The organism is Neisseria blantyrii (assembly GCF_962747855.1).
GTDB classification, from domain to species: Bacteria; Pseudomonadota; Gammaproteobacteria; order Burkholderiales; family Neisseriaceae; genus Neisseria; species Neisseria viridiae.
The window spans coordinates 1-57,671 of sequence record NZ_CAUIZY010000012.1; the positions used below are offsets into that span (position 1 = coordinate 1).

Genomic DNA, 57,671 nt, shown 5'->3' on the forward strand with positions numbered 1-57,671 from the left:
TAAGGCATTTTATATCCGCCGCATCAAGCGGATTCTGCCCGCATTTTTCGCCGTATTGGCGGCAACGCTGGCAGGCGGCTTCTTTTTATTCACCAAAGATGATTTCTTTCTTTTGTGGAAATCCGCGCTGACCGCCTTGGGTTTCGCCTCCAACCTGTATTTTGCAAGGGGCAAGGACTATTTCGATCCCGCGCAGGAAGAAAAGCCCCTGCTGCACATCTGGTCTTTGTCGGTCGAAGAACAATTTTACTTTGTTTTTCCGATATTGCTGCTGCTTGTCGCCCGCAAAAGCCCGCGCGTACAGTTCGGCTTCCTCGCCGCACTGTGCGCCTTAAGCCTTGCCGCTTCCTTTATGCCTTCCGCGCTCGATAAATATTACCTGCCCCACCTGCGCGCCTGCGAATTACTGATAGGATCGCTGACCGCCGTGTGGATGCGCTGCCGGCAACAGCGGCAACCTGCCGTCGGCAGACGCTGTGCCGCCGCCGGCGCATTGTTTTCCGCGTGCATACTGTCCGCCTGCCTGTTTGTCTATTCGGAACAAACCGCCTACTTCCCGGGACCCGCCGCTTTGATTCCCTGTCTGGCTGTTGCCGCGCTGATTTATTTCAATCATTACGAACACCCGCTTAAAAAATTTTTCCAATGGAAAATCACCGTTGCCATCGGCTTGATTTCCTATTCGCTTTATCTGTGGCATTGGCCGATATTGGCCTTTATGCGCTATATCGGCCCGGACAACCTGCCGCCTTATTCGCCGGCGGCAGCAATCGTCCTGATATTGCTGCTTTCCCTGATTTCTTATCACTGCATCGAAAAGCCGTTTAAAAAATGGAAAGGTTCGTTCGCACAATCCGTTTTATGGATTTATGCCTTGCCTATGCTCATTTTGGGCGCGGGCTCGTTTTTCGCGATGAGGCTGCCGTTTATGGCGCAATACGACCGCTTGGGGCTGACGCGTTCCAACACCTCCTGCCACAACAATACCGACAAACAATGCCTATGGGGGGATACGGAAAAACAGCCGGAACTGCTGGTTTTGGGCGACTCCCACGCCGACCATTACAAAACATTCTTCGATGCCGTGGGCAAAAAAGAAAAATGGTCCGCCACTATGGTTTCCGCCGACGCCTGCGCCTATGTGGAAGGCTACGCGTCCCGTGTGTTCCAAAACTGGGCCGCCTGCCGCGCCGTTTACCGCTATGCCGAAGAACACCTGCCCCGGTATTCAAAAGTGGTTTTGGCGATGCGCTGGGGCAGCCAGATGCCCGAAAACAGCCGCTCCCTTGCCTACGATGCCGGTTTTTTCCAAAAATTCGACCGTATGCTGCACAAACTCTCGTCCGAAAAACAAGCCGTTTACCTGATGGCGGACAACCTTGCCTCGTCTTACAACGTACAACGTGCCTATATCTTGTCTTTCCGCATACCGGGCTACCGCCAAACCCTGCATCCGGACGACGAAAGCACCCTGAAAGCCAATGCCCGCATCAGGGAATTGGCAGCCAAATACCCCAACGTCTATGTTATTGATGCCGCCGCCTATATCCCCGCAGATTTCCAAATCGGCGGATTGCCGGTTTACTCGGACAAAGACCACATCAACCCTTACGGCGGCACAGAATTGGCAAAGCGTTTTTCCGAAAAACAACGGTTTCTCGATACGCGCCATAACCATTGATCCGATTAAATTTGTTACAATCGGCGGTTTGCAAAACCGCTAATTTTTTTGAAAGAGACCGATGAGCGTCATTCAAGACCTGCAATCGCGCGGCCTAATCGCGCAAACCACCGACATCGAAGCCTTAGACGCTTTGTTGAACGAACAAAAAATCGCCCTTTACTGCGGTTTCGATCCCACCGCCGACAGCCTGCACATCGGACACCTGCTGCCCGTCTTGGCATTGCGCCGTTTCCAACAGGCGGGGCATACGCCGATTGCCTTAGTGGGCGGCGCGACCGGTATGATTGGCGACCCCAGCTTCAAAGCCGCCGAACGCAGCCTCAATTCCGCCGAAACCGTTGCCGGCTGGGTAGAAAGCATCCGCAACCAACTGACCCCTTTCTTGAGCTTTGAAGGCGGAAACGCCGCCGTTATGGCGAACAACGCCGACTGGTTCGGCAAAATGAACTGCCTCGACTTCCTGCGCGACATCGGCAAGCATTTCTCCGTCAACGCTATGCTGAACAAAGAATCCGTCAAACAGCGCATCGACCGCGACGGCGCAGGCATCTCCTTCACCGAGTTCGCTTATTCCCTGCTGCAAGGTTACGACTTCGCCGAGTTGAACAAACGCCATGGCGCGGTTTTGGAAATCGGCGGTTCCGACCAATGGGGCAACATCACCGCCGGCATCGACCTGACCCGCCGCCTGCACCAAAAACAAGTGTTCGGACTGACCCTGCCTTTGGTAACCAAATCAGACGGCACCAAATTCGGCAAAACCGAAGGCGGCGCGGTATGGCTGAACGCGAAAAAAACCTCGCCGTACCAGTTCTACCAATTCTGGCTGAAGGTCGCCGATGCCGATGTGTATAAATTCCTGAAATACTTTACCTTCTTGTCTGTCGAAGAAATCGATGCCGTCGAAGCGAAAGACCAAGCCAGCGGCAGCAAGCCCGAAGCGCAACGCATCCTCGCCGAAGAAATGACCCGCCTGATTCACGGCGAAGAAGCCCTGCAAGCCGCGCAGCGCATTTCCGAAAGCCTGTTTGCAGAAGACCAAAGCCGGCTCACCGAAAGCGACTTCGAACAGCTCGCCCTCGACGGCCTGCCCGCATTTGAAGTTTCAGACGGCATCAATGTCGTCGAAGCCTTGGTAAAAACCGGTTTGGCATCCTCCAATAAAGAAGCGCGCGGCTTTGTGAACAGCAAAGCGGTTTTGCTCAACGGCAAACCTGTCGAAGCCAACAACCCCGACCACGCCGCCGAACGCCCCGATGATGCCTATCTGTTGACAGGCGAACACAAACGTTTCGGCAAATACACCATCCTTCGGCGCGGCAAACGCAACCACGCGCTCTTGGTCTGGAGATAATCCGGTTGCCGCAGAAATGCCGTCTGAAGCCTTCAGACGGCATTTTTATCAAATGCAAAACACCCTGCGCCTGCCGATATGCCGTCATTCCCGCGCAGATATGCCGTCATTCCCGCGCAGGCGGGAATCTAGGACGTAAAATCTCAAGAAACCGTTGCACCCGATAAGTTTCTGCGCCGACAGGTCTAGATTCCCGCCTGCGCGGGAATGACGATGCGGGTATTTCGGATGATTCGGCAAACCGTAGCAACTGTATTTTTGCCCGACGGGGTGAAAAATACAGTTGTTACGCAACACCCTGCGGCGCACCCTGTATCACCCCCCCTCTCGAACATCTCCCCAAACAACGCCGCGCGCCCCGGGCGTTTGCCGTTTCCCTGCAAAATCTGCGATACAATGCCGTCTGAACATTTACCCGAATCCCAAACCCGATGGATACCGCACAAAAACAACGCTGGGCACTGACACTATCCTACGACGGCAGCCGTTTTTACGGCTGGCAGAAACAGGCTGACGGCGTACCGACCGTTCAGACGGCATTGGAAAACGCACTTGCCCAAATAGCAGGGGAAGCAGTTTCCACCATTGTTGCCGGCAGAACCGATACCGGCGTGCACGCCACCGCCCAAGTCGTCCACTTCGACACAACTGCCGTCCGTCCCCAACAGGCATGGGTGCGCGGCGTAAATGCCCACCTGCCCGAAGGCATTGCCGTTTTGCATGCCCGACAGGTTGCACCTGAATTTCACGCCCGCTTCGACGCATACGGACGGCACTACCGCTACCTGCTCGAATCCGCCCCCGTCCGTTCCCCCCTGCTCAAAAACAGGGCAGGCTGGACACACCTCAAGCTCGACATCGAACCGATGCGCCGAGCTGCCGCCTTATTGATCGGCGAACAAGACTTCTCTAGCTTCCGCGCCGCCGAGTGCCAGGCAAAATCCCCCGTCAAAACCATCTACCGAGCCGACCTTACCCAAAGCGCAGGACTCGTCCGCCTCGATTTGCACGGCAACGCCTTTTTGCACCACATGGTACGCAACATCATGGGCGCGCTCGTTTATGTCGGCAGCGGCAGGCTCAGCGTCGAAGGCTTCGCCGCACTGATTCAAGAACGCAGCCGCCTCAAAGCCCCACCGACCTTCATGCCCGACGGGCTTTACCTGACCGGCGTCGACTATCCCGAGGCATACGGCATCGTCCGCCCCCAAATCCCCGAATGGCTTTAAAACATTCTTGTCGCGGAGATTTTGAAATCGTACAAACTGTCAGGCAATCTTTTTCAATGTTGACACTACCTCATCAAGGTAATAACATTGTTATTACATAAACTGGTAAATATGGTACGTATATGATTCTCAACATACGCAAAATGGGAAACTCGCAAGGAGTGATTCTGCCCAAATCATTATTGGGTCAAATAGGGGCGGTGGACAGCTTGGCTGTTACAGTTGAAAAGGGCAATATTATTTTAAGCTGTCCTACCGTTCGCAGAGGATGGGCAGAAGCTGCCGCAATGCTTGTCGAAACCGAGCAGGAGCATTTTTTTTCCGAAATTGAAAACGAAGCGGATAAAGAATGGATATGGTAGTACGCGGCGGAATCTATCTGGTCTCCTTAGACCTGACCGTAGGAAGCGAAATCAAAAAGACACGTCCTTGTGTCGTAGTATCTCCTCCTGAAATACACAACTATCTCAAGACTGTGCTGATCGTTCCTATGACGAGCGGAAGCCGTCCTGCCCCGTTCCGCGTCAATGTCCGCTTTCAGGATAAAGACGGTTTGCTTTTGCCCGAACAGATTAGGGCTGTGGATAAAGCCAGATTGGTCAAACATCTTGGAAATTTAGACAACAGTACGGCTAAAAAACTGTTTGCAGTATTGCAGGAAATGTTTGCTTGATTGAATAGTCTGAATTGATTGTGTTCATTATCCTGCCGCAGGGTCGGGTTTTACACTCGCCCGCAATCTTTTCCTCCTTTCAGACGGCATTCAAAACAGAAAACCTTGCTGCTGCCATTTTTACCGGCAGGAGTCTGAACCTGTCGGTTCAGACGGCATTTTATTGTAGGGGCGGGTTTCACATCCGCCCGTTCCGAAAGAAACCGTGTGTGTACGTTTTTTGCTGTCTTTATAACCCCCGGTTTGCAATGCCCTCCAATGCCTTCCCAAGTAAGTGTTGTAAAAATGCAAATCTTAAAAATTTTAAATAACCATATGTTATAAAACAAAAAATACCCATAATATCTCTATCCGCCCTTCAAAATGCACATCGGATTCCACACAAAAACAGGCAGAAGTTTGTTTTTTCAGACAGGAACATTTATAGTTTCAGACATGAAATCGCCGAACCCCTCGGCGGTAAATGCAAAGCTAAGCGGCTTGGAAAGCCCGACCCGTTTAAATTTCTTAACCAAAAAAGGAATACAGCAATGAAAAAATCCCTGATTGCCCTGACACTGGCTGCCCTGCCTGTTGCAGCAATGGCTGATGTTACCCTGTACGGCACCATCAAAGCCGGCGTAGAAACTTACCGCACTGTAAAACATGCAGAAGGCAAAGTAACTGAAGTGAAAACCGGCAGCGAAATCGCCGACTCCGGTTCAAAAATCGGCTTCAAAGGTCAAGAAGATTTCGGCAACGGACTGAAAGCCATTTGGCAGTTGGAACAAAAAGCCTCCATCGCCGGTACTGACAGCGGCTGGGGCAACCGCCAATCCTTCATCGGTTTGAAAGGCGGCTTCGGTACCGTCCGAGCCGGTCACCTGAACAGCGTCCTGAAAGACGCCGGCGGCAACGTCAATGCTTGGGAATCTGGCAGCGCTACCGAAGACGTGTTGCAAGTCAGCAAAATCTCCGCTCCGGAACACCGCTACGCATCCGTACGCTACGATTCTCCCGAATTTGCCGGCTTCAGCGGCAGCGTGCAATACGCGCCTAAAGACAATTCAGGCAAAAACGGCGAATCTTACCACGTCGGTTTGAACTACCAAAACAGCGGCTTCTTCGCACAATACGCCGGTTTGTTCCAAAGACACGGTGAAGGCACTAGCGCAGAAAAAGTTGGTCAGCCTGTTGAAAAACTGCAAGTTCACCGTTTGGTCGGCGGTTACGACAACGATGCCCTGTACGCTTCCGTAGCCGTACAGCAACAAGATGCGAAATTGACTGATGCTTCCAATTCGCACAACTCTCAAACCGAAGTTGCCGCTACCGTGGCATACCGCTTCGGCAACGTAACGCCCCGCGTTTCTTACGCCCACGGCTTCAAAGGCACTGTTGCTAAAGCAGACGGCGACAACCGTTACGACCAAGTTATCGTCGGTGCGGAATACGACTTCTCCAAACGCACTTCTGCCTTGGTTTCTGCCGGCTGGTTGCAAGAAGGCAAAGGCGCAAACAAAACCGTATCGACTGCCAGCACCGTCGGTCTGCGCCACAAATTCTAATCTGCAAAGATTGGTATCAACAAAAAGCCTGTCGAAAGACAGGCTTTTTTTATTTGAAATGATTCGTTTGCTATTTAATACGGCAGCCTTCATTCCCCTGAGAGTGGGCATTTATCGGGAAAGCAGAAACTTCTCCGCCGTCATTCCCGCGCAGGCGGGAATCTAGGATGAGGAATCTCAAGAAACCGTTGCACCCGATAAGTTTCTGTGCCGACAACTCTAGATTCCCGCCTGCGCGGGAATGACGAATCCATCCGCACGGAAACCTGATCCCGTCATTCCCACGAACCTACATTCCGTCATTCCCACGAAAGTGGGAATCTAGAACGCAGGGTTGGAGAAACCATTTTATTTGATAAGTTTCCGCACCGACAGACCTAGATTCCCGCCTGCGCGGGAATGACGGTTCAGTGATTGTCGAAAGGTAAGGATTCGATGGATTCGATGAAAACGGTGGAAATGTGGGATTGATGGAAATGGTGGGCTGAAGCCCACCCTACGGCTTGCTGATTCTCCGACACCGATGCCGTCTGAATCTTCAGACGGCATTTTTGATGCACTTACCGTTTACAGGAGCAGAGCGGGCGTAAGGAAATACCCGAACCATCATTCCCGATAACACCGTAATCTTAAAACCCGTCATTCCCGCGCAGGCGGGAATCTAGGTCTGTCGGCACGGAAACTTATCGGATAAAACAGTTTCTTCAACCCTACGCTCTAGATTCCCGTTTTCACGGGAATGACGAAAAGTTGCGGGAATCTAAAAACCCAACGCTGCAAGATTTATCAGAAACAACTGAAACCGAACGGACTGGATTCCCGCCTGTGCGGGAATGACGGGATTTGGGGTTTCTGTTTTGGTTTTCTGTTTTCGTGGGAACGATGGAATAAAAGAAGTTGAAATAATGAAGTAAAAACGTGATGGTGCTGCGATTTGGGCTTGTGCAGGTAATCAACGTTAAGTTGTGCGAATGACGAAATATAGTGGATTAACAAAAACCGGTACGGCGTTGCCTCGCCTTAGCTCAAAGAGAACGGTTCTCTAAGGTGCTGAAGCACTAAGTGAATCGGTTCCGTACTATTTGTACTGTCTGCGGCTTCGTCGCCTTGTCCTGATTTTTGTTAATCCACTATAAAAATGCCGTCTGAAAGGTTTTCAGACGGCATTTGTTCGCGGGCCGCGCTCGGGCGGTTTTGGCAAAATCAGTCGGCAACCGCCATCAGGCTGGCGTTGCCGCCGGCGGCTGTGGTGTTGACGCTGCAAGAGATTTCTTCAAACACTTGCAGGATGTCGAGTCCGTTTTCCGAAGGGAGGATGCGGATGAGTGCGCCGTCGTGGGCGGCAAGTTCCTGTTTGCGTGCGCTGTCCAAAGGAGACAGGGCGGCAACGTGGCTGATGCCGACGGTTTCGGGTTTGCCGTTGACCAGCAGCAGGCCTTCCAGGTCGGCGGTGTAGGAAGCCAAGGGGCTGTCGGGTTCGACCACTGCCTGTACGCCGGAGGCGGCAAGTTCGGTCAGTGCGGCAAAGGCTTGAACCGTGCTGCCGCCGTGTATCCAAACGCGTTTTGGCGCGTGCCATGAGATGCTGTTGCGCTCGCCGGTCGGGCCGGTAAGGACGGTTTCGGCACGGCGCAGGGTGCGGATGCGGGCGTGTCCCAAAGCGGCCGCTGCGGCTTTTTTCTCTTCGGCGTTGAACGGAAGTTTGTGAACCAGTGTTTCGAGGCGTTTGAGCGCGGCTTCGTCCGCCTGTCCGATTTGGCTCAGGGTCGGGGCAACCCATTCGGGGATGCGGGTCAGTTTTTGCAGGTAGAACGAACCGCCTGCTTTGGGACCTGTGCCGGACAGACCGTGTCCGCCGAAGGGCTGTACGCCGACGACTGCGCCGACGATGTTGCGGTTGACGTAAACGTTGCCGGCTTCGATGCGGCTGCGGATGTGGCGTACCGTGCCTTCGATGCGGCTGTGTACGCCGTGGGTCAGGGCGTAGCCTTTGCTGTTGATTTGGTCGATGACGCTGTCGAGTTCGTCGGCGCGGTAGCGGACGACGTGCAGGACGGGGCCGAAGACTTCGCGTTGCAGTTCGTTGAGGTTGTTCAATTCAAACAGGATGGGGCGGACGAACGTGGATTTTTCGGAATCGACATCGGCAGCGGTTTTGACTTCGTGGTAAGACTTGGCAACGCCTTTCATTTTGTTGATGTGGTTCAACAGGTTTTGCTGCGCTTCGGCATCGATGACGGGGCCGACATCGGTGGTGAGCTGAATCGGTTTGCCGACGACGAGTTCGTCCATCGCGCCTTTGATCATGTCGAGCATACGGTCGGCAACGTCTTCTTGGACGCACAAAATGCGCAGGGCGGAGCAGCGTTGTCCCGCGCTGTCGAAGGCGGAGTTCAATACGTCGGCGCAGACTTGTTCGGCAAGTGCGGTGGAATCGACAATCATGGCGTTTTGTCCGCCGGTTTCGGCAATCAGGACGGGATTGTCGCCGCGTTTGGCAAGGGCTTTGTTGATCAGGCGCGCCACTTCGGTCGAGCCTGTGAAAATCACGCCGCCGATGCGTGGATCGCCTGTCAGCGCCGCGCCGACATCGCCTGCGCCGAGGACGAGTTGCAGGGCGGAAGTCGGGATGCCGGCTTCGTGCATGAGGGAAACGGCATAACCGGCAATCAGGCTGGTTTGTTCGGCAGGTTTGGCGATGACGGTGTTGCCTGCCGCCAATGCGGACACGACTTCGCCGGTAAAGATGGCGAGCGGGAAGTTCCACGGGCTGATGGCGACAATCGCGCCGACGGCTTCGGCATCTTTGGGCAGGGTGTTTTCGGCTTCGCCTGCGTAGTAGCGGCAGAAATCGACGGCTTCGCGCACTTCGGCAATGGCGTTGTTCAGCGTTTTGCCTGCTTCGCGCACGGCAAGCATCATCAGCGCGGGGGTGTGCTGTTCGAGCAGGTCGGCGAAACGGTGCAGGCAGGCGGCGCGCTCGGCGGCAGGTGTCGCACTCCATTCGGGGAACGCGGCAACGGCTGCGCCAACCGCTTCTTGGGCAAGCGCGGCATCGGCAAAGCTGACCGTACCGACAACATCTCCGTGGTCGGCAGGGTTTTTAATCGGTTGCGCTTCGCCGACATCGTGGGCTTTGCCGTTGACGATGGATGCGGCGTGGAAGTCTTGCGCGGCGGCTTTGTTCATCTGTTCTTGAAGCTGCTGCAATACGTTTTCATTGCTCAAGTCCACGCCTTGCGAGTTCAGACGGCATTTGCCGTACAAATCGCGCGGCAGCGGCAGCGCGTTGTGCAGGTGGATGCCCTGTTCGGCGATGGTGTCGAACGGGCTCTTAATCAGGCGGTCGATGCTGATGTTTTCATCGACGATTTGGTTGACGAAAGACGAGTTCGCGCCGTTTTCCAACAGGCGGCGCACCAAGTAGGCGAGCAGGGTTTCGTGCGTGCCGACCGGGGCGTACACGCGCACGCGGCGGCCTAGGTTTTGCGGGCCGACGACTTGGTCGTACAGGGTTTCGCCCATTCCGTGCAGGCATTGGTGTTCAAAGTCTTTGCCTTTGCCCATTTGGTAAATCGCGCCCAAGGTGTAGGCGTTGTGGGTGGCGAATTGCGGGAATACCGCGTCTTGCGCGGAAAGCAGTTTGCGCGCGCAGGCGAGGTAGGAAATGTCGGTATGCACTTTGCGGGTGTAGGTCGGATAGCCGTTCAAGCCGTCCACTTGCGCCCATTTGATTTCGCTGTCCCAATACGCGCCTTTGACGAGGCGGATCATCAGTTTTTGGTTGTTGCGGCGGGCAAGGTCGATCAGGTAGTCGATGACGAAGGGGCAGCGTTTTTGGTAGGCTTGGACAACGAAACCGATGCCTTTGTAGCCTGCCAAATCGGGGTCGGAAACGAGTGCCTCCATCAAATCCAAAGACAGCTCCAAGCGGTTGGCTTCTTCGGCATCGATGTTGATACCGATATCGTATTTTTTACCCAAAAGGAACAATTCTTTCAGGCGCGGCAACAGTTCTCCCATCACGCGGCCGTGTTGGGCGCGCGAGTAGCGCGGATGGATGGCGGAGAGTTTGACGGAAATGCCGTTGCCTTCGTAAACGCCTTGGCCAGCGGCATCTTTGCCGATGGCGTGGATGGCTTCGACATAGTCGCGGTAGTAGCGGTCGGCATCGGCTTGGGTGTAGGCGGCTTCGCCCAACATATCGAAGGAGAAGCGGTAGCCCATTTTTTCGCGTTCTTTGCCGTTTTGCAGGGCTTCTTCAATGGTCTGTCCGGTGACGAACTGTTTGCCCAGAAGCCGCATGGCGTAATTTACGCCTTGGCGGATGAGCGGTGCGCCGCCTTTGCTGATCAGGCGGCTGAGTGCGGAACTCATTTGTTTGTCGTTTGTGGCGGTCAGTTTGCCGGTAATCAGCAGACCCCAGGCGGCGGCGTTGACGAAGAGGGAAGGGCTGTTGTTCAAATGGCTTTTCCAGTTGCCGTCTGAAATCTTGTCGGCAATCAGGCGGTCGCGCGTGGCGTTGTCGGGAATGCGCAGCAGGGCTTCCGCCAGACACATCAGAGCGATGCCTTCTTCGCTGGAGAGTGAAAACTCGTGCATCAGCGCATCCACTCCGCCGGCTTTGGTACGGCCGGCGCGGACTTGGGTAACCAAACGGCGGGCAAGCTCGGAGGCGGCGTTGCGCTCTTCATCGCTCATCTGTGCACGTTGCAACATATCCTGTACGGCTTCGATTTCATTACGGCGGTAGGCATCGGTTATCGCTTGGCGCAGGGCAGTTTGTGCCGGAAATGCAAAATGAAACATTTTTTGGATTCTCCAAAGTTTTTCGGGGGGTTCAGACGGCATCGGTGCGGCCTGAATACGGTAATATCGTAATAAATCCGCAGATGAAATACAAGGCTTCAAATGCGGGCAGAATCGGTGCTTCCGTTTCTTTGAAAATGAAACGGGTAAAACACAAATAAGACCTGTATGCAGGCAAGGTTTATTTGTGTTTGACCCGGAAACGGGTTCAGACGGCACGAACCGGGATGCCGTGCCGTCTGAAAGGGGTTTATCGGGCGGCGCGGTAGTCTGCGTCGGCTTTTTCAAAGCGTTCTTGGATTTCGCGCGAAGGTTCTTTGTTGAACAGGGAAACCAACACGGCAACGATCAAGCAAACAATAAAGCCCGGCACGATTTCGTACATCGTCAACAGGCCGCTTTCTCCTGCCGCTTGAGCCGGTTTTTTCACCCATTCCGCCCACACAACAACGGTTAACGCACCTGCAACCATACCCGACAACGCGCCGTAGGCAGTGATGCGTTTCCACAATACGGACAGAATCACAATCGGGCCGAACGCCGCACCGAAACCTGCCCACGCGTAAGACACCAGTCCCAATACTTTGCTGTTCGGATCGGAAGCAATCAGGATGGAAATCACGGCAATCGCCAAGACCATCAGGCGGCCGACCCATACCAGTTCCGACTGTTGCGCGTTTTTACGCAAAAAGCCTTTGTAGAAGTCTTCGGTAATCGCGCTGGAGCAAACCAAAAGCTGGCAGGACAGGGTGGACATCACCGCCGCCAAAATCGCGCTCAAAATAATACCGGCGATCCAAGGGTTGAACAGCAGGGTGGAAAGCGCGATGAAGATGCGTTCGTGGTTGCCGCTCATAGAAGAAACTTTGTCGGGATTTGCACCGAAATACGCAATGCCGAAATAACCGACCGCTACCGCGCCCGCAAGGCACAACGCCATCCAAGTCATACCGATGCGGCGTGCGGATACCAGCGATTTCGCGCTTTCGGCGGCCATAAAGCGCGCCAAAATGTGCGGCTGTCCGAAATAGCCCAAGCCCCATGCGGCGGTAGAAATGATGCCGATGACGGTCGTACCGGCAAACAGGCTGCCGTATTCTTTGCCCGTGCCTGCGGCGACGCTTTGAATCGCGGCAGACATCTGTTCCGCGCCGCCCAAGCCCAGATAGACCATCACTGGCGTTAAAATCAGGGCGAAAATCATCAAAGATGCCTGCAACGTATCCGTCCAGCTGACCGCCAAGAAGCCGCCCAAGAAGGTATAGGCGATGGTCGCGCCCGCGCCCAGCCACATTGCCTGATTGTAAGTCATACCTTCAAACAGGCTTTGGAACAGGGTTGCGCCCGCCACAATGCCCGAGGCGCAATAAATCGTGAAGAAGAACAGGATAATCAGTGCGGAAACCACTTTCATCAAGTGTCCGCCCGCGCCGAAGCGGTGGAAGAAATAATCCGGCAGCGTCAGCGCATTGTTGGCGTATTCGGTATGCACGCGCAGGCGGCCCGCCACCAAGAGCCAGTTGAAATACGCGCCGACCAAGAGGCCGATGGCAATCCAGGCTTCGTTCAAACCGCTCAGGTAAATCGCGCCCGGCAGCCCCATCAAAAGCCAGCCGGACATATCGGACGCGCCCGCCGACATCGCCGTAACAAACGGGCCCAGGCTGCGCCCGCCCAAAATATAATCGTCGAAATTGCGCGTGGAAAAATAAGCGGCAAGCCCGATGAGAAGGACTGCAACCAGATAGATTGCAAAAGTGATGTACATGGGATTCATGTGCTATTCCTCGTCTAAAACTTCAGAATTACAGGCTTTGAAATTGCAAGCAACTTGCGCCTGAAATGTTTTTCTAATAAAAGTACAACTGAAAATCCGGACACCCGAAAGGGGATTCGGATAAATTATCTTCAATCACAATAAGATATGTAATGAAATCACATGAAATTGTAAATAATTTGGTTCAGCATAACCCAAATTCTTTTGTTTGCAAAGCACTTGCCGTCGAAAAAAGGCGGAGAAAAGCAGATTGTTAACATAAAATCTATCTAAAACAAGATATTATTTTGTAGTTGTTTGTAATTGAAAAGGGATGGTGTTGTGAAACCGGCTTTCCGCCTGCTTATGTTTTGAAGTGTAGTTTAGCAACGGAAGTGGGGGCGGAACATTTTGTGCAGATGGCCGGCCGCCCGTTTTCAGACGGCATTTTTCCTTATACAATAGCCGCTTGAATTTGATATGTTCAGGAAGGATACAGATTATGTTCGGCAAGCAGCTTTTTGAAGAAGTCGGCTCGAAAATCAGCGAAACCATCGCCAACAGCCCTGCCAAAGATGTGGAAAAAAATATTAAGGCGATGCTGGGCAGCGCGTTCAACCGTATGGATTTGGTTACGCGCGAAGAATTCGACATCCAGCAGCAGGTTTTGATTAAAACCCGTACCAAACTGGCGGCTTTGGAAGCGCGTTTGGCAAAACTCGAAGCCGCGCAAAATCCCGAACGGGCAGCATTGGAAGCGGCTGAAGCCGCTGCCGAAGAAGCCGTCGCCGAAATCAGGCAGCAAACCGCAGCCGGCGAATAAGGCCGTCTGAAAATATGTCGCTCGCCTTGGTTTACAGCCGCGCCTTGAGCGGTATGAATGCGCCGTTGGTCGAAGTGGAAGCCCACCTTGCCAACGGTCTGCCGCATTTCAACATCGTCGGACTTCCCGATACGGAAGTCAAAGAAAGCCGCGACCGCGTCCGTGCCGCCATCATCCAAAGCGGCTTCGAGTTTCCCGTCAAAAAAATCACCGTCAATCTCGCCCCTGCCGACCTGCCCAAAGAGTCGGGGCGTTTCGATTTGCCGATTGCAATCGGCATCCTTGCCGCATCGGGGCAGGTTGCGCCCGAAAAGCTGGCGGAATACGAGTTTGCGGGGGAATTGGCACTGTCGGGGCTGTTGCGCCCCGTGCGTGGCGCGTTGGCGATGGCGTGGCAGGGTATGCGGGCGGGGCGTTCCTTCGTCTTGCCGCAGGAAAACGCAGAACAAGCCGCCGTGATGCGCGGCATTACCGTTTACGGCGCGCGCTCTTTGGGCGAAGTCGCCGCTCATTTGAACGGTATCGAACCTTTGGCGCAAACCGAATGTTCAGTATCGCAAATGTCGTCTGAACATGGCGGACAACCTGATTTGTGCGATGTGAAAGGTCAGCACACTGCCCGCCTTGCTTTGGAAATTGCCGCCGCAGGAGGACACAGCCTTTTGATGATGGGGCCGCCGGGAACGGGCAAATCTATGCTTTCCCAACGGCTGCCCGGCATCCTGCCGCCTTTGACCGAAGACGAATTGGTCGAAGTGTGGGCATTGCGTTCGCTCCTGCCCAACCACCAACAACAACTTGACAGCCACCGTCCTTTCCGCAGCCCACACCACAGCGCGAGTTCGGCAGCCATGGTCGGCGGCGGCTCGGATCCGCGTCCGGGAGAGATTTCGCTGGCGCATCACGGCGTTTTATTTTTGGATGAATTGCCCGAGTTTGACCGCAAAGTTTTGGAAGTTTTGCGCGAACCGTTGGAAAACGGCGAAATCCACATTTCCCGCGCGGCGCGCCAAGCCGTCTATCCTGCCAAATTCCAACTTGTTGCCGCCATGAACCCCTGCCCGTGCGGTTATCTCGGGCATCCCGTCAAGCCCTGCCGCTGCACGCCCGAAAGCGTCGCGCGTTACCGCAGCAAGATTTCCGGCCCGCTGCTCGACCGCATCGATTTGACCATCGAAGTCCCGAGCCTGTCCGCCGCCGAACTGATGCAGCAGGAAGCGGGCGAAAGCAGCGCGTCCGTTTTGGAACGCGTCATCGCCGCCCGAGACAAACAATACGCACGGCAGGGTAAAGTCAACGCCGCTTTGAGCGTCAGCGAACTCGATTCCCAAGCCCGCATCCAAAAAGAAGCGCAGGAAGCCTTGGGCGGCCTGCTGGAAAAACTCTCCCTTTCCGCCCGCAGCTTCCACCGCATTATGCGCGTGGCGCGTACATTGGCGGATTTGTCGGGCGATGAAGAAGTCGGTAGAAGCCACGTCATGAAAGCCATAGGTTTCCGCCGCGCTTTATAGGAATGGGAATGGAAGCAGGTTTTGCCCAAATATGGCGATATTGTTAGAATATCCGCCCGTAAGCAAACGGCGTTAATGCCGTCTGAAACACATTAAGGTATATTTATGAACAAATTTTCCCAATCCGGAAAAGGTCTGTCCGGTTTCTTCTTCGGTTTGATACTGGCGACGGTCATTATTGCCGGTATTTTGTTTTATCTGAACCAGAGCGGTCAAAATGCGTTCAAAATCCCGGCTCCGTCGAAGCAGCCTGCAGAAACAGAAATCCTGAAACCGAAAAACCAGCCTAAGGAAGACATCCGACCTGAACCGGCCGATCAAAACGCCTTGTCCGAACCGGATGCTGCGAAAGAGGCAGAGCAGTCGGATGCGGAAAAAACTGCCGACAAGCAGCCCGTTGCCGACAAAGCCGACGAGGTTGAAGAAAAGGCGGGCGAGCCGGAACGGGAAGAGCCGGACGGACAGGCAGTGCGCAAGAAAGCATTGACGGAAGAGCGTGAACAAACCGTCAGGGAAAAAGCGCAGAAAAAAGATGTCGAAACGGTTAAAAAACAAGCGGTAAAACCGTCTAAAGAAACAGAGAAAAAAGCTTCAAAAGAAGAGAAAAAGGCGGCGAAGGAAAAAGTTGCACCCAAACCGACCCCGGAACAAATCCTCAACAGCGGCAGCATCGAAAAAGCGCGCAGTGCCGCCGCCAAAGAAGTGCAGAAAATGAAAACGTCCGACAAGGCGGAAGCAACGCATTATCTGCAAATGGGTGCGTATGCCGACCGCCGGAGCGCGGAAGGGCAGCGTGCCAAACTGGCAATCTTGGGCATATCTTCCAAGGTGGTCGGCTATCAGGCAGGAAGTAAAACGCTTTACCGCGTGCAAAGCGGCAATATGTCTGCCGATGCGGTGAAAAAAATGCAGGACGAGTTGAAAAAGCACGGGGTCGCCAGCCTGATCCGTGCGATTGAAGGCGAATAATTATGAAGCTCAAACATCTGTTGCCGCTGCTGCTTTCGGCAGTGTTGTCCGCACGGGCATATGCCCTGACGGAAGGGGAAGACTATCTTGTGTTGGATAAACCCATTCCTCAAGAACAGTCGGGCAAAATTGAGGTTTTGGAATTTTTCGGCTATTTCTGCGTACATTGCCATCATTTCGATCCTTTGTTGTTGAAATTGGGCAAGGCATTGCCGTCTGATGCCTATTTAAGGACGGAGCACGTGGTCTGGCGACCTGAAATGCTCGGTCTGGCAAGAATGGCAGCAGCCGTCAATTTGTCAGGTTTGAAATATCAGGCAAACCCTGCCGTGTTTAAAGCAGTTTACGAACAAAAAATCCGCTTGGAAAACAGGGCGGTTGCCGAAAAATGGGCTTTGTCCCAAAAAGGCTTTGACGGCAAAAAACTGATGCGCGCCTATGATTCCCCCGAAGCTGCCGCCGCCGTATTAAAAATGCAGAAACTGACGGAACAATACGGTATTGACAGCACTCCGACCGTTATTGTCGGCGGAAAATACCGCGTCATCTTCAATAACGGCTTTGACGGCGGCGTTCATACGATTAAAGAATTGGTTGCCAAAGTCAGGGAAGAACGCAAGCGTCAGACCCCTGCTGTACAGAAATAGCCGAACTCCCGTATCCGAAAGAAGCGCAAGCAATGGATTTTCTGATTGTCCTGAAAGCCCTGATGATGGGCTTGGTAGAAGGTTTTACCGAATTTTTACCGATTTCCAGCACCGGACATTTGATTGTGTTCGGCAATCTGATTGATTTTCACAGCAATCACAAGGTTTTTGAAATTGCCATCCAGCTCGGTGCGGTTTTGGCGGTAGTGTTTGAATACCGGCAGCGTTTCAGCAATGTGTTGCATGGCGTGGGAAAAGACCGGAAAGCCAACCGTTTCGTCCTCAATCTTGCCATTGCTTTTATACCTGCCGCCGTGATGGGGCTGTTGTTCGGCAAACAAATCAAAGAGTATCTGTTTAACCCCTTGAGTGTTGCAGTCATGCTGGTTTTGGGCGGTTTTTTTATTTTGTGGGTGGAGAAACGCCAAAGCCGAGCAGAGCCTAAAATTGCCGATGTTGATGCATTGCGTCCGATTGATGCGTTGATGATCGGCGTTGCCCAAGTGTTTGCACTGGTTCCGGGTACGTCCCGTTCGGGTAGTACGATTATGGGCGGGATGCTTTGGGGAATCGAGCGGAAAACGGCAACGGAGTTTTCATTTTTCTTGGCCGTTCCGATGATGGTTGCAGCAACGGCTTATGATGTCCTGAAACATTACCGATTTTTCACCCTGCATGATGTTGGTTTGATTCTGATAGGCTTTATTGCCGCTTTTGTTTCCGGTTTGGTGGCTGTAAAAGCATTGCTGAAGTTTGTTTCCAAGAAAAACTATATCCCGTTTGCCTATTACCGTATTGTTTTTGGTATTGCCATCATTATATTGTGGCTGTCGGGCTGGATAAGTTGGGAATGAAACCATAAACCCGGCCTGAAGACATTATTCGGGTCGGGTTTGTCTGGCGGACTGATAAAATCAGGACGGGCAGGGCAATAGGTTTAAAGTCGATTGTCTGTTTTGAAGGCAGTGGTTTGTTCTTTGTTTTCCGGCAATCAGGCAATAAAAAAAGCACATACCTTTTTACGGTCCGTGCTTTTTTATCTGGTGGAGGTAAGCGGGATCGAACCGCTGACCTCTTGCATGCCATGCAAGCGCTCTACCAACTGAGCTATACCCCCGAAAATCTGGTGGCGAATCAGGGACTCGAACCCCGGACACAAGGATTATGATTCCTCTGCTCTAACCGACTGAGCTAATTCGCCGTTTCGTGAAGTCGCTATTATATGTTTTTTTGTTTTTTTGACAAGCCGTATTTTTTAATTTTGAATTAGTTTCCTGTTTTTAAATGTTAAAAAGTTTATGTCGTCTGAAGCGGATTCAGACGGCATGAGGGTTAGAGTTTGTGGCAGATGTCGCCGAAACAAAATCCTGTCCAATCAGTGCCGATATTTTTTCCGAATGCGATGACTTTAAACAGTTCGCCCATTTCGTGCTGGTCAATCAGTTTCTGAACGGCAGCAGCTTCACGGATATAGGCTGCCGAATCTGTTTTTCCCACTTGTGCCAACAGTTCGGTTATGCCCAGATTCAGTAAGAAATGGGATTGGGGGAGGTAACCTGTCAAATCCAGTCCTGCATCCGTACCGGCTTGGGCGATGTCGGTAAAGTTGACGTGGGCGGTCAGGTCGGACAACCCGATGAAGTCGAAAGGATTGTGGATAACGTGGTGTCGGTAGTGTCCGATCAATGTGCCTTGACTGCGTTGGGGATGGTAATACTGCGCCGCATCAAAACCGTAGTCGATGAATATCATACCTCCGCGTTCAAGCTTTGAGGCAAGGGTGCGGATAAAGGCATATTGTTGCGGGTGCAGTTCGCTGGTGTAGGGGGAATCCGTTTGAGGGAAATAAAGGGAAGCAGAGGCGGAAAGCGACGGGTCGTGCAAGGGTCTTGCAGAATAGGCGAAACGGCCGTTATCCGTGCAAACGCCGATGTGCTCGAATAATCCGCCTTCATTTTTACGGACGATTTCGACGGGTATGGCATCGAGCACTTCGTTGCCGATGACGATTCCGTCAAACGCTTCGGGAAGTGCGGTCAAGTGGACAACTTTTTGAGATGCTTCCGGTGCGCGGGTCTGAATCAGGTTTTTCTGACGCGCGACCAGCTCCGGCGATATTTCAATAATATAGTAACAGTCGATGCCGTCTGAAATGCTGCCCAACAGATCGGCGGCAAGCTGTCCGGTTCCCGCGCCGAATTCATAGATATTGCCTGCCGTTTGGGGTAGGAGTTCTTGAAGTTGGCGTGCCAGTGTCTGTGCAAACAGAAGGGTGAGGGTCGGTGCGGTAATAAAATCCCCGTTATTGCCGATTTTATGGCTGCCGCCGGTGTAGTAGCCGTATTGCGGAGCGTATAAAACCAATTCCATAAAACGTGAAAATGGAATCCAATTGCCGTGTTTGCCGATTTCTTCGGCAATGAGGGTTTGCAGCTTGAGCGAGGATTGCCGTGCTTCGGGGGAGGGGAGGGGGAGGGGCATGATAAATGTTATCTTGTGTAAATTTATTGGATTTCCCGACATATTACACGTTGGTATAGATGCTGTCATGGCTTTATTTTAATGCTATATATTGCTTTTTATTTAAAATAAATAGCATATATGGTAATTATTTACCTTTATTACTATGCCTTGCGGTTGGCTGTCTGCAATTGGATTTTTCTATTTTGTTGTTTTTAAAGGAATTTAAAAAACTTGATATATTAATGAAATTTTCCGTCCGTATTTGACCGAGTGTTTAAAATTTCTTATAGTGTCGATTGGTGGGGAATTGTGGGGCAAAGTGTCTCTTTTACCCTTGTGATTTTGATTTCGGCTTGGGACATGTCATGTTCGGCGGCGCACACGAATTAAGCATCGACAGTAAGGGGCGGTTGGCTGTTCCTGCCAAATTCCGCGACATTCTGTCGCGCCTCTATACGCCTGCCGTAGTGGTAACGCTCGAGTCGAAACATAAGCTGTTGATGTACCCTGTTGCGGAGTGGGAAAAGGTTGCGGCGCAACTTTTAAACTTAAAAGTGGCGGATAACCCTGTTTTGCGGCGGTTTCAAAATCTTTTGCTGCATAACGCGGAAATTTTGGAATGGGACAGCGCCGGCAGGGTGCTGGTTCCTGCCGGACTGAGGAAAAGGGTGGATTTCGACCGTGAAGTCGTTTTGGTCGGTCGTGCCAACCGTTTGGAGCTTTGGGGTCGCGAGCAGTGGGAGACTGAGATGGTTCAGGCTTTGGATGACGATCCTGACGAACTTGCCTTCCAGTTGGGTCAGACGGATTTGCAATTGTGAGTGGAGCAGAAAGTTACCGGCATATCACGGTCTTGCTGAATGAGGCGGTGGATGCGCTTGCCGTGCGCGAGGATGGTGTTTATGTGGACGGTACGTTTGGCAGGGGAGGGCATTCCCGGCTGGTTTTGTCGCGTTTGGGCGATGCGGGGCGGTTGATTGTTTTCGACAAAGACCCGCAGGCGATTGCTGTGGCAGAAGAGCTGGCGCGTTCGGACAAACGGGTCGGTGTCGTGCATGGCGGTTTTGCTTCGTTTCAGACGGCATTGGACGGTTTGGGTATCGGCAAGGTGGACGGTGCGCTGTTTGATTTGGGGATTTCGTCTCCGCAAATCGATGACGGCAGCCGCGGTTTCAGCTTCCGTTTCGATGCCCCTTTGGATATGCGTATGGATACGACGCGCGGTATGTCTGCCGCAGAGTGGATAGCGGTTGCGTCGGAACAGGATTTGCACGAGGTAATCAAGAATTATGGTGAAGAGCGGTTTAGCCGCCAGATTGCGCGCGCCATTGTTGCGCAACGGGCGGAAAGTCCAATCGATACAACCCGCAAGCTGGCGCAGATCGTGGCACAAAACGTCCGTACTCGTGAGCGGGGGCAGGATCCTGCGACGCGCACCTTCCAGGCGATCCGCATCTTTATTAACCGCGAGCTTGAAGAAGTAGGGGCGGTATTGCCGCAGGTCATGTGCCGTCTGAAAGAGGGCGGGCGTTTGGCGGTCATTGCTTTCCATTCGTTGGAAGACCGCATTGTGAAGCAGTTTGTCAAAAAATATTCGCAACACGCGCCCCTGCCGCGCTGGGCGGCGGTCAGGGAAGCGGATTTGCCCGAGCCGCCCCTGAAAATCGTGGGCAGGGCATTAAAGCCGGGTGAGGCGGAAATTGCCGCCAATCCGAGGGCGAGAAGTGCGGTTTTGCGTGTGGCGGAGCGGACTGCCGGTCCGATACCGGAACAATAACAGAGAAAAACGTCTGAACGGCAATGAACAAATTGAATTTCCTTCTGCTGCTTGCGGTGTGCGTTTCCGCTTTTTCCGTTGTGATGCAGCAAAACCAGTACAGGCTCAACTTCACAGCTTTGGACAAGGCGAAAAAACAGGAAATCGCCTTGGAACAGAACTATGCGCAACTGAGGCTCGAACAGGCGCGTTTGGCGAACCACGAAGCGATCAGGGCGGCGGCAGAAAAACAAAACCTCCATCCGCCGGTTTCAGGCAATACCTTTATGGTGGAACATCAAAGATAGAAGCAGCCTGTGTGCCGGAATCGGATTCCTGCGTCCAGGATAATAATAACGAGAAGTAAAAATGTTGATTAAGAGCGAATATAAGCCCCGGATGCTGCCCAAAGAAGAGCAGGCCAAAAAGCCGATGACCAGTAACGGACGAATCAGCTTCGTCCTGATGGCAATGGCGGTCTTGTTTGCCGGTCTGATTGCCCGCGGACTGTATCTGCAGACGGTAACGTATAAATTTTTGAAAGAACAGGGCGACAACCGGATTGTGCGGACTCAAACATTGCCGGCTACACGCGGTACGGTTTCGGATCGGAACGGTGCGGTTTTGGCGTTGAGTGCGCCGACGGAGTCCCTGTTTGCCGTGCCTAAAGATATGAAGGAAATGCCGTCTGCCGCCCAATTGGAACGCCTGTCCGAGCTTGTCGATGTGCCGGTTGATGTTTTGAGGAACAAACTCGAACAGAAAGGCAAGTCGTTTATTTGGATCAAGCGGCAGCTCGATCCCAAGGTTGCCGAAGAGGTCAAAGCCTTGGGTTTGGAAAACTTTGTATTTGAAAAAGAATTAAAACGCCATTACCCGATGGGCAACCTGTTTGCACACGTCATCGGATTTACCGATATTGACGGCAAAGGTCAGGAAGGTTTGGAACTTTCGCTTGAAGACAGCCTGCATGGCGAAGACGGCGCGGAAGTCGTTTTGCGGGACCGGCAGGGCAATATTGTGGACAGCTTGGACTCCCCGCGCAATAAAGCCCCGCAAAACGGCAAAGACATCATCCTTTCCCTCGATCAGAGGATTCAGACCTTGGCCTATGAAGAGTTGAACAAGGCGGTCGAATACCATCAGGCAAAAGCCGGAACGGTGGTGGTTTTGGATGCCCGCACGGGGGAAATCCTCGCCTTGGCCAATACGCCCGCCTACGATCCCAACAGGCCCGGCCATGCAGACAGCGAACAGCGGCGCAACCGTGCCGTTACCGACATGATCGAGCCCGGTTCGGCGATAAAGCCGTTCGTCATTGCAAAAGCATTGGATGCGGGCAAAACCGATTTGAACGAGAGATTGAATACGCAGCCTTATAAAATCGGCCCGGCATCGGTGCGCGATACCCATGTTTACCCTTCTTTGGATGTGCACGGCATTATGCAGAAATCTTCCAATGTCGGTACAAGCAAACTGTCTGCACGATTTAGTTCGAAAGAAATGTATGATTTGTATCATGAATTGGGCATCGGTGTGCGTATGCATTCCGGCTTTCCGGGGGAAAGCGCGGGCGTGTTGCGCGATTGGCGGAAATGGCGGCCTATCGAACAGGCGACGATGTCTTTCGGTTACGGCCTGCAATTGAGCATGCTGCAATTGGCACGCACCTATACCGCGCTGACGCACGACGGCGTTTTGCTGCCGGTCAGCTTTGAGAAGCAGGCGGTTGCGCCGCAAGGCAAACGTATATTTAAAGCATCGACCGCACGTCAGGTGCGTGAGTTGATGGTTTCTGTAACCGAACCCGGCGGTACGGGTACGGCGGGTGCGGTAGATGGTTTCGACGTCGGCGCAAAAACCGGTACGGCGCGTAAGTTGGTTAACGGACGATACGTCGATAACAAACACGTTGCCACTTTCATCGGTTTTGCCCCGGCTAAAAATCCGCGTGTGATTGTGGCGGTAACCATCGACGAGCCGACTGCAAACGGTTACTACGGCGGCGTAGTGGCAGGACCGGTCTTTAAGCAAGTCATGGGCGGCAGCCTGAACATCTTGGGCGTTTCCCCGACCAAACCCCTGACTAATAATGTTGCAGCCGTCAAAACACCGTCTTAATCCGAGTATCAACGAGATTATTTTATGTTCAGCAAGTTAACCCCTTTAGCTGAAACCAACATTCCGCCTCTGCTGTGTGCAAACGCAGCAGGGCGTTTGTTGCATTCAGACAGCCGCCAAATCAAACAAGGCGATATTTTCGTTGCCTGTCAGGGCGAATATACCGACGGCCGCAGTTATATCCCCGCAGCCATTGCCAACGGCGCGGCTTTTGTTTTTTGGGACGACGACGGTAAATTCGCGTGGAATCCCGAATGGAAAGTCCCCAATCAAGGGATTAAGGATTTGAAACACCGTGCCGGCATGTTGGCGGCGCAAGTTTACGGCAACGTTTCAGACGGCCTCAAAGTCTGGGGCGTAACCGGCACCAACGGCAAAACCTCCATCACACAATGGCTGGCGCAGGCTGCCGATTTATTGGGCGAAAAAACCGCCATTATCGGCACGGTCGGCAACGGCTTTTGGGGCGCATTGGAAGAAACCACGCACACCACCCCCGCCCCCGTCGATGTCCAAACCCTGCTATACCGTTTCCGTCAACAAGGCGCAACAGCCGCCGCGATGGAAGTCTCCAGCCACGGCCTTGACCAATCGCGTGTCAACGGCGTGCCATTCCGCAGCGCAATCTTTACCAATCTCACCCGCGACCACCTCGATTACCACGGCACGATGGAAGCCTACGGCGCCATCAAGTCGCGCCTGTTCTACTGGCATGGTCTGCAACACGCCATCATTAATGTCGATGATGAATACGGCGCAGAACTCGCAGGCCGTCTGAAAAAAGACTGTCCCGATTTAGCCGTTTACGGCTATGGTTTCAGCGAACACGCCGACATCCGCATTACCGATTTCACCGCTTCTTCAGACGGCATGGAAGCCGTATTCCAAACCCCATGGGGTGAAGGAAAATGCCGCACCCGTCTGCTCGGACGGTTCAACGCGCAAAACCTCGCCGCCTGCATCGCCTTGCTTTGTGCCAACGGTTATCCGCTTGATAAAGTATTGGATGTACTGGCAAAAATCCGTCCCGCCTCAGGCCGCATGGACTGCATCATGAACAGCGGCAAGCCCCTGGTCGTCGTCGATTACGCCCATACACCTGACGCATTGGAAAAAGCACTCTCTACCTTGCAGGAAATCAAACCGCAGGGCGCGGCCTTATGGTGCGTATTCGGTTGTGGCGGCAACCGCGACCGTGGCAAACGCCCATTGATGGGCGCAGCAGCCGTGCAGGGTGCAGATAAAGTCGTCGTAACCAGCGACAACCCACGCTTGGAAAATCCGCAAGACATCATCAACGATATTTTGCCTGCCGTCCCTAATCCTGAACGCGTCAAGGTTGATCGTGCCGTTGCCATCCGTTATGCGGTTGAGCAGGCTGCCGCGAACGACATCATTCTGATTGCCGGTAAAGGACATGAAAACTATCAGGATGTACAAGGCGTGAAACACCATTTCTCCGATTTTGAAATCGCAGAAAAAGCATTGGCAGAGCGCGGATAGACCATATCACAAATGTTCAGACGGCCCGAAACCTTAAGGCCGTCTGAAAAAGATTTAACCATACAAAACAAAAGCAAAACGACACACGCATTACGGCACGTCAGCCATTAAACCCATCACAGTTGTTTGTTCCAGAAGACTTTTTAACAAGGCCGTCTGAACAACAAGGAGACCGATTTGATGCTGAAAATGCCGACAAAAACCTTATTAATCAGTGCAGCCGTAGTTTTATTCGCAGGCTGTGCCACCAAACAACTTCCGCGCCCCAGTGCCGAAATCGAACAATTGAGGGCGCAACAGCCTCCGGCCGAGCAAAGCCTGCCGAATCCCGTTAAAGGTAAGCGTTTTGACGACACTTGGGGCGCGGCGCGTAGCCAGGGGCGCAGACATGAAGGCGTGGATATTTTTGCTAAGAAAAATACGCCGATACGCAGTACCACGCCCGGCATCGTGACCAAAATCGGGCGCAACCGATTGGGCGGTAAAGTTATCGGTATTCAAGGGCCGGGTGCGTGGCATTACTATGCCCACCTGAATAAATTTGCCCTTATCCGCCTGCATGAGCGAGTAAAAGAAGGGCAGGTCATCGGCTATTGAAATACGTTATGAGGCAAAAGATGGCAATTACAGCCTTTGCCACCCCTACCGCCAAAACGGTAAAACCATTGTATTGTGTTTTTCCGATTACCAGCAGTACGGGAAAATCGGCAGTTGATAAGAGAAAGTGATTTGTAGTATGAAAAGTTGGTTTTCCAATACATTTCCTGAATATAAAAAATTGCCCAAAAGCGGCAAATTTATGGCATGGCTGACTTTTGTGCAGGGCGTGGTTTGGTTGATTCTGGCATCAATTCAGAGTGTGCAAGGACTGATTAACAACATAGCATGGGCTGTGTTTTTTGGGATTTTACTTTTCATTTTGGGTGTGTTGGCGTTGTCTGCAGCATGGAATGCGTTTAAATTCCGTGAAGTCGGTTTTAAGAGAATGACATATGTGTACATGCCATGCTTATTGCAGATTGCTTTTGCAAACGATGTATTTTCTTTTGTATTTTATATAGATAGTGTATTGAAACTATGGTTCAGCCTTACGGTAAATAAGCTTTCTGTCGGTGTAAATTTTGCCGCTATTCTTTTTATTGTGCTGGCAGGACGTAATTATCGTCATTTAAAAATGGTTTCCCAAAATACGGATAAAAATGTGGAGCCGTTAGAACAAGGACAAGAAACACAATCATGAAACCACTAGACCTTAATTTTATTTGTCAGACCCTCGGCCTTCCGATGCCGTCTGAAAACAAATCCGTGTCGCGCATCGTAACCGATAGCCGCGATATCCGCGTAGGCGATGTGTTTTTCGCATTGGCGGGCGGGCGGTTTGATGCGCATGATTTTGTTGAAGACGTATTGGCTGCTGGTGCGGCGGCGGTTGTGGTTTCGCGCGAAGATTGCGCGGCTTTGGGCGGCGCGTTGAAAGTCGATGACACGCTTGCCGCGTTGCAAACGCTGGCGAAGGCGTGGCGTGAGAATGTGAACCCGTTTGTGTTCGGCATTACCGGCTCGGGCGGCAAGACGACGGTGAAGGAGATGCTGGCTGCGGTATTGCGCCGCCGTTTCGGCGATGATGCCGTTTTGGCGACGGCGGGTAATTTCAACAACCATATTGGATTGCCGCTGACTTTGTTGAAATTAAACGAAAAACACCGCTATGCTGTGATTGAAATGGGCATGAACCATTTCGGCGAACTGGCGGTTTTAACGCAAATTGCCAAACCTGATGCCGCATTGGTCAACAACGCCATGCGCGCCCATGTCGGCTGCGGTTTCGACGGAGTGGGCGATATTGCCAAAGCGAAAAGCGAGATTTACCAAGGTTTATGTTCAGACGGCATTGCACTGATTCCTCAAGAAGATGCCAATATGGCTGTCTTCAAAACGGCAACGCTTAATTTGAATACGCGCACTTTCGGCATCGATAGCGGCGATGTCCACGCGGAAAACATCGTGCTGAAACCTTTGTCGTGCGAATTTGATTTGGTGTGCGGAAACGAACGCGCCGCCGTGGTACTGCCCGTTCCCGGCCGCCACAATGTCCACAACGCCGCTGCTGCTGCCGCGCTGGCTTTGGCGGCAGGTTTGAGTTTGAACGATGTGGCGGAAGGCTTAAAAGGCTTCAGCAACATCAAAGGCCGTCTGAATGTCAAGTCCGGCATCAAAGGCGCAACCCTGATTGACGATACTTATAATGCGAATCCCGACAGCATGAGGGCAGCGATTGACGTGTTGGCGCGTATGCCTGCGCCGCGTATTTTCGTGATGGGCGATATGGGCGAACTTGGCGAGGACGAGGCCGCAGCCATGCACGCCGAAGTCGGCGCGTACGCCCGAGACCAAGGCATCGAAGCGGCTTATTTTGTCGGCGACAACAGCGTCGAAGCGGCGGAAACATTTGGCGCGGACGGTTTGTGGTTCGCCGCCAAAGACCCGTTGATTCAAGTGTTGAGCCACGACTTGCCCGAACGCGCCACCGTGTTGGTGAAAGGTTCGCGTTTTATGCAGATGGAAGAAGTGGTCGAGGCGTTGACGGATAAAGAGGCCGTCTGAAAATGAAAAGCCGACGTTTTTTTAAAGCCTTATTGCTGATTGCCGCGCTGGTCGGCGCGTTTTATGCCGGAATGCGGACGCAGGCGTATCTTTATGAAGATTTATGTTTAGACTTGGGCGGCGGTAAAAATCCGGGGAGTTACCCGATTTGCGTGATTGAGAAAGTCCCTGCACGTTAATCTGCAAAAGCCGTCCGAAACCTTGTCGGACGGCAAGCCAACCTCAAACGGGCGCAAGCCCATGTAACGACAAAAACAAAAAAAGGAAGCCCCATGTTTTTATGGCTCGCACATTTCAGCAACTGGTTAACCGGTCTGAATATTTTTCAATACACCACATTCCGCGCCGTCATGGCGGCGTTGACCGCCTTGGTGTTTTCCCTGGTGTTCGGCCCGTGGACGATACGCAGGCTGACCGCGCTCAAATGCGGGCAGGCAGTGCGTACCGACGGCCCGCAAACCCACCTCGTCAAAAACGGCACGCCAACCATGGGCGGCTCGTTGATTTTGACCGCCATTACCGTATCCACAATCTTGTGGGGCAACTGGGCAAACCCGTATATTTGGATTCTCTTGGGTGTATTGCTTGCCACGGGCGCACTCGGTTTTTACGACGACTGGCGTAAAGTGGTTTATAAAGACCCCAACGGTGTTTCCGCCAAATTCAAAATGGTGTGGCAGTCGAGCGTCGCCATCATTGCCGGCTTGGCGTTGTTCTACCTTGCGACAAATTCCGCCAACAATATCCTGATTGTTCCCTTCTTCAAACAAGTTGCCTTGCCGCTTGGCGTAGTTGGCTTCTTGGTATTGTCCTACCTGACCATCGTCGGCACATCCAATGCCGTCAACCTTACCGACGGCTTGGACGGCCTGGCCGCCTTCCCCGTCGTCCTCGTTGCCGCCGGCCTCGCCATTTTCGCCTACGCCAGCGGACACTACCAATTTTCCCAATATCTCCAGCTTCCCTATGTCGCCGGTGCGAACGAAGTCGCTATATTCTGCACCGCCATGTGTGGCGCGTGTCTCGGATTTTTGTGGTTCAACGCCTATCCCGCGCAAGTCTTTATGGGCGACGTCGGCGCGCTGGCATTGGGTGCGGCACTCGGTACCGTTGCCGTCATCGTCCGTCAAGAATTTGTTTTAGTGATTATGGGCGGTCTGTTCGTCGTAGAAGCCGTATCCGTTATGCTTCAAGTCGGCTGGTACAAGAAAACCAAAAAACGCATCTTCCTGATGGCTCCCATCCACCACCACTACGAACAAAAAGGCTGGAAAGAAACCCAAGTCGTCGTCCGCTTTTGGATTATCACCATCGTCTTAGTGTTAATCGGCTTGAGTACCCTCAAAATCCGCTGAACCTATGCCGTCTGAACACCTTTCAGACGGCATTTGAACGCGCAATAAACCTGCGGCGGCAATCCGCCCCGCCTTATCGTTAACGGCGGCTGAAACCCGCCTTATACTGAAACAGGAGTAAAACCATGAAACAGACAGTCAAATGGCTTGCCGCCGCCCTGATTGCCTTGGGCTTGAACCAAGCGGTGTGGGCGGATGACGATGACGTATCGGATTTTCAGGAAACGCTCCAAGCTGCGGAGCAAGGGAATGCTCAAGCCCAATTAAATTTGGGTTGGATGTATGCCAACGGGCAAGGAGTCCGTCAAGACGATGCACAGGCAACGCAGTGGTTTCGCAAGTCTGCAGAGCAAGGGAATGCTAAAGCCCAATTTAATTTGGGCTTGATGTATGCCAACGGGCAAGGAGTCCGTCAAGACGATGCACAGGCAGCGCAGTGGTTTCGCAAGGCTGCAGAACAAGGGGTTGCCACTGCCCAATTCGGTTTGGGTGTGATGTATTACGAAGGCGAAGGCGTCCGTCAAGACTATGCACAGGCAGTGCAGTGGTATCGCAAGGCGGCAGAACAAGGGTATGCCGGTGCCCAATATAATTTGGGTGTGATGTATGACAACGGGCAAGGAGTCCGTCAAGACGATGTACAGGCAGTGCAGTGGTATCGCAAGGCGGCAGAACAAGGGTTAGCCCAAGCCCAATCGGATTTGGGCCTGATGTATTACAAAGGCGAAGGAGTCCGTCAAGACAATGCACAGGCAGTGCATTGGTTTCGCAAGGCAGCAGAACAAGGGTTAGCCCAAGCCCAAAATAATTTGGGTGCGATGTATGCACAAGGGCGAGGAGTCCGTCAAGACGATGCACAGGCAGTGCAGTGGTATCGTAGGGCTGCAGAACAAGGGGATGCTCAAGCCCAAAGTTATTTGGGCGATATGTATGCACAAGGGCGAGGAGTCCGTCAAGACGATGCACAGGCAGTGCAGTGGTATCGCAAGGCGGCAGAACAAGGGCTTGCCAGAGCCCAATTCAATTTGGGTGTGATGTATGACAATGGGCGAGGAGTCCGTCAAGACGATGCACAGGCAGTGCAGTGGTATCGCAAGGCTGCAGAACAAGAGTATGCCGATGCCCAAAATAATTTGGGTGTGATGTATGAACAAGGGCAAGGCGTGCTCCAAGACCTCGCCCTTGCCCAAGAATGGTACGGTAAGGCTTGCGACAACGGAAACCAAGACGGCTGCGACAATTACCAACGCCTGAAGGCGGGTTATTGAACAGCCCGCGATGCCGTCTGAAAGCGGCTTGAGTAGGAGCGGACATCTTCCTGCTCAATATGATTTGTTTTAGGACAAAACCAACATGACTTTCCAAAACAAAAAAATCCTCGTCGCCGGACTCGGCGGCACGGGTATTTCCATGATTGCCTACCTGCGCAAAAACGGCGCGGAGGTTGCCGCTTATGATGCGGAGCTGAAACCGGAGCGCGTGTCGCAAATCGGTAAGACATTTGACGGGCTGGTGTTTTACACGGGCCGTCTGAAAGATGCGCTCTCCAACGGTTTCGATATTCTGGCGCTCAGTCCCGGCATCAGCGAGCGTCAGCCGGATATTGAGGCGTTCAAGCAAAACGGCGGGTGCGTGTTGGGCGACATCGAATTGCTGGCGGACATTGTGAACCGCCGCGGCGACAAGGTGATTGCGATTACGGGCAGCAACGGCAAAACCACGGTAACAAGCCTGGTCGGCTATCTTTGCATCAAGTGCGGGCTGGATACTGTTATCGCGGGCAATATCGGCACGCCGGTTTTGGAGGCGGAATTGCAGCGTGAAGGCAAAAAAGCGGACGTGTGGGTGTTGGAGCTTTCCAGCTTCCAACTGGAAAACACTGAAAGTCTGCGCCCGACTGCGGCGACGGTGCTGAACATTTCCGAAGACCATCTCGACCGCTACGACGACTTGCTCGACTATGCGCATACCAAGGACAAGATTTTCCGTGGCGATGGCGTGCAGGTTTTGAATGCGGATGATGCGTTCTGTCGCGCGATGAAACGGGCAGGGCGCGAGGTAAAATGGTTTTCGTTGGAACACGAAGCTGATTTTTGGTTGGAACGTGAGACAGGCCGCCTGAAACAAGGCAATGAAGATTTGATTGCCACACAAGACATTCCGTTACAAGGCTTACACAACGCTGCCAACGTGATGGCTGCCGTTGCCTTGTGCGAGGCTGTCGGTTTGCAGCGCGAAGCATTGCTCGAACACGTCAAAACCTTCCAAGGCCTGCCGCACCGCGTGGAAAAAATCGGTGAGAAAAATGGCGTGGTATTCATCGACGACAGCAAAGGCACGAACGTCGGTGCGACTGCCGCCGCGATTGCCGGTTTGCAAAATCCGCTCTTCGTGATTTTGGGCGGCATGGGCAAAGGGCAGGACTTCACGCCTCTGCGCGACGCGCTTGCCGGCAAGGCAAAAGGCGTGTTCCTGATCGGCGTCGATGCGCCGCAAATCCGCCGCGATTTGGACGGCTGCGGCTTGAATATGACCGACTGCGCCACTTTGGAAGAAGCGGTTCAGACGGCATACGCCCGAGCCGAAGCGGGCGATATTGTGCTGCTCAGCCCCGCCTGCGCGAGCTTTGATATGTTCAAAGGCTACGCGCACCGTTCGGAAGTGTTTATCGAAGCGTTCAAGGCTTTGTGATGCCGTCTGAAACGCAAACGCCGTCATTGTTGGGCGGGAAGTAAAGATTTAGAATATTGATTGGGGATGTATCGTATGTTCGGACGGCATTGTCTGCCGTCTGAAATTTTTGCCCTTTGCGGCAGATGCAAACAGAATGACAGGTGGTTTTTTTGAAGATTTCGGAAGTATTGGTAAAAGTGGGCGACGGTGTCCACACTCTGCTGCTCGACAGGCAGATTGTGCGCGACGGCAGGAAATTCGACACGCCGCTTTTGTGGATGTTGGTGTTGATGACGGTATTCAGCCTGCTGATGATTTATTCGGCTTCGGTGGATTCGGCGGTACGCGAAGGCGGCAGCCAATTCGGCTATGTCGGCAAACAGGCGGCATTTGCCGCCGGCAGTGCGTTCTTATGCGGTTGCTTTAGCCTTTTGAAGATGAAAACGTGGCGGTGGCTGGTGCCGTGGATATTCGCCGGTTCAGTTATGTTGTTGGTTGCTGTGCTGCTTGTCGGCAATGAAGTCAATGGTGCGAAACGTTGGATTCCCTTGGTGATAGTCAATTTCCAACCGACCGAGTTATTTAAGTTGGCGGTCATCTTGTATCTGGCCAGCCTGTTTACCCGCCGCGAAGAAGTGTTGCGCAGTATGGAACACCTCGGCTGGCGGTCGATTTGGCGGGGGACGGCCAATCTGGCGATGTCCTTCACCAATCCTCAGGCGCGCCGCGAAACCAAAGAAATGTATAACCGCTTCCGGTCGATTATTCTGCCTATCATGCTGGTGGCCTTCGGCTTGACGCTGGTGATGTTCCAGCCGGATTTCGGTTCGTTTGTCGTGATTACCGTCATTACTGTCGGGTTGCTGTTCCTTGCGGGTTTGCCGTGGAAATATTTTTTCATTCTGGTGGGCAGTGTTTTGAGTGGGATGGCACTGATGATTGCCGCCGCCCCTTACCGTATGCAAAGGGTGCTGACCTTTCTCGACCCTTGGCAGGACAAACAGAACACAGGCTATCAGCTTACCCAGTCGCTGATGGCGATCGGACGAGGCGACTGGTTCGGCATGGGTTTGGGGGCAAGTTTGAGCAAACGCGGGTTTCTGCCGGAAGCGCATACCGATTTTATTTTCGCCATTATTGCCGAAGAATTTGGTTTCTTCGGTATGTGTGTGCTGGTGTTCTGTTACGGCTGGCTGGTGGTGCGGGCGTTTTCCATCGGCAAGCAGTCGCGCGATTTGGGTTTGACTTTCAACGCCTATATCGCTTCGGGTATCGGCATTTGGATCGGTATCCAAAGTTTCTTCAATATCGGCGTGAATATCGGCGCGTTGCCGACCAAAGGTCTGACGCTGCCGCTGATTTCTTACGGCGGTTCGGCAGTGGGGGTAATGTTTTTCAGTATTATGCTGCTGTTGCGCATCGATTATGAAAACCGCCGTAAAATGCGCGGTTACCAAGAGGAGTAAATCATGGGCGGTAAAACCTTCATGCTGATGGCGGGCGGTACCGGCGGTCATATTTTCCCTGCGCTGGCGGTGGCGGATTCGTTGCGCGCGCGCGGCCATCATGTGATTTGGCTGGGCAGTAAGGATTCGATGGAAGAGCGTATCGTGCCGCAATACGATATTCCGCTTGAAACGCTGGCGATTAAGGGCGTTCGCGGCAACGGCATCAAACGCAAGCTGATGCTGCCGTTTACTTTGTATCAAACCGTCCGCGAGGCGCAGCGGATTATCCGCAAACACCGTGTCGAGTGCGTCATCGGCTTCGGCGGTTTCGTTACCTTCCCCGGCGGTTTGGCGGCGAAGCTATTGGGCGTGCCGATTGTGATTCACGAGCAAAACGCCGTGGCCGGTTTGTCCAACCGCCACCTGTCGCGCTGGGCGAAACGGGTGTTGTACGCCTTCCCCAAAGCGTTTAACCACGAAGGCGGCTTGGTCGGCAACCCCGTCCGCGCCGATATTGCCAAACTGCCCGTGCCTGCCGAACGCTTCCAAGGGCGTGAAGGCCGTCTGAAAATTTTGGTGGTCGGCGGCAGTTTGGGTGCAGACGTTTTGAACAAAACCGTACCGCAGGCATTGGCTTTGCTGCCCGACAATGCGCGTCCGCAGATGTATCACCAGTCAGGCCGGGGTAAGCTGGGCAGCTTGCAGGCGGATTACGACGTGCTGGGCGTGCAAGCGGAATGCGTGGAATTTATTACCGACATGGTGTCCGCCTACCGCGATGCCGATTTGGTGATTTGCCGTGCCGGCGCGCTGACGATTGCCGAGTTGACTGCGGCAGGGTTGGGTGCGTTGTTAGTGCCGTATCCTCACGCCGTTGATGACCATCAAACCGCCAACGCACGTTTTATGGTGCAGGCGGAGGCGGGATTGCTGTTGCCGCAAAGTCAGTTGACAGCGGAAAAACTCGCTGAGATTCTCGGCGGCTTAAACCGCGAGAAATGCCTTAAATGGGCAGAAAACGCCCGTACGTTGGCGCTGCCGCACAGTGCGGACGACGTGGCGGAAGCCGCTATCGAGTGTACGGCATGATGACATGATGCGATAAACGAAACAGATGCCGTCTGAAAACCACGAAACCGGTTTCAGACGGCCTTATATTTTGTTTTTTTCGGGTGTTTCGGTATGTGAAATCGAGTTTGAAAATGGGTAGGAAAGCAGGGTTTGCCGCCGAGTGCAGCCTTATTTTTAACTATATTGCCATCGATATGAAATCCTGTATGCTGAAACATCTGTAATTTATAAGAAAACTATGGCGTAGAAGCGGATAGCCCTTTAAAATAACGCCTTTACGCATCGAAATCCACCGGAACGCAACATTATGATGAAAAATCGAGTTACCAACATCCATTTTGTCGGTATCGGCGGCGTCGGCATGAGCGGTATCGCCGAAGTCTTACACAATTTGGGCTTTAAAGTTTCCGGTTCGGATCAGGTGCGAAATGCCGCTACCGAGCATTTGAGCAGCCTGGGCATTCAAGTTTATCCCGGCCATACCGCAGAACACGTTAACGGTGCGGATGTTGTCGTTACCTCTACCGCCGTCAAAAAAGAAAATCCCGAAGTTGTCGCTGCGCTGGAGCAGCAAATCCCCGTCATTCCCCGCGCCCTGATGCTGGCGGAACTGATGCGCTTCCGCGACGGCATCGCCATTGCCGGTACGCACGGCAAAACCACGACCACCAGCCTGACCGCCTCTATCCTCGGCGCGGCAGGTCTAGACCCCACTTTTGTTATCGGCGGCAAACTCAATGCCGCAGGTACCAACGCCCGCTTGGGCAAAGGCGAATACATCGTCGCCGAAGCCGACGAGTCCGATGCGTCCTTCCTACATTTGACCCCGATTATGTCCGTCGTGACCAATATCGATGAAGACCATATGGATACCTACGGGCACAGCGTTGAAAAACTGCATCAGGCGTTTATCGACTTTATCCACCGGATGCCCTTCTACGGCAAAGCCTTTTTGTGTATCGACAGCGAGCACGTCCGCGCGATTTTGCCCAAAGTGAGCAAACCTTATGCTACTTACGGTTTGGACGATACCGCCGACATCTACGCCACCGACATCGAAAACGTCGGCGCGCAAATGAAGTTTACCGTCCATGTCCAAATGAAAGGACATGAGCAGGAGCCGTTTGAAGTTGTTTTGAATATGCCCGGCAGACACAACGTGCTGAACGCATTGGCAGCCATCGGCGTGGCACTTGAAGTCGGCGCATCCGTCGAAGCGATCCAAAAAGGGCTGCTTGACTTTGAGGGTGTCGGCCGCCGCTTCCAAAAATACGGCGACATCAAGTTGCCAAACGGCGGGACCGCGCTCTTGGTGGACGATTACGGACACCATCCTGTTGAAATGGCGGCAACTCTCGCCGCCGCACGCGGCGCGTATCCGGAAAAACGTTTGGTACTCGCCTTCCAGCCGCACCGCTATACCCGCACGCGTGATTTGTTCGAAGACTTCACCAAAGTTCTCAATACCGTTGACGCGTTGGTGTTGACTGAAGTTTATGCCGCCGGTGAAGAGCCTATTGCTGCCGCCGACTCCCGCGCCCTTGCCCGCGCCATCCGCGTATTGGGCAAACTCGAGCCGATTTACTGCGAAAACGTCGCCGACTTGCCTGAAATGCTGTTGAACGTTTTACAGGACGGCGACATCGTGTTGAATATGGGTGCAGGCAGCATCAACCGTGTTCCTGCCGCGATGCTGGAGTTGTCGAAAAAAGCCTGAGGCGGAAATTTTATCGTGATGCCGCGATAGCCGCCCGATGAAGCGATGTTCCATCGGGTGGGCAAGCAAGATTAAGGTCGTCTGAAAACCCGATTCGTTTTCAGACGACCTGTATCAAAAAATGAAGTAATCAAGAAAGAACAAAAACAATGCAGAATTTTGGCAAAGTAGCCGTATTGATGGGCGGCTTTTCCAGCGAACGCGAAATTTCGCTGGATAGCGGTGCCGCCATTTTGAATGCCTTAAAAAGCAAAGGCATAGACGCACACGCCTTCGACCCTAAAGAAACGCCCTTGGCGGAATTGAAAGACCAAGGTTTCCAAACTGCTTTCAATATCCTCCACGGTACCTACGGCGAAGACGGTGCCGTTCAGGGTGCGTTGGAATTGTTGGGCATTCCTTATACCGGCAGCGGTGTTGCCGCTTCCGCCATCGGTATGGACAAATACCGTTGCAAGCTGATTTGGCAAGCCTTGGGGTTGCCTGTTCCTGAGTTCGCCGTTTTACATGAAGACTCTGACTTCGATGCTGTCGAGCAGCAGCTCGGTTTGCCCATGTTCGTTAAACCGGCAGCCGAAGGCAGTAGCGTCGGCGTGGTGAAAGTGAAAGAAAAAGGCCGTCTGAAAAGCGTGTACGAAGAATTGAAGCACCTTCAAGGCGAAATCATTGCCGAACGGTTTATCGGCGGCGGCGAATATTCCTGCCCTGTGTTGAACGGCAAAGGCCTGCCCAGCATACACATCATCCCCGCGACCGAGTTTTATGACTACGAAGCCAAATACAACCGCGACGACACTGTTTATCAATGTCCGTCCGAAGACTTGAGCGAGGCTGAAGAAAACCTGATGCGCGCGTTGGCAGTTCGCGGGGCGCAGGCAATCGGGGCAGAAGGCTGCGTGCGTGTCGATTTCCTCAGAGATACCGACGGTAAGCTGTACTTATTGGAAATCAATACGTTGCCCGGCATGACGAGCCACAGTTTAGTACCGAAATCCGCCGCCCGGACAGGCGTGGATTTTGCCGATTTATGCATTGAAATTCTGAAGACCGCACATGTGGGATAATGCTGAAGCAATGGGACGGCTGACGCGCTGGCTGCTTGTTATTGTGGCGGTGTTGCTGGCTTTGTCGGGATTCGTTTGGTTTTATAATTCAAATTATCTTCCTGTTAAGCAGGTATCATTAAAGGGTGATTTGGTTTATTCCAATCAAAAAGAACTGGGCGTTTTGGCAAAAAAATATATTCATGGAAATATATTGAGGGCGGATATCAATGGAGTACAGGAGGCCTACCGCCGATATCCGTGGATTGCTTCTGCCATGGTGCGCCGCCGTTTTCCCGATACGGTTGAGGTCGTCCTGACCGAGCGCAAGCCGGTTGCACGTTGGGGCGACCGTGCCTTGGTGGACGGCGAAGGCAATGTTTTTGAAGCCCGTTTGGACAGACCCGGAATGCCGGTATTCAGAGGCGGTGAGGGAACGTCTGCCGAAATGCTCCGCCGTTATGACGAATTTTCGACTGTTTTGGCAAAACAGGGTTTGGGTATCAAAGAGATGACCTATACGGCGCGTTCGGCGTGGAATGTCGTTTTGGACAACGGCATTACTGTCAGGCTTGGACGGGAAAACGAGATGAAACGCCTCCGGCTTTTTACCGAAGCGTGGCAGCATCTGTTGCGTAAAAATAAAAATCGGTTATCCTATGTGGATATGAGGTATAAGGACGGATTTTCAGTCCGCTATGCTCCCGACGGTTTACCCGAAAAAGAATCCGAAGAATAGTGGGAACAGGTATCGGACAGATTACGGCCGTGCCGTCTGAAACGGTGCGGCGCAAATTTCAATCAGTTTTAAGAGCAGACGAACAATGGAACAGCAGAAAAGATATATCAGCGTACTGGATATCGGTACGTCTAAAGTCCTCGCACTGATCGGGGAAGTTCAAGATGACGACAAAATCAACATCGTCGGTTTGGGGCAGGCTCCTTCACGGGGCTTGCGCGCGGGCATGGTAACCAATATCGATGCCACCGTCCAAGCCATCAGGCAGGCGGTCAATGATGCCGAGCTGATGGCGGATACCAAAATTACCCGCGTTACCACAGGTATCGCAGGCAACCACATCCGCAGCCTCAATTCGCAAGGTGTGGTTAAAATCAAAGACGGGGAAGTAACGCAGGCAGACATCGACCGCGCCATTGAAACGGCAAAGGCAATCAATATCCCGCCCGATCAAAAAATTCTCGATGCCGTGGTTCAAGACTACATTATCGACACCCAACTTGGCGTGAGGGAGCCCATCGGTATGAGCGGAGTGCGTCTGGATACGCGGGTGCACATCATTACCGGTGCAAGTACGGCAGTGCAGAATGTCCAAAAATGTATCGAGCGGTGCGGCTTGAAAAGCGATCAAATCATGCTTCAGCCGTTGGCAAGCGGGCAGGCGGTGCTGACTGAAGATGAAAAAGACCTCGGCGTATGCGTCATCGACATTGGTGGCGGAACGACCGATATTGCCGTTTATATGAACGGCGCCATCCGCCATACGTCCGTCATCCCGGCCGGTGGTAATCTGATTACCAAAGATTTGTCCAAATCGTTGAGAACACCTCTCGATGCCGCCGAGTACATTAAAATCCATTATGGCGTGGCATCATGCGATACGGAAGGCTTGGGTGAGATGATTGAAGTTCCGGGCGTGGGTGACCGGACATCGCGTCAGGTTTCCAGTAAGGTTTTGGCAGCAATCATCAGCGCACGCATTCAGGAGATTTTTGGCGTAGTGCTGGGCGAGCTGCAAAAATCGGGTTTCCCCAAAGAAGTGCTGAATGCGGGTATCGTTCTGACCGGCGGTGTGTCCATGATGACCGGGATTGTGGAATTTGCCGAAAAAATCTTCGATCTGCCTGTACGCACCGGTGCGCCCCAAGAAATGGGCGGTTTATCCGACCGTGTCCGCACACCGCGCTTTTCTACCGCTATCGGGCTGCTTCATGCAGCACGCAAGCTGGAAGGAAACTTGCCGCAGCCGGAAAACGGTGCAGTGCAAGAGAGGGAAGAGGGCGGCGGTTTGTTGGCAAGATTGAAGCGGTGGATTGAAAACAACCTCTGAACAGGTGGATTGCTGTTTGACAGGTGAGAAGTATTTTGCCAGCAGCAAGATACTTCTTATATAATAAATAATGATTTATTTAAACCGTCCTCTGAACGGGGCGAGCAGGAGTTTTTGAATGGAATTTGTTTACGACGTGGCAGAATCGGCAGTCAGCCCTGCGGTAATTAAAGTAATCGGCTTGGGTGGCGGCGGTTGCAATGCAATCAACAACATGGTTGCCAACAATGTGCGCGGTGTGGAGTTTATCAGTGCCAATACGGATGCACAGTCTTTGGCAAAAAACCATGCGGCGAAGAGAATCCAATTGGGTACGAATCTGACACGCGGTTTGGGTGCGGGTGCCAATCCCGATATCGGCCGCGCGGCCGCCCAAGAGGATAGGGAAGCCATTGAAGAAGCCATTCGCGGTGCAAACATGCTCTTTATTACGACCGGCATGGGCGGCGGTACCGGCACTGGTTCCGCGCCGGTTGTTGCTGAGATTGCCAAGTCTTTGGGCATTCTGACCGTTGCCGTAGTTACCCGTCCGTTTTCTTATGAAGGCAAACGCGTCCATGTGGCACAAGCAGGGTTGGAACAGTTGAAAGAACACGTCGATTCGCTGATCATCATCCCGAACGACAAACTGATGACTGCATTGGGTGAAGACGTAACCATGCGTGAAGCCTTCCGCGCCGCCGACAATGTATTGCGCGATGCGGTTGCCGGCATTTCCGAAGTCGTTACCTGTCCGAGCGAAATCATCAACCTCGACTTTGCCGACGTGAAAACCGTGATGAGCAATCGCGGTATCGCTATGATGGGTTCGGGTTATGCCCAAGGTATCGACCGTGCGCGTATGGCGACCGACCAGGCCATTTCCAGTCCGCTGCTGGACGATGTAACTTTGGATGGTGCGCGCGGTGTGCTGGTCAATATTACGACTGCTCCGGGTTGCCTGAAAATGTCCGAGTTGTCTGAAGTCATGAAAATCGTCAACCAAAGCGCGCATCCCGATTTGGAATGCAAATTCGGTGCTGCTGAAGACGAGACCATGAGCGAAGATGCCATCCGGATTACCATTATCGCTACCGGTCTGAAAGAAAAAGGCGCGGTCGATCCTGCTCCGGCAAGGGAGGTAGAACCAGTTGCCCCGTCCAAGCAGGAGCAAAGCCACAATGTCGAAGGTATGATCCGCACCAATCGCGGTATCCGCACCATGAATCTGACAGCAGCGGATTTCGACAATCAGTCCGTACTTGACGACTTTGAAATCCCTGCGATTTTGCGCCGTCAGTACAATTCAGACAAATGATGCTCCGTGTGCCGTAAACCCATTGCCTCCCGAACCGGTTTGTCCGGTTTGGGAGGTATGTTTTTCAAGATGTTGCAATTCCGTACGGTTTGCGGTCGGCGGATTTAGATTTTTCCACTTGATACAGACTTTCAGATATGGACACTTCAAAACAAACACTGTTGGACAGGATTTTCAATCTTCGGGCAAACGGTACAACGGTTCGCACCGAATTGATGGCGGGTTTGACGACATTTTTGACGATGTGCTACATCGTTATCGTCAACCCGTTGATTTTGGGTGAAACCGGCATGGATATGGGGGCGGTATTCGTCGCCACCTGTATCGCGTCTGCCATCGGCTGTTTTGTTATGGGTTTTGTCGGCAACTATCCGATTGCACTCGCACCGGGGATGGGGCTGAATGCCTATTTCACCTTTGCTGTCGTTAAGGGTATGGGCGTGCCTTGGCAGGTTGCGTTGGGTGCGGTGTTCATCTCCGGTCTGATTTTCATCCTGTTCAGCTTTTTTAAAGTCAGGGAAATGCTGGTCAACGCACTGCCTATGGGTTTGAAAATGTCGATTGCCGCCGGTATTGGTTTGTTTTTGGCACTGATTTCCCTGAAAGGCGCAGGCATTATCGTTGCCAATCCGGCAACCTTGGTCGGTTTGGGCGATATTCATCAACCGTCTGCGTTGTTGGCACTGTTCGGTTTTGCTATGGTGGTTGTTTTGGGATACTTCCGCATTCAAGGTGCAATTATCATTACCATCTTGACCATTACCGTTATCGCCAGCCTGATGGGTTTGAATGAATTCCACGGGGTAATAGGTGAAATGCCGAGTATTGCGCCGACTTTTATGCAGATGGATTTTAAAGGGTTGTTTACCGTCAGCATGGTCAGCGTGATTTTCGTCTTTTTCCTGGTCGATCTGTTTGACAGTACCGGAACACTGGTCGGTGTATCGCATCGTGCCGGACTTCTGGTGGACGGTAAGCTGCCGCGTCTGAAGCGCGCACTGTTGGCCGATTCAACCGCTATTGTGGCGGGTGCGGCTTTGGGTACTTCTTCGACGACGCCCTATGTGGAAAGTGCGGCGGGCGTATCGGCAGGAGGCCGGACAGGCCTGACGGCGGTTACCGTCGGCGTATTGATGCTCGCCTGCCTGATGTTTTCTCCGTTGGCGAAAAGTGTTCCCGCTTTTGCTACTGCACCCGCCCTGCTTTATGTTGGTACGCAAATGCTCCGCAGTGCGAGGGACATTGATTGGGACGATATGACTGAAGCCGCGCCCGCGTTCCTGACTATCGTCTTCATGCCGTTTACCTATTCGATTGCAGACGGCATCGCCTTCGGCTTCATCAGCTATGCCGTGGTCAAATTTTTGTGTCGCCGGACTGGGGACGTGCCGCCTATGGTATGGGTTGTTGCTGTATTGTGGGCACTGAAATTCTGGTATTTGGGCTGATTGATTCGATATTAAAAATGCTGTCTGAACTGTTCAGACGGCATTTTGTTTGGGCGTACAATACGGAAAACATGACGATAAGGATACAAACTATGGCACAATTTTTCGCCGTTCATCCCGACAACCCCCAAGAACGCCTTATCAAGCAGGCGGTCGAAATCGTCAATCAAGGCGGCGTGGTGGTTTATCCGACTGATTCGTGTTACGCCTTGGGCTGCAAACTCGGCGATAAGGCGGCGATGGAACGCATACTCTCCATCCGCAAAATCGATCAGAAACACCATCTGACACTGGTCTGTGCCGATTTGAGCGAGTTGGGTACATATGCCAAAATCGACAACGTACAGTTTCGTCAGCTTAAAGCCGCCACACCCGGACCTTATACCTTTATCTTGCAGGCGACGAAGGATGTGCCGGCGCGCACCCTGCACCCGAAACGCAAAACCATCGGGCTGCGTATTCCCGATAATGCCATTGCACAAGCCCTGCTGGAGGAGTTGGGCGAGCCGCTTTTAAGCTGTACCCTGATGTTGCCCGAAGACGGTGAACCGCTGACCGACCCTTATGAAATCCGCGACCGTTTGGAACACGCCGTCGATTTGGTGATTGACGGCGGCTGGTGCGGAACCGAGCCGACCACCGTCGTCGATATGACCGACGGCACGGAACTGGTGCGCCAAGGTTGCGGCGATACGGCGGTGTTCGGTTTGTAGGGAAACCGATGCCGTCTGAAACATAAACCGTCAGAACGTATCGGGTGTTTTGCCGTTTACGGAAGTTCGAAATGCTGCCGCACATTTTGTTTCAGGCGGATTGTCTGTTCGGAACATCAAACAAAATGCCGTCTGAAACCCGTGTTTTCGGATTTCAGACGGCATTGCCTTGTTTATCTGCATTAATGGCGGAAGTGGCGCACGCCGGTTACGACCATCGCAATGCCGTGTTCGTCTGCCGCGTCAAAGACTTCCTGATCGCGCATCGAACCTGCGGGGTGGATGATGGCTTTGATGCCTTGTTCGGCAATCACGTCCACGCCGTCGCGGAATGGGAAGAAGGCATCGGAAGCGGCACATGCGCCGTTGAGGTCGAGATTGGCATCTTGCGCTTTGCGGGCGGCGATGCGGGTGCTGTCCACGCGGCTCATTTGGCCTGCGCCGATGCCGTAGGTTTGACCGCCTTTGCCGAACACGATGGCGTTAGATTTGACGTATTTTGCGACGTTCCAGACAAACATCAGGTCGTTCCATTCTTGCTCGGTCGGTTGGCGTTTGGAAACGACTTTCAAATCGGCGCGGTTGGGGCGGTGAATGTCGGGCGTTTGTACCAACAATCCGCCGCCGACGCGTTTGAGTTCAAAGCGGTTCGCACCTGCTTCGAGCGGGGTTGTTAGAGAAATTTGCAATACGCGCACGTTTTTCTTGGCAGCGGCGATTTCGAGGGCTTCGGCGGTGAACTTCGGTGCCATCAAGACTTCCATAAACTGATTGTCGGTAATCTGTTGCACGGTTGCGCCGTCCACTTCGCGGTTGAAGGCGATGATGCCGCCGAACGCGCTGGTGGTGTCGGTGGCGTAGGCGAGTTTGTAGGCGGTCAAGGTATCGGCTGCAACGGCTACGCCGCAAGGATTGGCGTGCTTCACAATCACGCAGGCTGGTGCGTCAAAGGATTTGACGGCTTCCCATGCGGCATCGGCATCGGCGATGTTGTTGTACGACAATTCTTTGCCTTGCAGCTGTTTGTAGGCGGCGAGGCTGCCTGCGGCGGGGTCAATATCGCGGTAGAACGCGGCGCGCTGATGCGGGTTTTCGCCGTAGCGCATGTCTTGCACTTTAATCCAGCTTTGGTTGAACTGGCTTGGAAATTCGCCGATTTCAGGCTCTCCGCTCAAAACGTCGTCTGAAAGTGAGGTCAGGTAGTTGGAAATCATGCCGTCGTATTGGGCGGTATGGCTGAACGCCTTGCGTGAGAGGTTGAAACGGGTTTTGTCGCTCAACGCGCCGTTGTTGGCTTCGAGCTCGGCGGCGATGGCGGGGAAGTCGGCAGTATCGGTAACGATGGCGACGTGTTTCCAGTTTTTCGCGGCGGAGCGCACCATGGTCGGGCCGCCGATGTCGATGTTTTCAATCGCGTCTTCCAGCGTGCAGTTTGGTTTGGCGATGGTGGCGGCGAAGGGGTAAAGATTGACGCACACTAAATCAATATTGCCGATGCCGTGTTCTTCCATCTTGGCGACGTGCTCGTCTAAATCGCGACGGCCAAGGATGCCGCCGTGGATTTTCGGATGCAGGGTTTTCACGCGGCCGTCGAGCATTTCGGGAAAACCGGTATAGTCGGCAACTTCAATCACGGGAACGCCCGCATCGGCAAGCAGTTTCGCCGTGCCGCCGGTGGAGAGGATTTCGACACCGAGCTTGTGCAGGGTTTGGGCAAATTCGACCGCGCCTGCCTTGTCGGACAGGCTGATCAGGGCGCGTTTGATGGAAGGCATAGGGATTTCCTTTTTCTGACGTTGGGATGAGAAACGGTAATGTTGTCGGGGCGGTATTATCCGCTATTTTCCACTTTCCGGCAGTAGGTTTTTGCAGATATTGTTGACAATTTACAAAGAAATGCCGTCTGAAAACCGGTTTCAGACGGCATTTTGCCTTCGGTTATTTACATCCCATTTTCCTTGCCGTCCATACCGCGCCCGCCATACCCGTACATAAAGGCATCAACAAAGCGGCGGGGGCGTAGGTGAGTTCCAAAACAAAGACGGCGGCGGTCAGAGGCATATTGAGGGAAACGCCGAGGAAAACGGCGGCTCCGACGACTGCCGCGCTTTCAGACGGCATTTCGGGGAAAACGCTGTTCCACGCGGCGGCGGCTGCAAAAGAAATGGTGCTGCCGAGCATCATGGACGGCGTAATCAGGCCGCCGTATGCGCCTGCCGCCAGCGCCATCAAGACGACCAGCCATTTGACGGCGGTCAGCTCAAGGCTGTATTGCCAGTCGGTCAAACCGCCAAAAGTCAGTTGGTTGCCTGCTTTGCCGTTGCCCAAAATTTCGGGAAACCAAACAGAAATCACGCCGATGAGCGCAAACATGCAGACTGCCAAGAGAATGATTCTAATATTGTCGCGCTTGATAAAGGGAAACTTTTGGGCTGTGCGCTGGAAAAAGACGGCGGTTGCGCCCAGTATCGGGCCGATGACGGCGGAAAACCAAAGTAATGAGGTGCTGACGGTAAGGTTGGCGGGATGATATTGCTGCACGTCGCCTAAGCCGATGCGCGCGACGGCGGTGGCGATGACGGAAGTCAGCAATGCGGCGGCGACGGCCTGCTGCGTCCACACGCCCAGCATGGCTTCGAGGATAAACAGCGTGGAGGCGAGCGGCACGTTATACACCGCCGCCAAGCCCGCGCCCGAGGCGCACGCAATCAAGAGGCGCATTTCGCCTTCATCCAAACCCAAGCGTTTGCCGCCTGCGGAAGCAAACGCGGCAGTCATTTCGCGTGGCGCGACTTCCCGTCCGAGCGGCGAACCAAGTCCGACCGTTATGATTTGCAGCAGAACATGAAAAACCGTCGTCAGAAACGGTAGCCCCTGCAAAGGCTGCTTCAATGCCGTCTTGATTCCGATGAGCGGTTTGCCGAAACGTTTGAGCAGCCACCAGCCGACTCCTGCGACCGCGCCGCACAGCGTCAGCACGGCAACGCGCCGCATACCGGAAGCCTGTGCCACGCCTTCGCGGAACGAAGTGTACACGCCGTCCGCGCTATAACCGTATGCTGTATGTTGTATGAAGTGCATCAGTTCCGTCAGCACAATGCCGACCAAACCGCCGATAACGCCCGCTGCTGCCAGAGCAAACCAAAGTTTCTTGCGTCCCACTGTCGTTCCTGCCGTTCAAATGCCGTCTGAACACGTTTTTCAGACGGCATCCGTTTCCTATCCGCCTATCCGAACAGGCCGCGTACACGCTCCAAACCGCCGAAGTTGATACAGGCATCGGCGGCTGCTTGCGCTTTCGGTTTGGCGCGGTAAGCCACGCCTACGCCGGCTTCTTTGAGCATCAGAATATCGTTCGCACCGTCGCCCATCGCCAACACCTGATGCGGCTGCAATCCGAGGAGGCTGCGGTATTCGCGCAATAAATCCGCCTTTGCCTGCGCGTCGATGATTCTGCCTTTCAGACGGCCGGTCAACCTGCCGTTTTCAATTTCCAAAACATTGGCGTGTTGGTATTCGAAGCCGAGTCGTTGTTGCAGCCTTTCGGTAAAAAATGTGAACCCGCCGGACACCAGCAGGAATTTCACATCGTGCCTTTTGCATTCGTCCAACAAAAATTCCGCACCAGGCGAGAGCTTCAAAACGTTTTCATAAACATCCGCCAAAATCTGTTCGTCCAATCCCGCCAACAGCGCAACGCGGCTGCGTAAAGACTGTTCGAAATCGAGTTCGCCGCGCATCGAACGCTCGGTAATTTCCGCTACTTTGTCTTTTAAACCCACGCCTGCCGCAATTTCATCGACGCATTCGATGGTTATCAGCGTCGAATCCATATCGCTGACAATTAAACCGAGTTCGTCAAAATCCATATCCGGCAAAACGGCGTGGTCGATTTGACGGCTGCCAAGCAACGCCGCGTCCGCCTCGCTTAAAGAAAACCCTTCTTCAACGATAAAACGCATACGCTTTTCATCGGCGTAATCAGGTTCGGGCAGGCGTGAGGGGAAGTCGGAAGGCAGGGCTTCGGCGGAGAGAAATTGGAGGACGAGGGCGTGCGGCATAAAGGCGGCTCAAAAAATGCGGATTATATAGTGAAACGGCAAAGAATGTTACGGTGGGCGGGACTGCAATCGGAAAATGAGTTCAAACGCAAACGGCAGTATATGTCGGACAACACGGGAAAATGCCGCAACTATTGCCAGCCTGATGAAAATTCGTTATAAGGGGATTATCTAAAATATATTAACATTTGAAGTGAATCGGTTTTAAACCGGTACGGCGTTGCTCCGCCCTGCCCCGATTTAAATTTAACCCACGATACATATAAACAACCCGAAAAAGGATTCAGAGATGAAAATCGGTATCCCACGCGAGTCATTATCCGGCGAAACCCGCGTCGCCTGCACGCCCGCAACCGTCGCCCTGCTGGGCAAACTGGGCTTTGAAACCGTTGTCGAAAGCGGTGCAGGTTTGGCGGCAAGTTTGGACGATGCCGCTTACCAAGCAGCAGGCGCAACCGTTGCCGACAAAGCAACGGTTTGGGCATGCCCTTTAATTTATAAGGTCAACGCGCCGTCCGAACAGGAACTGCCGCTTTTGAACGAAGGTCAGACCATCGTCAGCTTCCTGTGGCCGCGCCAAAACGAAGCCTTGGTCGAAGCCTTGCGCGCCAAGAAAGTCAACGCGCTGGCGATGGATATGGTGCCCCGCATTTCCCGCGCGCAGGCTTTGGACGCTTTGTCTTCGATGGCAAACATCAGCGGCTACCGCGCCGTGATTGAAGCCGCCAACGCCTTCGGCCGTTTCTTCACCGGTCAAATTACTGCCGCCGGCAAAGTGCCGCCCGCGCAGGTTTTGGTGATTGGTGCAGGTGTGGCGGGTTTGGCGGCGATTGGTACGGCAAATTCGCTCGGCGCAGTGGTGCGCGCATTCGATACACGCTTGGAAGTGGCAGAACAAATCGAATCGATGGGCGGTAAGTTCCTGAAACTCGACTTCCCGCAAGAATCGGGCGGCAGCGGCGACGGCTACGCCAAAGTGATGAGCGACGAATTTATCGCCGCCGAGATGAAGCTATTTGCCGAACAGGCGAAAGAAGTGGACATCATCATCACCACCGCCGCCATTCCGGGCAAACCCGCGCCCAAGCTGATTACCAAAGAAATGGTGGAAAGCATGAAATCCGGCTCCGTCATCGTCGATTTGGCGGCGGCGACGGGCGGCAACTGCGAACTCACCCGCCCGGGCGAATTGTTCGTAACCGACAACGGCGTGAAAATCATCGGCTACACCGACATGGCAAACCGCCTTGCCGGACAGTCTTCTCAGCTTTACGCCACCAACTTGGTCAACCTGACCAAGCTGTTAAGCCCGAACAAAGACGGCGAAATCACGCTGGACTTCGAAGACGTGATCATCCGCAACATGACCGTTACCCGCGACGGCGAAATCACCTTCCCGCCTCCGCCGATTCAAGTTTCCGCCCAGCCGCAGCAAACGCCGTCTGAAAAAGCCGCGCCTGCCGCCAAGCCCGAGCCGAAACCTGTTCCCCTGTGGAAGAAATTCGCGCCCGCCGTCATCGCCGCCGTATTGGTGCTGTGGGTCGGCGCGGTCGCACCCGCAGCATTCCTGAACCACTTTATCGTCTTCGTCCTCGCCTGCGTCATCGGCTACTATGTCGTTTGGAACGTCAGCCACTCGCTGCACACACCGCTGATGTCGGTAACCAACGCCATCTCCGGCATCATCGTCGTCGGCGCGCTGCTGCAAATCGGTCAGGGCAACGGCTTTGTTTCGCTGCTTGCCTTCATCGCCATCCTGATTGCCAGCATCAACATCTTCGGCGGCTTTGCGGTAACACGGCGTATGCTGAATATGTTTAAGAAAGGGTAAGCCATGACTTTCGCCTATTGGTGTATTCTGATTGCCTACCTATTGCCGCTTTTTTGTGCGGCGTATGCCAAAAAAGCGGGCGGATTCCAGTTTAAAGACAACCACAATCCGCGCGATTTTCTGGCGCATACGCAAGGCGCAGCCGCCCGTGCCCACGCCGCGCAGCAAAACGGTTTTGAAGTCTTTGCACCGTTTGCCGCCGCCGTTTTGACGGCACACGCAACCGGCAATGCGGCGCAATCGGCCGTCAACACGCTTGCCGGCCTGTTCATCCTGTTCCGCCTCGTCTTTATCTGGTGCTATATCGCCGACAAAGCCGCATTGCGCTCGCTGATGTGGGCGGGCGGATTTGTCTGCACCGTCGGGCTGTTTGTCGTGGCTGCTTGAAACAGATGCCGTCTGAAAACACGAACGTCAATTTTTCAGACGGCATTGAAAACAAATCATCGAAAATCGGAGAATTTCTATGTCTTCAGGACTCGTAACAGCGGCGTATATCGTTGCCGCAATTTTATTCATCTTCTCACTGGCGGGGCTGTCCAAGCAGGAAACCGCCAAACAGGGCTGTTCTTCCGGTATCGCCGGTATGGCGGTCGCCCTCTTCGTAACGGTCTTTTCCGACAATACCCATGGACTGGGCTGGATCATCATCGCCATGCTCATCGGAGCGGCAATCGGCATCTACAAAGCCAAAAAAGTAGAAATGACCGAAATGCCCGAACTGATTGCGCTCTTGCACAGCTTCGTCGGCTTGGCAGCCGTTTTGGTCGGCTTCAACAGCTATATCGAGCCGGGCAACGTTTCGCACGATATGCACACCATCCATCTGGTCGAAGTCTATTTGGGCATTTTCATCGGCGCGGTAACCTTTACCGGCTCACTGGTCGCATTCGGCAAACTCAACGGCAAAATCAGCAGCAGCCCGCTGCAACTGCCCGCCAAACACAAGCTCAACGCACTGGCACTTGCCGTATCGTTTGTGTTGCTGCTCGTATTTGTCGGCATTGACGGCAGCGGCTTCATCCTGCTGATTATGACCCTGATTGCCCTCGCATTCGGCTGGCACTTGGTTGCCTCCATCGGCGGCGCGGATATGCCCGTGGTCGTATCTATGCTCAACTCCTACTCCGGCTGGGCGGCCGCAGCGGCAGGCTTTATGCTCTCCAACGACCTGCTCATCGTTACCGGCGCGCTGGTCGGCTCAAGCGGCGCAATTCTGTCCTACATTATGTGCAAAGCCATGAACCGGTCGTTTGTCTCGGTAATCGCCGGCGGTTTCGGCAGCGACAGTGGCACATCATCTTCCGGCAGCCAAGAGATAGGGGAATACCGAGAAGTCAAAGCCGCCGATGTTGCCGAAATGCTGAAAGGCGCAAACAGCGTCATTATCACCCCGGGCTACGGTATGGCAGTCGCACAGGCGCAATACCCCGTTGCCGAAATCACCGAGCTTTTGCGTAAAAACGGCACAGAAGTACGCTTCGGCATCCACCCCGTCGCCGGCCGCCTGCCCGGTCATATGAACGTGCTGCTTGCCGAAGCCAAAGTGCCTTACGACATTGTATTGGAAATGGACGAAATCAACGACGACTTCCCCGAAACCGATGTGGTTTTGGTGATTGGTGCGAACGACACCGTCAACCCTGCCGCCCAAACCGACCCGAACAGCCCGATTGCGGGTATGCCGGTTTTGGAAGTATGGAAGGCAAAAGAAGTCGTCGTCTTCAAACGCTCGATGAACACCGGCTACGCAGGCGTACAAAACCCGCTGTTCTTCAACGAAAACAGCGTGATGTGTTTCGGCGACGCGAAGAAAACCGTGGATGACATTCTGTCCGAACTGAAAAAATAATCCGCATGGCGCAATGCCGTCTGAAACCCGATGTTTGAACTGCACCCTGCAAGTCGGACACTATTTCCGACTTGCAGGGTGCAGTTTTTTACGGCAAGCATTCAAACAAATCCAAATCCGCCGATGCTTTTTGACATTCGCCTACACTTTTTCAACAAGGTTGGGTGTAGAGGAAGCAGTACTTTTGCCGGATGGGCGGCATTGTACGAATATATCCGCTATGACAACCATAAGAGGAACAGCTTGAAATTGGAAGGGCTGATTCTGTCCCGGACAGGAAACAGCCCTTGAAAGCCGTTTGATCGAACTGCTCAAAGTTTTTAGGTCAGTCCGATTCAGACGGCATTTTGTTGCGCCGTGCCGTTTAACGCGCCAGCGGTTCGGTGCGTTTGATCAGCCATGCTTTTGCCGCGCCTTCGGTCAGTGGCTCGAGGCGGCGGCGGACTTCGGCGTGGTAGCGGTTGACCCAGTCGATTTCGCCGTCGGTCATGAGGGCGGTGTCCATCAGGCGAGTATCGATGGGGCAGAGGGTCAGGGTTTCGAAGTACAAGAAGCTGCCGAACTCGGTTTCCTGCGGGTCGGCGACGGCTTGGTTGGCGGCGAGGTTTTCAATGCGGATGCCCCATTTTCCCGGACGGTAGAGACCGGGTTCGATGGAGGTAACCATGCCTTTTTTCATGGCGGTTTCGGGCGTGGCGGGGGCGGCGAAGGCGATGCGTTGCGGGCCTTCGTGGACGTTGAGGAAATAGCCCACGCCGTGGCCGGTGCCGTGTCCGTAGTCGCATTGCACCTGCCACAGGGGTTTGCGGCAAATCGCGTCTATCAGCGGTGAGGGGATGTTTTCGGGGAACACGGCTTCGGCAAGCGCGATATGGGCTTTGAGGACGAGCGTGTTGTCGCGTTTTTGTTCTGCTGTGGGCGTGCCGACGGGGACGACGCGGGTGATGTCGGTTGTGCCGCCTTTGTATTGCGCGCCGGAGTCGATGAGCAAAAGCCCATTGCCGCTGATGGTGCTGTGGCTTTCGGGTGTCGCGCTGTAATGCGGCAGGGCGCCGTTGGCGTTGAAGCCCGCGATGGTGTCGAAACTCAATGAAATGAAGCCCGGTCGCGCGCTGCGGTGGCGGTAGAGCATGGTGTCTACGTCGATTTCGGTCAGGCTGCCGCCGTTGTCGATGATGTCTTCAAACTCGGCGAAGAAACCGCACAACGCCGCGCCGTCGTGTTCCATCGCTTCGCGGATGCGGGCGATGTCGGCTTCTGATTTGACGGATTTGAAGAAGGTGGACGGGTTGATGCCCTCGATAAGGCGCACGCTTTCGGGCAGGCGCACGAGCGTACTGACGGCGGTTTTGTTCGGTTCGATAAGCAGTGCGCCGCCGATTTGCGCGAGTTTGTCGGCAACTTGGGCGTAAGGTTCGACCGTGATGCCTGCGGTTTGCAGCGCGGCGGCGGCTTCGGCGTTCAGACGGCATTGTTCGGTAAACAGGACGGCGTTGTCTTTGCCAATCAGCAGGAAGGACACGAAAACGGGATTGAAAGGCACGTCGCTGCCGCGCAGGTTGGTCAGCCAAGCGATGTCGTCGAGCGAGGAAACCAAGTGGTAATCCGCGCCTTTTTCCGCCATGACGGCGCGCACGCGGGCGAGTTTTTCGGCGGCGGACTCGGAGACGTAGGCGGGGTCGTGGATGAACACGGTTTCGGCGGGGATGGCGGGACGGCTTGTCCACACTTGGTCAAGCAGGTCGTCGGGGTGTTCGATGCGGATGTTTTTGGCGGTCAGGGATTGCGCCAAAGTGCGTTTGCCGGTGAGTGACACCATATCGGAAGGGATGCCGACGGCGGCGTTTTCGGGCAGGTTTGCCGCGAGCCGTTCGTTGTACGGCGGCATTTGACCGCTTTTTTGCAGCTCAATGCCGCTGCCGGAAAGTTGTTTGGTGGCTTGTTCCCAATAGCGGCTGTCCACCCACACGCCCGCTTCATCGGCGGTAACGACAAATGTGCCGACCGAGCCGGTAAAGCCCGACAATTCGCGCCGCGCCTGCCAATGCTCGGGCAGGTATTCGGACAGGTGGGGGTCGGCGGAAGGGATGACGAGTGCGTCCAAGCCTTGCGCCCTCATGGCTTCGCGCAATGCGGACAGGTAATTCGATACGGTATTCATGAACGGATTCTCCAGAGAAAGTGTAAGGTTTCAGACGGCATGGCGGCGTACCGGCTGGGGAAACGTAACCATCTTATCAAATCGTTTGCCGACTGCAAAACGCGTTCAGGGGTTTGAAAGTATATTTTGTACGATAAAAAGCGATGCAAGGCTATTTGTTGTAAACTTTCAGGCATAAAATGCCATATTGCATGTTTTTCTGAAAATAATTGGGAAAAATCAGGAATATTAGGGTGTAAAGTTTCAATAAGCCGGTTTGGCGTGTATTTAGATTACGTTAAAATACGCATTTTTATATCAGCAATACGGAAAAATCATGTCCGAACAATATATTTCGACTTGGAAAAGTAAAATCAATGCATTGGGTCCGGGTATTATGATGGCATCGGCGGCAGTCGGCGGTTCGCACCTGATTGCCTCCACACAGGCAGGTGCGCTTTACGGCTGGCAGCTCGCGTTGATTATCGTCCTAACCAACCTCTTCAAATACCCGTTTTTCCGCTTCAGCGCGCATTACACGCTGGATACGGGTAAAAGCCTGATTGAAGGTTATGCGGAGAAAAGCCGCATCTACCTGTGGGTCTTTTTGATTTTGTGTATTGCTGCCGCGACGATTAACGCGGGTGCGGTTGCCATTGTAACTGCCGCCATCGTTAAAATGGCGATTCCCTCGCTGACACTGGGTATCGGCGCAATCTCCGCGCTGATTATGGCTTCCTGCCTGATTATCCTGGCGAGCGGACGCTACAAGGCTTTGGACAATGTTTCCAAAATCATCATCGTCAGCCTGACGGTTGCCACGGTTGCCGCCGCCGGTATCGCCATGTCGCGCGGTATGCAGATGAAACCCGATTTTATCGAGCCGACACCGTGGACGCTGGCCGGTTTGGGCTTCCTGATCGCGCTGATGGGCTGGATGCCTGCGCCGATTGAAATTTCCGCCATCAATTCTTTGTGGGTTACGGAGAAACAGCGCCTCCAACCTTCCTCTTATCATGACGGGATTTTTGATTTCAACGTCGGTTACATCACCAGTGCCGTGCTTGCCGTCGTCTTCCTTGCCCTGGGTGCGTACGTGCAATACGGCAACGGTGAAGAAGTGCAGATGGCGGGCGGCAAATATATCGGACAACTGATCAATATGTATGCGGTAACCATCGGCGACTGGTCGCGTCCGCTAGTGGCGTTTATCGCTTTTGCCTGCATGTACGGTACGACGATTACCGTTGTTGACGGTTATGCACGCGCCATTGCGGAACCTGTGCGCCTGCTGCGCGGCAGTGAGAAAACCGGCAACGCCGAGCTCTTTGCCTGGAATATTTGGGTTGCAGGCAGCGGTTTGGCGGTGATTTTCTGGTTTGACGGCGTAATGGCGAATCTGCTCAAATTTGCCATGATTGCCGCCTTTGTGTCCGCCCCCGTGTTCGCCTGGCTCAACTACCGCCTGGTCAAAGGAGACAAACGGCACAAGCTTACCGCCGGTATGAATTTTCTTGCCATTGTCGGCTTGCTCTACCTGACCGGATTTGCCGTTTTGTTCCTGTTGAACCTTAGCGGACTTTTGGCATAGGTTTCAAAATCTGAATGCCGTCTGTAATATTTTCAGACGGCATTGCCCTTTCCTAGAAAAAAACACCGACATCGCGTAAAATATGCGCAAATTTTGTGATTCAATCAGGTCGTCTGAAACAGACTGCGCCTGATTTATTTTTTCGGAAAATACCATGAGCGAACAAAATAATCCGCAAATCGAGCCGCAGTTGGACGAAAACCAAATCATCGCCCTGCGCCGTGAAAAACTGCACAACATCCGCCAACAGCGCAACGCCTACCCTAATGATTTCAAACGCGACAGCTTTGCCGCCGATTTGCACGCCCAATACGGCGAAATCGGCAAAGAAGAACTCGACCCGCAGGCCGTTCCCGTCAAAGTGGCCGGCCGCATGATGCTGAAGCGTCAAATGGGCAAAGCCAGCTTCGCCACCATTCAAGACGTTACCGGTCAAATCCAGCTTTATCTGAACAACAAAGGCGTGAGTCAGGAAGTTTTGGACGATTTCAACCATTGGGATTTGGGCGATATCGTCGGCGCGGAAGGTACTTTGTTCAAAACCAACCACGGCGAATTGACCGTGCGCGTGTCCGACATCCGCCTGTTGTCCAAATCCTTGCGTCCGCTGCCGGACAAACACAAAGGCTTGAGCGATCAGGAAACCAAATACCGCCAACGCTATGTCGATTTGATTGCCAACGAAGAATCGCGCAATACCTTCATCAAACGCAGCCAAATCATCCAATCCGTGCGCAATTTCATGGTTAACGAGCATTATTTGGAAGTTGAAACCCCAATGATGCACCCGATTCCCGGCGGCGCGACGGCAAAACCCTTCGTTACCCATCACAATGCCTTAGATATTCCGCTTTATTTGCGAATCGCCCCTGAGCTGTATCTGAAACGCCTGGTCGTCGGCGGTTTGGAACGCGTGTTTGAAATCAACCGCAGCTTCCGCAACGAAGGCATGTCCGTACGCCACAACCCTGAATTCACCATGATCGAATTCTACGAAGCCTTCTCCGACTACGAACGTATGATGCAGATGGCGGAAGACATCATCCGCAATGCATCGCGCACGGTAAACGGTACGGCAAACATCACTTACAACGGCAAAGAAGTCGATTTGGAAAGCCCGTTCGAGCGTCTGACCATCCTCGAAGCCATCAAAAAATACAATCCGCACTACACCGACGAGCAGTTGAACGATGCGGAATGGCTGAAAAAAGAAATCGTCAAACACGGCGAAAGCCTGCCGCCGTCCCCGGGCATAGGCAGCCTGCAACTTGCCCTGTTTGAAGGTTGCGCCGAGGGTAAACTGTGGAACCCGACCTTTATTGTCGATTACCCGGTCGAAGTTTCCCCGTTGGCGCGCGCTTCCGATACCAAACAAGGTCTGACCGAACGCTTCGAGCTTTTCGTTGTCGGCCGCGAACTGGCAAACGGCTATTCCGAGTTGAACGACCCCGAAGACCAGGCCGAACGCTTCAAAGCGCAAGTGGCGCAAAAAGACGCGGGCGACGACGAAGCGATGCACTACGATGCCGACTACATCCGCGCGATGGAATTCGGTTTGCCGCCGACCGGCGGTTGCGGCATCGGTATCGACCGCTTAGTGATGCTGCTGACCGATTCGCAAACCATCCGCGATGTGATTCTGTTTCCGCAGATGCGTCCCGAGTAATCATAAAAACAGTTGAAATAGAAATGCCGTCTGAACCCGATTGGATTCAGACGGCATTTTGTATGGTAGTACGGATTTATTCGGTTTCCAACTGACCGACCCATTCGGACAAGGCAGTCAGGCGTTGTTCGGATTTCGCCACGAACGGGTTTTCGGTATCCCACGCGTAGCCTGCCAAAATCGAAGAAAGCATACGGCTGATTTCCGGGCTGCGGTCGGGCGCGTACACGACGTTTTGGAAGCGGAAATCGTACCAGCCGTCCACATAGGTGCGGAATGTGTCCACGCCGATCATCAAGGGTTCGGCAAACTCAGTATCCCAATCCGCCGTGCCGCCTTCAAGCTGCTTCGCCAATAAATCGGCAGCCAGTTTGGCGGAGTGCAGCGCGATGGTTACGCCCGACGAGAACACGGGATCGAGGAACTCGGCGGCATTGCCCAACAGCGCGAAATGCCTGCCGTACAGCGATTTGACGTTGGCGGAATAGCCTTGGATGGAGCGGAACGGAAAATCGTTTTCCCAAACGGCTTTGTCCAAAATTTCGTTCAGCATCGGGCATTCGTAAACAAATTTTTTCAACACCGTTTCCGATTCGCCGGCAAGTTTGTCGGGCGTGCCGACCACGCCGACGGAACAGCGGTTGTCGCCGAAGGGAATCAGCCAAATCCACACGTCGCGGTGTTGCGGATGGGTGGTAATCAGGATTTTGTTGCGGTCGAATTTCGGGTGGGTAATGTTGTCGTCGATGTGCGTGAAATGCGCTTGGCGCGGCGGCAGGTGCGAGGGTGTTTCCAAATTCAGCAGGCGCGGCAGCACGCGTCCGTAACCGCTTGCGTCCAAGACGAATTTCGCGGTCAGTTCATAGTTCTCGCCCGTGTCGGTTTCGATGTTCAAGCGGGCAAAATCGCCGCTATTGTCGAACGCGGTTACGCCGTGCCCGAAACGTACTTCAACGCCTTGTTTGGCGGCTTCGCCAATCAGGATTTTATCGAACACGGCGCGGCGCACTTGATAAGTCGTGCCGGGGCCGTCTGAAAATTTATCGGTGAAATCGAATTCGGTATAACGGCTGCCCCACGAAAACGCCGCGCCGTTTTTCAACTGAAAGCCGGGCTCGGCGCGCACGGCATCGGCAAATCCGGCTTCTTCCAGCATTTCCATACAGTGCGGCAGCAGGCTTTCGCCGATGACGAAGCGCGGAAAGTGCTGTTTTTCCAACACGCAGACTTGATAACCTTTTTTGCGGAGCAGGGCGGATGCGACCGAGCCTGCCGGACCTGCGCCGATTACGGCGACATCGAATTGGGTGGACATTGGGAAATCCTGATGGTTTGAGTGGAAAAGGAAATGATATTGTACAGGCAGCAAATGCCGTCTGAAACTGTTTGCAGCAGAAATTTATCCGGTGCGGGTGGTTGCTTCCAATGCGTCAGTCCGGTTTGAAAAATGCCGTCTGAAACGGAAATGTTCAGACGGCATTTGATTTTCAGGGTTATTTTACGCCGTAACGCGGTTGGAGCAGGGCGCACGTCCGGTGTCCCCGGCGGCTTCGGCGGCTGCGTCCGGCAATTTTCCCGCAGGCCGCGCCCGCATCGTTTGCCGTGGTTTCCGGCCGGGTGTTTTTTTCGCGCTGCGCTTTGGCGGATTCGTAGCGGTTGCGCTGTTTAGGTTCGCTTGTGCCGGTTTTTTCCGGTTTTGAGCCTTCCTGTTCCCACCATCGGGGCTCGAAGCCTTCGATGCGTTCGATGAGCAGCTTGTTGCCGGTCAGCTCTTTAATGGATTCAAACATTTTCTGTTCGGATTCGTCCATCAGGGAAATCGCCACGCCGTCCGCGCCCGCGCGCCCCGTACGCCCGATACGGTGGACGTAGTCTTCGGGCTGGGCGGGCATTTCGTAATTGATGACGAAGGGCAGCTCGGCAATGTCCAGCCCACGCGCGGCGATGTCGGTGGCGACGAGGACGCGCAGGCTGCCGTCTTTGAAGGCGTTGAGTGTTTCGAGCCGGCTTTGTTGGGAACGGTCGCCGTGTATCGCCTGTGCGGACAGGTTGCGGCGCACCAGTTCGCGCGTTACGCGGTCGACGCTTTGTTTGGTTTTGCAGAACACGATGACTTGGTTCATATGCAGATCGACAATCAGCCGTTCGAGCAGGTTGCGCTTTTGGAAGGTATCGACGGCGATGATGTGTTGTTCGACGTTGGCGTTGGTGGTGTTTTGCGCGGCGACTTCGACGGTTTCGGGCGCG

The 57,671-nt window shown here is 53.6% G+C and carries 46 protein-coding genes, 2 tRNA genes and 1 pseudogene (1 of these 49 running past the window's edge); 38 read left to right on the forward strand and 11 right to left on the reverse strand.

Features of this window, described 5'->3' with window-relative positions:
* The 7 genes from Q9J80_RS09135 to porB all read left to right on the forward strand — a co-directional run.
* A partial coding sequence (locus tag Q9J80_RS09135; RefSeq protein ID WP_304678563.1) for an acyltransferase family protein occupies positions 1-1,681 on the forward strand: 1,681 nt, incomplete at its 5' end.
* A gap of 61 nt (positions 1,682-1,742) precedes the next feature.
* Entirely contained in the window at positions 1,743-3,038 is a 1,296-nt protein-coding gene (gene tyrS / locus Q9J80_RS09140; RefSeq protein WP_301673157.1) for a tyrosine--tRNA ligase, read from the forward strand.
* A 16-nt stretch (positions 3,039-3,054) separates the two neighbouring features.
* Positions 3,055-3,177 carry a hypothetical protein gene (locus tag Q9J80_RS09145; RefSeq protein WP_300905801.1) on the forward strand — a complete coding sequence of 41 codons (123 nt, stop codon included), beginning with the start codon at positions 3,055-3,057 and terminating at the stop codon, positions 3,175-3,177.
* Positions 3,178-3,469: 292 nt separating this feature from the next.
* The gene (truA, locus tag Q9J80_RS09150) at positions 3,470-4,267 is read left to right on the forward strand and encodes a tRNA pseudouridine(38-40) synthase TruA (RefSeq protein WP_301673155.1); all 798 of its coding nucleotides are present in this window, start codon (positions 3,470-3,472) and stop codon (positions 4,265-4,267) included.
* A 122-nt stretch (positions 4,268-4,389) separates the two neighbouring features.
* Positions 4,390-4,629: an AbrB/MazE/SpoVT family DNA-binding domain-containing protein gene (locus Q9J80_RS09155; RefSeq protein WP_002218169.1), complete on the forward strand. Its 240-nt coding sequence runs from the start codon at positions 4,390-4,392 to the stop codon at positions 4,627-4,629.
* On the forward strand, positions 4,617-4,940 hold the full coding sequence (locus tag Q9J80_RS09160) for a type II toxin-antitoxin system PemK/MazF family toxin (protein WP_301673154.1): 324 nt from the start codon (positions 4,617-4,619) through the stop codon (positions 4,938-4,940). The genes Q9J80_RS09155 and Q9J80_RS09160 overlap by 13 nt, the downstream gene beginning before the upstream one ends.
* Positions 4,941-5,470: 530 nt before the next feature.
* Positions 5,471-6,487 (forward strand): trimeric porin PorB, encoded by a 1,017-nt coding sequence (gene porB, locus Q9J80_RS09165; RefSeq protein WP_301673153.1) that lies wholly within the window; start codon positions 5,471-5,473, stop codon positions 6,485-6,487.
* 1,203 nt (positions 6,488-7,690) lie between these two features.
* Here the strand turns inward: porB and putA are convergent.
* Both putA and putP read right to left on the reverse strand, forming a co-directional pair.
* Positions 7,691-11,296, reverse strand: coding sequence for a bifunctional proline dehydrogenase/L-glutamate gamma-semialdehyde dehydrogenase PutA (putA, locus tag Q9J80_RS09170; protein WP_301673171.1), 3,606 nt, complete (start codon positions 11,294-11,296; stop codon positions 7,691-7,693).
* A gap of 250 nt (positions 11,297-11,546) precedes the next feature.
* Positions 11,547-13,073: a sodium/proline symporter PutP gene (putP, locus tag Q9J80_RS09175; RefSeq protein ID WP_107819899.1), complete on the reverse strand. Its 1,527-nt coding sequence runs from the start codon at positions 13,071-13,073 to the stop codon at positions 11,547-11,549.
* Between the two features lie 481 nt (positions 13,074-13,554).
* Between putP and Q9J80_RS09180 the strand changes: the two genes are divergently transcribed.
* From Q9J80_RS09180 to Q9J80_RS09200, 5 genes are all read left to right on the forward strand, one after another.
* Complete coding sequence (locus Q9J80_RS09180) at positions 13,555-13,875, forward strand: accessory factor UbiK family protein (protein ID WP_025457830.1); 321 nt, start codon at positions 13,555-13,557, stop codon at positions 13,873-13,875.
* 14 nt (positions 13,876-13,889) lie between these two features.
* Positions 13,890-15,386: a YifB family Mg chelatase-like AAA ATPase gene (locus Q9J80_RS09185; RefSeq protein WP_304671554.1), complete on the forward strand. Its 1,497-nt coding sequence runs from the start codon at positions 13,890-13,892 to the stop codon at positions 15,384-15,386.
* 105 nt (positions 15,387-15,491) lie between these two features.
* Positions 15,492-16,355, forward strand: a complete 864-nt coding sequence (ftsN, locus tag Q9J80_RS09190; protein ID WP_301673151.1) for a cell division protein FtsN — start codon at positions 15,492-15,494, stop codon at positions 16,353-16,355.
* A gap of 2 nt (positions 16,356-16,357) precedes the next feature.
* Positions 16,358-17,002: a thiol:disulfide interchange protein DsbA/DsbL gene (locus Q9J80_RS09195; protein ID WP_301673150.1), complete on the forward strand. Its 645-nt coding sequence runs from the start codon at positions 16,358-16,360 to the stop codon at positions 17,000-17,002.
* Between the two features lie 32 nt (positions 17,003-17,034).
* The gene (locus Q9J80_RS09200) at positions 17,035-17,856 is read left to right on the forward strand and encodes an undecaprenyl-diphosphate phosphatase (protein WP_301673149.1); all 822 of its coding nucleotides are present in this window, start codon (positions 17,035-17,037) and stop codon (positions 17,854-17,856) included.
* 187 nt (positions 17,857-18,043) lie between these two features.
* Here the strand turns inward: Q9J80_RS09200 and Q9J80_RS09205 are convergent.
* The 3 genes from Q9J80_RS09205 to Q9J80_RS09215 form a co-directional block, all read right to left on the reverse strand.
* A tRNA-Ala gene (locus tag Q9J80_RS09205) sits at positions 18,044-18,119 on the reverse strand.
* 7 nt (positions 18,120-18,126) lie between these two features.
* Positions 18,127-18,203 (reverse strand) — tRNA-Met (locus Q9J80_RS09210).
* Between the two features lie 131 nt (positions 18,204-18,334).
* Positions 18,335-19,552, reverse strand: coding sequence for a class I SAM-dependent methyltransferase (locus Q9J80_RS09215; RefSeq protein WP_301673148.1), 1,218 nt, complete (start codon positions 19,550-19,552; stop codon positions 18,335-18,337).
* A 278-nt stretch (positions 19,553-19,830) separates the two neighbouring features.
* Between Q9J80_RS09215 and mraZ the strand changes: the two genes are divergently transcribed.
* From mraZ to Q9J80_RS09320, 21 genes and pseudogenes are all read left to right on the forward strand, one after another.
* The gene (mraZ, locus tag Q9J80_RS09220; protein ID WP_301673147.1) at positions 19,831-20,286 is read left to right on the forward strand and encodes a division/cell wall cluster transcriptional repressor MraZ; all 456 of its coding nucleotides are present in this window, start codon (positions 19,831-19,833) and stop codon (positions 20,284-20,286) included.
* Positions 20,283-21,242: a 16S rRNA (cytosine(1402)-N(4))-methyltransferase RsmH gene (gene rsmH, locus Q9J80_RS09225; RefSeq protein WP_301673146.1), complete on the forward strand. Its 960-nt coding sequence runs from the start codon at positions 20,283-20,285 to the stop codon at positions 21,240-21,242. Before mraZ ends, rsmH begins: the two co-directional genes overlap by 4 nt.
* A gap of 23 nt (positions 21,243-21,265) precedes the next feature.
* Complete coding sequence (ftsL, locus tag Q9J80_RS09230) at positions 21,266-21,529, forward strand: cell division protein FtsL (protein WP_082300428.1); 264 nt, start codon at positions 21,266-21,268, stop codon at positions 21,527-21,529.
* Between the two features lie 61 nt (positions 21,530-21,590).
* Positions 21,591-23,342, forward strand: coding sequence for a peptidoglycan D,D-transpeptidase PBP2 (gene penA / locus Q9J80_RS09235; protein ID WP_304671555.1), 1,752 nt, complete (start codon positions 21,591-21,593; stop codon positions 23,340-23,342).
* Positions 23,343-23,366: 24 nt separating this feature from the next.
* On the forward strand, positions 23,367-24,845 hold the full coding sequence (locus Q9J80_RS09240; protein ID WP_304671556.1) for a UDP-N-acetylmuramoyl-L-alanyl-D-glutamate--2,6-diaminopimelate ligase: 1,479 nt from the start codon (positions 23,367-23,369) through the stop codon (positions 24,843-24,845).
* 180 nt (positions 24,846-25,025) lie between these two features.
* Positions 25,026-25,439 (forward strand): annotated as a pseudogene (locus Q9J80_RS09245) (M23 family metallopeptidase); the annotation flags it as partial.
* Positions 25,440-25,644: 205 nt separating this feature from the next.
* A complete protein-coding gene (locus Q9J80_RS09250) occupies positions 25,645-26,085 on the forward strand; it encodes a hypothetical protein (protein ID WP_301673143.1) in 441 nt (146 codons plus the stop codon).
* The gene (locus Q9J80_RS09255; protein ID WP_301673142.1) at positions 26,082-27,449 is read left to right on the forward strand and encodes a UDP-N-acetylmuramoyl-tripeptide--D-alanyl-D-alanine ligase; all 1,368 of its coding nucleotides are present in this window, start codon (positions 26,082-26,084) and stop codon (positions 27,447-27,449) included. Before Q9J80_RS09250 ends, Q9J80_RS09255 begins: the two co-directional genes overlap by 4 nt.
* 2 nt (positions 27,450-27,451) lie before the next feature.
* The gene (locus Q9J80_RS09260) at positions 27,452-27,628 is read left to right on the forward strand and encodes a hypothetical protein (RefSeq protein ID WP_002218790.1); all 177 of its coding nucleotides are present in this window, start codon (positions 27,452-27,454) and stop codon (positions 27,626-27,628) included.
* Positions 27,629-27,721: 93 nt separating this feature from the next.
* Positions 27,722-28,804 carry a phospho-N-acetylmuramoyl-pentapeptide-transferase gene (mraY, locus tag Q9J80_RS09265; protein ID WP_301673141.1) on the forward strand — a complete coding sequence of 361 codons (1,083 nt, stop codon included), beginning with the start codon at positions 27,722-27,724 and terminating at the stop codon, positions 28,802-28,804.
* A gap of 125 nt (positions 28,805-28,929) precedes the next feature.
* The gene (locus Q9J80_RS09270; RefSeq protein WP_304673155.1) at positions 28,930-30,072 is read left to right on the forward strand and encodes an SEL1-like repeat protein; all 1,143 of its coding nucleotides are present in this window, start codon (positions 28,930-28,932) and stop codon (positions 30,070-30,072) included.
* Between the two features lie 85 nt (positions 30,073-30,157).
* Entirely contained in the window at positions 30,158-31,495 is a 1,338-nt protein-coding gene (murD, locus tag Q9J80_RS09275) for a UDP-N-acetylmuramoyl-L-alanine--D-glutamate ligase (RefSeq protein ID WP_304674173.1), read from the forward strand.
* A 143-nt stretch (positions 31,496-31,638) separates the two neighbouring features.
* Positions 31,639-32,943, forward strand: a complete 1,305-nt coding sequence (locus tag Q9J80_RS09280; protein ID WP_301673138.1) for an FtsW/RodA/SpoVE family cell cycle protein — start codon at positions 31,639-31,641, stop codon at positions 32,941-32,943.
* Between the two features lie 3 nt (positions 32,944-32,946).
* On the forward strand, positions 32,947-34,014 hold the full coding sequence (murG, locus tag Q9J80_RS09285) for an undecaprenyldiphospho-muramoylpentapeptide beta-N-acetylglucosaminyltransferase (protein WP_301673137.1): 1,068 nt from the start codon (positions 32,947-32,949) through the stop codon (positions 34,012-34,014).
* Positions 34,015-34,303: 289 nt separating this feature from the next.
* Positions 34,304-35,713, forward strand: a complete 1,410-nt coding sequence (murC, locus tag Q9J80_RS09290; RefSeq protein WP_301673136.1) for a UDP-N-acetylmuramate--L-alanine ligase — start codon at positions 34,304-34,306, stop codon at positions 35,711-35,713.
* A gap of 149 nt (positions 35,714-35,862) precedes the next feature.
* The gene (locus Q9J80_RS09295) at positions 35,863-36,777 is read left to right on the forward strand and encodes a D-alanine--D-alanine ligase (RefSeq protein WP_301673135.1); all 915 of its coding nucleotides are present in this window, start codon (positions 35,863-35,865) and stop codon (positions 36,775-36,777) included.
* Positions 36,767-37,495, forward strand: coding sequence for a cell division protein FtsQ/DivIB (locus Q9J80_RS09300; protein ID WP_301673134.1), 729 nt, complete (start codon positions 36,767-36,769; stop codon positions 37,493-37,495). Before Q9J80_RS09295 ends, Q9J80_RS09300 begins: the two co-directional genes overlap by 11 nt.
* Before the next feature lie 85 nt (positions 37,496-37,580).
* Complete coding sequence (gene ftsA, locus Q9J80_RS09305; RefSeq protein ID WP_118792817.1) at positions 37,581-38,825, forward strand: cell division protein FtsA; 1,245 nt, start codon at positions 37,581-37,583, stop codon at positions 38,823-38,825.
* Between the two features lie 118 nt (positions 38,826-38,943).
* Complete coding sequence (gene ftsZ / locus Q9J80_RS09310; RefSeq protein WP_107819919.1) at positions 38,944-40,122, forward strand: cell division protein FtsZ; 1,179 nt, start codon at positions 38,944-38,946, stop codon at positions 40,120-40,122.
* 137 nt (positions 40,123-40,259) lie between these two features.
* On the forward strand, positions 40,260-41,570 hold the full coding sequence (locus tag Q9J80_RS09315; RefSeq protein WP_301673133.1) for an NCS2 family permease: 1,311 nt from the start codon (positions 40,260-40,262) through the stop codon (positions 41,568-41,570).
* Positions 41,571-41,662: 92 nt separating this feature from the next.
* A complete protein-coding gene (locus Q9J80_RS09320; RefSeq protein WP_301673132.1) occupies positions 41,663-42,283 on the forward strand; it encodes an L-threonylcarbamoyladenylate synthase in 621 nt (206 codons plus the stop codon).
* 182 nt (positions 42,284-42,465) lie between these two features.
* Here the strand turns inward: Q9J80_RS09320 and purH are convergent, their stop codons facing one another.
* The 3 genes from purH to serB form a co-directional block, all read right to left on the reverse strand.
* On the reverse strand, positions 42,466-44,058 hold the full coding sequence (gene purH / locus Q9J80_RS09325; RefSeq protein ID WP_304671559.1) for a bifunctional phosphoribosylaminoimidazolecarboxamide formyltransferase/IMP cyclohydrolase: 1,593 nt from the start codon (positions 44,056-44,058) through the stop codon (positions 42,466-42,468).
* Between the two features lie 163 nt (positions 44,059-44,221).
* Entirely contained in the window at positions 44,222-45,445 is a 1,224-nt protein-coding gene (locus Q9J80_RS09330; RefSeq protein WP_304671560.1) for a chloride channel protein, read from the reverse strand.
* 65 nt (positions 45,446-45,510) lie between these two features.
* On the reverse strand, positions 45,511-46,344 hold the full coding sequence (serB, locus tag Q9J80_RS09335) for a phosphoserine phosphatase SerB (protein WP_304671561.1): 834 nt from the start codon (positions 46,342-46,344) through the stop codon (positions 45,511-45,513).
* Between the two features lie 289 nt (positions 46,345-46,633).
* On the opposite strand from serB, the gene Q9J80_RS09340 reads away from it, so the two are divergent.
* The 3 genes from Q9J80_RS09340 to pntB all read left to right on the forward strand — a co-directional run bounded on the left by Q9J80_RS09340 (position 46,634) and on the right by pntB (position 50,027).
* Entirely contained in the window at positions 46,634-48,175 is a 1,542-nt protein-coding gene (locus Q9J80_RS09340; protein WP_304672818.1) for a Re/Si-specific NAD(P)(+) transhydrogenase subunit alpha, read from the forward strand.
* Between the two features lie 3 nt (positions 48,176-48,178).
* A complete protein-coding gene (locus tag Q9J80_RS09345) occupies positions 48,179-48,562 on the forward strand; it encodes an MAPEG family protein (protein WP_304672819.1) in 384 nt (127 codons plus the stop codon).
* A 79-nt stretch (positions 48,563-48,641) separates the two neighbouring features.
* Complete coding sequence (pntB, locus tag Q9J80_RS09350; RefSeq protein WP_304672820.1) at positions 48,642-50,027, forward strand: Re/Si-specific NAD(P)(+) transhydrogenase subunit beta; 1,386 nt, start codon at positions 48,642-48,644, stop codon at positions 50,025-50,027.
* Between the two features lie 364 nt (positions 50,028-50,391).
* On the opposite strand, the gene Q9J80_RS09355 is transcribed toward pntB, so the two are convergent.
* The gene (locus tag Q9J80_RS09355) at positions 50,392-52,188 is read right to left on the reverse strand and encodes an aminopeptidase P family protein (protein WP_301673126.1); all 1,797 of its coding nucleotides are present in this window, start codon (positions 52,186-52,188) and stop codon (positions 50,392-50,394) included.
* 316 nt (positions 52,189-52,504) lie between these two features.
* On the opposite strand from Q9J80_RS09355, the gene Q9J80_RS09360 reads away from it, so the two are divergent.
* Both Q9J80_RS09360 and lysS read left to right on the forward strand, forming a co-directional pair.
* A complete protein-coding gene (locus tag Q9J80_RS09360) occupies positions 52,505-53,758 on the forward strand; it encodes an NRAMP family divalent metal transporter (RefSeq protein WP_301673125.1) in 1,254 nt (417 codons plus the stop codon).
* A 154-nt stretch (positions 53,759-53,912) separates the two neighbouring features.
* Positions 53,913-55,424: a lysine--tRNA ligase gene (gene lysS, locus Q9J80_RS09365; RefSeq protein WP_301673124.1), complete on the forward strand. Its 1,512-nt coding sequence runs from the start codon at positions 53,913-53,915 to the stop codon at positions 55,422-55,424.
* A 76-nt stretch (positions 55,425-55,500) separates the two neighbouring features.
* Here lysS and Q9J80_RS09370 read toward each other — a convergent pair whose 3' ends face one another.
* Both Q9J80_RS09370 and Q9J80_RS09375 read right to left on the reverse strand, forming a co-directional pair.
* A complete protein-coding gene (locus tag Q9J80_RS09370; RefSeq protein ID WP_301673123.1) occupies positions 55,501-56,739 on the reverse strand; it encodes an NAD(P)/FAD-dependent oxidoreductase in 1,239 nt (412 codons plus the stop codon).
* Between the two features lie 178 nt (positions 56,740-56,917).
* Positions 56,918-57,671 carry the 3' portion of a DEAD/DEAH box helicase gene (locus Q9J80_RS09375; protein WP_301673122.1) on the reverse strand. 620 nt of this gene lie beyond the right edge of the window, so the window shows 754 of its 1,374 coding nt (coding positions 621-1,374); its start codon lies beyond the right edge, outside the window — the gene reads right to left on this strand; the stop codon is at positions 56,918-56,920.

What these genes read in the sequence shown, in the direction of transcription:
- tyrS (WP_301673157.1), top strand. Translation starts at nt 1,743, where the DNA reads ATGAGCGTCATTCAAGACCTGCAATCGCGCGGCCTAATCGCGCAAACC.
- Q9J80_RS09145 (WP_300905801.1), top strand. Translation starts at nt 3,055, where the DNA reads ATGCCGTCTGAAGCCTTCAGACGGCATTTTTATCAAATGCAAAACACC.
- truA (WP_301673155.1), top strand. Translation starts at nt 3,470, where the DNA reads ATGGATACCGCACAAAAACAACGCTGGGCACTGACACTATCCTACGAC.
- Q9J80_RS09155 (WP_002218169.1), top strand. Translation starts at nt 4,390, where the DNA reads ATGATTCTCAACATACGCAAAATGGGAAACTCGCAAGGAGTGATTCTG.
- Q9J80_RS09160 (WP_301673154.1), top strand. Translation starts at nt 4,617, where the DNA reads ATGGATATGGTAGTACGCGGCGGAATCTATCTGGTCTCCTTAGACCTG.
- porB (WP_301673153.1), top strand. Translation starts at nt 5,471, where the DNA reads ATGAAAAAATCCCTGATTGCCCTGACACTGGCTGCCCTGCCTGTTGCA.
- putA (WP_301673171.1), bottom strand. Translation starts at nt 11,296, where the DNA reads ATGTTTCATTTTGCATTTCCGGCACAAACTGCCCTGCGCCAAGCGATA.
- putP (WP_107819899.1), bottom strand. Translation starts at nt 13,073, where the DNA reads ATGAATCCCATGTACATCACTTTTGCAATCTATCTGGTTGCAGTCCTT.
- Q9J80_RS09180 (WP_025457830.1), top strand. Translation starts at nt 13,555, where the DNA reads ATGTTCGGCAAGCAGCTTTTTGAAGAAGTCGGCTCGAAAATCAGCGAA.
- Q9J80_RS09185 (WP_304671554.1), top strand. Translation starts at nt 13,890, where the DNA reads ATGTCGCTCGCCTTGGTTTACAGCCGCGCCTTGAGCGGTATGAATGCG.
- ftsN (WP_301673151.1), top strand. Translation starts at nt 15,492, where the DNA reads ATGAACAAATTTTCCCAATCCGGAAAAGGTCTGTCCGGTTTCTTCTTC.
- Q9J80_RS09195 (WP_301673150.1), top strand. Translation starts at nt 16,358, where the DNA reads ATGAAGCTCAAACATCTGTTGCCGCTGCTGCTTTCGGCAGTGTTGTCC.
- Q9J80_RS09200 (WP_301673149.1), top strand. Translation starts at nt 17,035, where the DNA reads ATGGATTTTCTGATTGTCCTGAAAGCCCTGATGATGGGCTTGGTAGAA.
- Q9J80_RS09215 (WP_301673148.1), bottom strand. Translation starts at nt 19,552, where the DNA reads ATGACAGCATCTATACCAACGTGTAATATGTCGGGAAATCCAATAAAT.
- mraZ (WP_301673147.1), top strand. Translation starts at nt 19,831, where the DNA reads ATGTTCGGCGGCGCACACGAATTAAGCATCGACAGTAAGGGGCGGTTG.
- ftsL (WP_082300428.1), top strand. Translation starts at nt 21,266, where the DNA reads ATGAACAAATTGAATTTCCTTCTGCTGCTTGCGGTGTGCGTTTCCGCT.
- penA (WP_304671555.1), top strand. Translation starts at nt 21,591, where the DNA reads ATGTTGATTAAGAGCGAATATAAGCCCCGGATGCTGCCCAAAGAAGAG.
- Q9J80_RS09240 (WP_304671556.1), top strand. Translation starts at nt 23,367, where the DNA reads ATGTTCAGCAAGTTAACCCCTTTAGCTGAAACCAACATTCCGCCTCTG.
- Q9J80_RS09250 (WP_301673143.1), top strand. Translation starts at nt 25,645, where the DNA reads ATGGCATGGCTGACTTTTGTGCAGGGCGTGGTTTGGTTGATTCTGGCA.
- Q9J80_RS09255 (WP_301673142.1), top strand. Translation starts at nt 26,082, where the DNA reads ATGAAACCACTAGACCTTAATTTTATTTGTCAGACCCTCGGCCTTCCG.
- Q9J80_RS09260 (WP_002218790.1), top strand. Translation starts at nt 27,452, where the DNA reads ATGAAAAGCCGACGTTTTTTTAAAGCCTTATTGCTGATTGCCGCGCTG.
- mraY (WP_301673141.1), top strand. Translation starts at nt 27,722, where the DNA reads ATGTTTTTATGGCTCGCACATTTCAGCAACTGGTTAACCGGTCTGAAT.
- Q9J80_RS09270 (WP_304673155.1), top strand. Translation starts at nt 28,930, where the DNA reads ATGAAACAGACAGTCAAATGGCTTGCCGCCGCCCTGATTGCCTTGGGC.
- murD (WP_304674173.1), top strand. Translation starts at nt 30,158, where the DNA reads ATGACTTTCCAAAACAAAAAAATCCTCGTCGCCGGACTCGGCGGCACG.
- murG (WP_301673137.1), top strand. Translation starts at nt 32,947, where the DNA reads ATGGGCGGTAAAACCTTCATGCTGATGGCGGGCGGTACCGGCGGTCAT.
- murC (WP_301673136.1), top strand. Translation starts at nt 34,304, where the DNA reads ATGATGAAAAATCGAGTTACCAACATCCATTTTGTCGGTATCGGCGGC.
- Q9J80_RS09295 (WP_301673135.1), top strand. Translation starts at nt 35,863, where the DNA reads ATGCAGAATTTTGGCAAAGTAGCCGTATTGATGGGCGGCTTTTCCAGC.
- Q9J80_RS09300 (WP_301673134.1), top strand. Translation starts at nt 36,767, where the DNA reads ATGTGGGATAATGCTGAAGCAATGGGACGGCTGACGCGCTGGCTGCTT.
- ftsA (WP_118792817.1), top strand. Translation starts at nt 37,581, where the DNA reads ATGGAACAGCAGAAAAGATATATCAGCGTACTGGATATCGGTACGTCT.
- ftsZ (WP_107819919.1), top strand. Translation starts at nt 38,944, where the DNA reads ATGGAATTTGTTTACGACGTGGCAGAATCGGCAGTCAGCCCTGCGGTA.
- Q9J80_RS09315 (WP_301673133.1), top strand. Translation starts at nt 40,260, where the DNA reads ATGGACACTTCAAAACAAACACTGTTGGACAGGATTTTCAATCTTCGG.
- Q9J80_RS09320 (WP_301673132.1), top strand. Translation starts at nt 41,663, where the DNA reads ATGGCACAATTTTTCGCCGTTCATCCCGACAACCCCCAAGAACGCCTT.
- purH (WP_304671559.1), bottom strand. Translation starts at nt 44,058, where the DNA reads ATGCCTTCCATCAAACGCGCCCTGATCAGCCTGTCCGACAAGGCAGGC.
- serB (WP_304671561.1), bottom strand. Translation starts at nt 46,344, where the DNA reads ATGCCGCACGCCCTCGTCCTCCAATTTCTCTCCGCCGAAGCCCTGCCT.
- Q9J80_RS09340 (WP_304672818.1), top strand. Translation starts at nt 46,634, where the DNA reads ATGAAAATCGGTATCCCACGCGAGTCATTATCCGGCGAAACCCGCGTC.
- Q9J80_RS09345 (WP_304672819.1), top strand. Translation starts at nt 48,179, where the DNA reads ATGACTTTCGCCTATTGGTGTATTCTGATTGCCTACCTATTGCCGCTT.
- pntB (WP_304672820.1), top strand. Translation starts at nt 48,642, where the DNA reads ATGTCTTCAGGACTCGTAACAGCGGCGTATATCGTTGCCGCAATTTTA.
- Q9J80_RS09355 (WP_301673126.1), bottom strand. Translation starts at nt 52,188, where the DNA reads ATGAATACCGTATCGAATTACCTGTCCGCATTGCGCGAAGCCATGAGG.
- Q9J80_RS09360 (WP_301673125.1), top strand. Translation starts at nt 52,505, where the DNA reads ATGTCCGAACAATATATTTCGACTTGGAAAAGTAAAATCAATGCATTG.
- lysS (WP_301673124.1), top strand. Translation starts at nt 53,913, where the DNA reads ATGAGCGAACAAAATAATCCGCAAATCGAGCCGCAGTTGGACGAAAAC.
- Q9J80_RS09370 (WP_301673123.1), bottom strand. Translation starts at nt 56,739, where the DNA reads ATGTCCACCCAATTCGATGTCGCCGTAATCGGCGCAGGTCCGGCAGGC.